Raw genomic sequence first — 53,206 nt, forward strand, 5'->3', positions numbered from 1 at the left:
CACCTCGGAGGGCCACGGCATCGACGCGGGCGTGATGCGCGCGGCCGAGGGCATGGCCCGCCGCGCCATCGGACTGGGCCACGGCGAGGACGGGTTCGTCCGCATCGCGGAGGTCCTGGGCCGCCGTTGAACGCCGGGCCGGCGCGGGGCGGGGACGACGCCGGCGCGGGGCAGTCGACCTTGTCGCTTGTCGCGTAACGGCCCCGCCGGACGCCGCGCGCGGGAAGTCGGACCCGCCGACTTCCCGCGCCATCAGGGGCCCCGGGGGTGCCCTCAGCCCGCCGCCAGCTCGCGCAGCCGCTTCTTGTCCGGCTTGCCGACGGACGTCAGCGGGATCGCGTCCACGAGGTGCAGGGACTGCGGCGCGTAGATGCGCCCCTTGCCCGCCGCGACGAACGCGCGCAGGTCCGCCAGCTGCGGCCGCTGCCCCGGCGCCGGGACGACGGCGACGTGGACGTGCTCGGTCTCCTGGGCGTCGCGCACGCCGAAGACCGCGCACTGGGCGATCGCGGGGTGGGTGAGGAGCAGGTCCTCCACCTCGGAGGGGTAGACGTGCCCGCCGACCACGATGATCGTGTCCTTGAGGCGGTCGGCCAGGTAGAGGTAGCCGTCCTCGTCGAGGTAGCCGACGTCGCCGGTGTCCAGCCAGCCGTCGCGCAGGACCTCGGCGGTGAGGTCGGGCCGCTTCCAGTACCCGGCCATCAGGGTGGCCGAGCGCACGAAGATCCCGCCCTGCTCGCCGGCCGGCAGTTCGGTGCCGTCGCCGGAGCGGATCACCACCTCGACGCCCGGCAGCGGGCGGCCGACCGCGACCTGGCCGCCGCGGCCGATGCGGTCGTGCTCGTGCGGGGCGAGCACGGCGATGTTCTGCGCCTCCGACATGCCGTAGCCGCCCACCAGGATCGGCCCGAACACCTTGAGCGCCTCGCGCACCCGGGTCGGCGAGGCGGCGCAGCCTCCGTAGGAGATGCGCTGCAGGCTGGACAGGTCGGTGCGGCCGATCGCCGGGTGGTCGAGCAGCTGGTAGAGCAGCGGGGGCAGCACCCACAGGTCGGTGATGCGTTCGCGTTCGACGGCGGCGAGCACCGCGCCGGGGTCGAAGGCGCGCTGGAAGACCACCGCGCCGCCGTGGCGCAGCGTCAGATCGGTGTAGATCCCGGCGAGGTGGGCGAGCGAGGTGGCGGCGAGGAAGCGGGGCGCGCCGGTGTCCGCGCCGCCGCCCCACGGGATGTCGAAGACGCGCCGGTAGGGGCCGTGCAGGCTGAGGATGCCCTTGGGGATGCCGGTGGTGCCGCCGGTGTGGCGGATGCCGAGGTCGTCGTGCGGGCCGACCCGGACGGCGGGCGGCCGGGCGGGGTGGTGGTGGGCGGCGGCGATCACGTCCTCGCCGGCCGCCGCCGCTCCCGGGCCCAGGGCGAGGACGGTGGGCACGTCGACCAGCGGGAGCAACTCGGCTGCCACCGCGTTGCGTTCGGCGTCGACGAGCAGGACGGCGGTGTCGACGCTCGTGGTGATCTCGGCCAGGACCGGGGCGCTCATGCCGTCGTACAGGCTGACCACCCGCGCGCCCGCCAGGCCTGCGGCGTAGCGGGCGCTGAGGGCTTCGGCGGTGTTGCCGGTGAGCAGGGTGACGGTGGTGCCGCGGGCCGCGCCGCGGGCGAGGAGTTCGTGGGCGAGGCGGTAGGTGGCGGCGGCGAAGTCGCCGGCGGTGATCTCGGTGCCGTCGGCGGTGGTGAGGGCGTGCCGGTCGGGGTCGGCGGCGAGGGACTGCAGGATCAGGGCGGGGGCGCTGACGAATTCCCGGTCAGCCGTGGCCGCTTCTTCCTTGTAGTGTGCAACCATATCCTCACCCTAGCCCCATCCCCCGCTCGTTTTGGGGCAGTTCGGCGCGGCCTGCGGGTGCGAGTGCGGGGGGCGCGGGGCGCGGGGCGGCCGAACCCGGCCGGGGCCCCGCGCACGGTTCAGTCGTCGAGGGCGCCTTCGGCGTCCAGGGTGTACTTGTCGCCGACGTGGGCGACCTCGTGCGGGGCCAGGTCCAGGGCCGCGCAGCCGGCGCGGAAGACGCCCGGCGCGGGCTTGGCCTCGCCGTGCTGGTCGGAGCAGACCAGCGGCGTGGTCTTCGGACGCAGGCACAGGTGGAACCTGTTCTTGATCGTCTTCGGTTCCGGCACCTGGTTGAAGTGCAGCAGCGGGCCCTCCGGGAGCATCACCTCAGTCTCCGGATCACCCGGGCTGTCCTCCGGATGCAGCGGACATCCGAGCCCCTCACTCCAGAACCGAGCCGGCTCATGGGCATCCGCACAGTCGATCGCCGCGTTCGGCAACACCGAGACCATGCACGAGATCCCGCCCGAAGCACCGCTCGGTCCGCTACCGATCTGCGGCCAGGCAGCACCAGCACTTTCGTCACAGGCCCCGGCGTCTAACGCGGTGGGGGCCGGTCCTCGTCACAGGTGGTGCGCTGGCCGTGGAGGAGGAGCGGGACGGCGCGGTTGGCGAGGGCCTCGGCGGCCCGGGCCGCTTGGGCGGGGGCCATGACGTCGAGCAGGTCGTGGGCGGGGACGAAGCGGGCGCCGAGCAGGCCACTGCGGTGCTGGGGCGGGACGGTGAGACGGGCGGCGGCGTGTTCGGTGATGGTGCCGCCGTCGAAGACGAGGTTGAGGCGCTCCAGGTAGCGGTCGGCGGGGGTGAAGTCGACCGCCAGGACGTCGGTCAGGCGGAGGTTGAGGCCGGTCTCGGCCCGCAGGTGGCGGGCGGCGGCCAGGTTGGGGGGCTCGTTGGGCCGGGCGGCGCCACCGGGCAGGATCAGGCCGTTCATGTAGTCGGGGTCGACGAGCAGCACGTCGCCCCGGGGGTTGCGGACGAGGACGAGGCAGCCGAGCCGGCACACCGGCGGCTTGCCGAGAAGGCGGGGGTCACGCATCGGGGGCTTACTTTCTGTTGCTGTCACGCCAGTTGAACCCGGCGAGGAGAGCGGCGGCGAAACACGCCCACCAGAGCAGGCGGGCGGCCAGATCAGTCGTCATACGTCAGGCGCTCGTAACGCAGACCCTTGCGCAGCAGGTCGACGACGCGGAGGAGTTCGGACGGACGGGCCGAGCCCAGGCTGATCAGGTAGCACCCGGTCATCCGCCCGTGCTCCCAATCCACTTCCACCGACGGCAACTTCACCCCGCCGAGGGCAAGGACGGTGGTCAGGTCGTCGACGACGTCGGCCGCATCCCGCCGCTGATCGGCGGTGGCCCGGTTGAGGATGGACCCCATCACGCCCCCACCCGCCGCCGCACCTCGAACCCCCGCCACGCCTGATACGCGACCGTGAACGAGCTGAAGGAAGCCAGCTCACCCGAGGCGCCGCTACGCAACCACTCCCCCGTCGTCTCGTTCCGCACCCGGTAACACCGGCCCTCCGGGTCCCAGCGGACCCCGTAGCCGTGGAGTCGGGGCGAGGTGCCAGCTTGGCTAACCACGCCCCCGCCTCCCCCAGGACTCACTTCATTGATCGCGTCTGATTCCATGTGCACGACTCCCTTCACGCGGCTTTCACGAGAATCATCGGCACCCAAACGGCCTATAGGTGTTCCATCTCGAAGACAACTGCCACGTCTTGGCGCTAGCGTCCAAGAAAGCCCAAACGTCTCAGGATTCCTCTTGAACACTGCGCTCCAGCAAGGTATGACCGCTGCGCACCTATCCCCCCGTCAACTGGCTGCCCGGGTCGGTGTTACACCTAAGACCGTGGAACGCTGGCTCTCTGATGCATCGCTGGTGCCGCATCAGCGGAACCGCATCGATGTCTGCGCGGCTTTAGGGGTTGATGAACGAGTGATCTGGCCCAACACCGTCCGGGCGAACGTCAAGACCGGGCACGACCGGGAGGTATTCGCCGTCTACCCGTACCGATCGGCCTGCCCGCAGTCGGTCTGGGCGCAGCTGATCGCCGAGGCCCGGTCCGACGTGTTCCTCGCCGGCTACACCAACTACTTCGTCTGGCTGGAGCAGCCCGCCCTGTTGCAGACCCTTCGGCGCAAGGCCGAGGGCGGCTGCCGGGTCCGCTTTCTCCTCGGGGATCCGGACTCCGACACGACGCGCCAGCGCGAGCAGATCGAGGACGTCGCCCTCACGGTGTCCACCAGGATCAGGGTCACCTTGGAGAACCTGGCCAAACTCTCCGGCTCCGAGCGGGTCGAGGCCCGCTTCAGTGCTCCGGACGACGGCCCGAACCACGTCGGCCTCTCCGTCTTCCGCTTCGACGAGCACGCCCTCGTCACACCCCACCTCGCCCGCGCCGTCGGCCACGACTCGCCACTGATGCACCTGCGGCGCAGCGAGGAGAACGGTATGTTCGACCGCTTCGCCGAGCACATCGAGGAACTCTGGTCCCGGGGCCGCGACATCCGCACCGGCCCGCACTGATGTCTGCGGCGCCGCCCACGACGAAACCCCTGCCCTCCTGCTGCCCATGAGCAACCATGCCGAGTCGCCCAACCCAACACCGCTGCACTCCGTGTCCGTCGCGGGAGCGGTCGTCCGCGAGGACGGACGCGTGCTGGCGATCCGCCGGGCCGGCAACGGGACCTGGGAGCCCCCGGGCGGGGTGCTGGAGCTGACCGAGACCGTCGAGGACGGCCTGCGCCGCGAGATCTTCGACGAGACCGGGATCAAGGTCGGCGTCGACATGAGCGAGGTCTACGCCGTCCGCATCCGCTCCCACGACGGCCACCGCCTCGCCGCCCCCAAGCACCCCGCGTGAGAAGTCGACCCCGCCGACTTCTCACGCCGACCGTACCGTGGCTGCCAGTTGGCACCGCCCGATCAGGAGGCAACCGCGTTGATGAGCAACCACCCCACCACCTGGCGCAAGAGCAGCTACAGCGGCCAGGGCGGCGATTGCATCGAGGTCGCCGACGGCTTCACCGATGTGCAGCCCGTCCGCGACTCCAAGGACCCCGCCGGGCCCGCCCTCCTCTTTCCCTCCCCCGCCTGGCGGGCCTTCGTCACCGCCGTCCGCGCCGGCGAGTTCGACGCCCGGTAGCAGCGACTCCTGGGCGGGGAAAAGGAACTGGCCTATGCCGCTGAGCCGACAGCTTGTGTGCGCGTGACTGCCTTGTCTCGGCCGTCCAGTCACCCATGGAATCCATATGCCCGTGTGCGTCAGCGGTTCGGAGCGCTGGAGGCCAGGCGGACGGCGTCGGGCAGCAGGTGGAGCTCGTAGGGCGTGTAGCAGTCCGACATCTCGCCTCCGACCACGACGCCGCAATGGCAGGCGCGGTTGGGTGGGCCGTCGCCGGGGGCTCCGCAGCAGCCGGGTGGCCCGCTCGTTGTCGCGTGCCCGGTGATGCCGGTCCCGTCCTCGGGGTGCAGGACGAAGGTGTTCCGGGGTCCGGCCGAGACGACGACCATTCCGTCGAAGTCGCTGATGCACGGGCCGCCGGGGTAGGCGGCGGGGCAGTCGTCCTGGTCCTCGGCCGGGACGAACGGCGGTCCGTGCGGCTCAGGATCGACGGCGTAGTGGCCGCGGGGCACGGTGGGCGGGGCCTGTCGCCGGCCGTTGACGAGCTCGCCCTCGAACACGTGCCGGGCAGGAACCGCCGGGAGGAGCTCAAGGTCAGGCGTGAGAGCCTCGCCGCAGACGGCGCAATGAAAAATCGTCATCGTGGCATGTCTACAGCGTCGGCCCTCACGTCACAACACGATTCCGTTCCCCCGCCGGCGGGGGCTCGCTGGTCGGCCGTCACGCGGCCGAGAACGGACCCGTCGCGCCCCGCCGAACGCCCCTCGCGGGAAGTTCGGCACGACCGGCTTCCCATTCCCCGGGGATGTGCGGCCACGGAACGTCCGTGCCAGTGGGCGGGGCGAGGCGGGTGGTTGTGCCGAGGTGCCCCGGCGGACGGATCCGCCGGGGCACCTCCGGTCAGGTCAGCGACGAGATGCGCATGCGGCTGCACATCACGAAGCCCTGGTGGTCTCCGTCGGACAGGAGCAGGACGTGGTAGGCGTCGCGGTGCTCCTCGGGGACGTCGGCGAACTCCTCGATTCCGGGGCGGTCTTCACCGGCCCGGGTGATGTGCAGTTCGCTGTACCCGCGCCGGATCTTCATCGCCGCGACGTTGATGAACTCGATCTCCAGGCCGGCGTCCGGCTCCTGCGGCGCACCGCGCAGCACCAGTGTCCGGTGTGACGCCGCGTAGGACCAGGGGCTGAACGGGCGCTCGATCCGCAGCGGCAGCTGGTCGGTACCGGCCAGGAACGTCATGGGGTCTCTCATTCGAAGGGACTCGTCGTCGGCTTGCCATTCTCGTACCATTGCACGCGTTTCTGCACCTCCGGTGGCGCCTTCTTGATCTGTGCCAGCTCCCAGGCCGTGGCGTGGTCGCCGGGCTTCGCGGCGTCTATGGCCTGCTCGGCCCACCTCTTCGCGTTCTCCTTCCCGATGTAGTCCAGGTTGAAGAAGATCTTGGTCGTTTTCTCCGGCTTGAGGGCCTCCAGGACGGTGTCCGTCCGCTTCGCCCCGGCGGGGAAGTCATGGTAGGACTTCGCCTTGACGACCTTGTCGGCGAAGTCCTTCAGAGAGCCTGCGCCATCTTGAAGTTGGCTGGTGGGAGGGGCTGGCGTGACTCCGTTCCAGTCGGCGCTCCCGTCGGACTACCAGCGCATCCTCGCCGTCGTCCGGCAGGCGGGCGCCCCGGTCATGGTCCGGCAGGTCGGCGAGGTGCTCGGCCTGGACACCGGCATCCGGGGCAAGCTGGAGCCGCTGCGCGGGAAGCTGACCAAGCTGGCCGAGCGCGGCTGGCTGCGCAAGTTCCCCGACGGCCGGTTCTCCACCCGTCCGTGACCCGCGGCGGCCGCCTGGCCGTAGGTCTGGTTCTGGCGTAACCAGGTTGCCGTCGACGGCAGTTGGGATTGTGTGACCAAAACCGAAGAGCCGACCGGGGACACCGTCCCCCTTGTCTACCAGTGCCGTCTGCCGCTGTCCACGAGCACCGTCACCCACCTCGCTGACCTGCTGCGACGCCATCTGAAGGCGATAGGTTCACGCTGGCGGGCCCTGCCGCCGGGCCGGATCGCGGTGATCGTCCTGGCCGTTCTGCGGCACGACCAGCGCCTGGCCGACATGGCCGGCGGCAACGGCGTCTCCGCCACCACCGTGCGCCGCTGGCGCGACGAGCTGATCGGCCTGCTGGCCGCGAAGGCCCCACGGCTGGACCGCGCTCTGAAGAACATCGCCAAACGGGGCGGCGAGGTCGTCCTGGTCGACGGCACCCTCATCCCCACCCAGCGCCGCACCGGCAAAGACAACCGCCCGAACTACTCCGGCAAGCACCACCGCCCCGGCCTGCGCTTCCTCGCCCTGACCGACGAGAAGGGCCGACTGGTCTGGATCTCGGCCGCCCGCCCCGGCCGCACCCACGACATCACCGCCGCCCGCCGCGACCACCTCCTCGCCCACCTGCGCGACGCCGGGCTCGGTGCGCTGGCAGACCCCGGCTTCCTTGGCCTGGACGACGACCCCGACGACCCCGTGGTCGTCACCGGCTTCAAGGCCACCCGCGCCCGCAAGCTCACCCTTGGCCAGAAGGTGGCCAATCGTATCCTCGCGGCCGGACGCGCCCCAGTCGAACACGGCTTCGCCCACCTGAAGAACTGGCGGATTCTCACCAAACTCCGCACCGCCCCCGTCCGCGCCACCCAGCTCCTGCGCGCCCTGCTCGTCCTGACCAACCTCGAAGTCGCCCGCTGACAGACGATCCACACGGCAGACTGCGCCCACCACCAGGAACTCCTTGTGCGTGCTGAAGGGGTAGAGAGGTGGTTGTCGCTGAGCGAGAGGACGAGAAGACATGGATGTGTATGAAGCCGTGGACAGCCGCCGGGCCGTGCGGGCGTTCAGCGATGAGCCGGTACCCAAAGGGGTACTCGAACGAGTCCTGGCCGCGGCAACGAGGGCTCCGTCGAGTGGGAACCTCCAGCCGTGGCATGTGTATGTCGTGACCGGCGAGCCCTTGGCCGAACTGAAGAAACGCGCGACGGCCCGGGCACTGGCGGGAGACCCGGGCGATGAGCGGGAGTATCCGATGTACCCGGCCGAACTGACCTCGCCGTATCTGGATCGCTTCTCCGCCGCGGCCGCCCAGCGGTACAAGGCGCTGGGAATCGAGCGCGACGACCCCGACAGGCCCACAAAGATCGCCGCCTTGAACTCGGAGGCGTTCGGGGCGCCGGTCGCGCTGTTCTGCTACCTCGACCGGACGATGGGGCCCGGCCAGTGGGGGGACGCGGGAATGTACTTGCAGACGGTCATGCTATTGCTGAGGGCGGAAGGGTTGCACAGCTGCCCCCAGGTGATGTGGACGATGTACCGAAAGACCGTCAGCCACATAGTCGGAGCCGATGACAGGCTCGCACTGTTCTGCGGTGTCGCGGTGGGATTCGAGAAGGAAGGCGTGCCGCGGCTGCGTACCGGGCGGGCGGACATGACGGAGACGGTGAGCTTCATCGGAGTGTGACCGTTCGCCGGTTCCGGCCCGTCGGCGCGGACGGGCCGGAACCGGCGAAGGCCCCCGGCAGATGATCTAGAGGCCAGACTGCCGCCCGCCACCAGAGGGTGTTCCAGTGCCGGATGTCCTCGATCCGCTGCGGCCGGCCGGCGGGGTCCCGGAGTGCTTGACCGGTCTTCAGGTCGGCGGCGTCGAGCCAGGTGCGCTGGTCCTCGGACCAGAACGGGTGGTGGTCGGTGCTGGTGAGCGACCCCCCGTTCTCCAGGGTGATGTCGGTGTCGCCGCCGTCTTGCTGCCCGCGGGTCGACACCAAGGGCTACCAGCTCCGCAACACCTTCAACAACCGCTGCCTCGCCTTCCCCTCCTGGCAGGAAAACGGCGCCCCCGCCAAGGTGTGGGACTGCGTCCCCGCCTTCGACGACCAGGTCTGGAAGTTCTGACCCCCGCCACACCCCACCAGGGCGGGGCGGGGGCGACGGCCTTGAACCGGTCCACGGTGAGCGCCGGGGTGCCCGGAGGCATCCCGGTCCCGTCGGCGCCGTTCCACTGCGCCACGGCGACCTTCGCGCCATCCGCCCGCAGCAGGTGACGTGCCGACGGACGTTGTCAGCCGAACCGGAACACCTGGTCGGACCATCCGCTGTCAGGCACGGCGCTGTCGAGGGCCTTGCTGATCGTCCGTTCCTCGTAGGCGAAGTGGGATTCCATGATCGCCGTGAGTCCGTCGAGTTCGCGCCCGATCGCCTCCAGGCCTTCGCCGGGCGATTCGGCGGCGTGGTCGGCGAGTTCGCGGACCCTGGCCAGGATGGCAGCGATCATCTCGTGGTCTTCGACGAGCTTGGCGACCGTCCCGGCGAGCTCGGGGCGTTCGCGCACGAGGTGGGCGAACACGCCCTCGTCCTCGCCCTGGTGGTGTGCCGTCAGCGCGGCGCAGAAGGCCAGGCAGTGGGTGCGCAGCGTGTCGTCGTCCAGCCGGCGTTGGCCGATTCCGGCCCTGACCGCGCCGATCCGGCGGCGCAGTTCCTGATGTGCTTGGGAGAGCTGAAGGCTCAGGGCGACCACACGGTCGCCGTCGGGGGAAGCCACGGAGGGCGGTCCCTTCGGTTCCACACCTCCATGCCTGACGCGGTCCGTCACCGGCACGCGATGCTGCCATCATCCGATCACGTGCCGCGACACCACGGCAAGCGCCGTCGCGGGCGGTATGCGGGAGGCTCCCCCGGAACACGGTTTCCGGGGGAGCCTTCGCCTGGCGGGCCCGGTGGGCGGCCACGTCCGCGACGCCTGTGTAGGTGGCGGCGTCGGCGGCGGCCTGGACGGCGCCGACGGTGCCGATGGCCGGGTCGTCGGTGTCGGCCGGTGCGGCCGGCCCTGCGTGGGGCGGGGTCGTGGTGCCCGCCCGGACCGGCGGGGCGTAAACCGGTGCGGGCTGCGTGAGCGGGCTGGCCGGCTACCGCGCGCTGTTCGGCGCCGACGGCTAAACCACGGCGGCCGATCCGGTTGGCGGGGCGCCCGCCGGGTGTTACGAACACCGGGTGACCGTGGCCGTGTTCGTGTGGGCGACCTGCGATCATCCAATCGCCGGATCGCCGGACCGCTGACCAGGCTGCCCGAGGTGCCCGCCCGTCCGATGGACCAGGGCTATCGCGAGGCCGACGGATCCCGTCTCGCCGCCCGGCTTCTTCGCCCTGGAACCCGGGCCGTGGGGCGCCCCGCTCGTGCCCTCCGACGCCTGCCTGCCGGTCTTCGCCGGGGGTCCCTGCGTCGGCGATCCGGACGGCGACGGGTTCCTGGTGTCCGCGGGGCCCCGGAACACCGCGGTCCTGCACCCCGATGACGCACCGTCACTCCAGCCGCATCCCGACTGGAGGCGCTCCCGGGGGCGCTGCGGCCTCGACGGCCGGAGCGGCATGAATCAGCTGCGCCCCTGCGGCGCGAAGGTGGGCACGCTCATCAGCGAGTGCAGCACCGCGTACGAGCTCCACCTGGACCCCGGCGGGGTGCGCGCGATCACGGGCCTGCGGGCCCCTCCCCCGGTCCGGCTGCGGCCCTTACACGGACGGCGCGTCCGCGTCCGCGGCGGGGGCGGGGGTGGGGGCGGACAGCCGGTGGCGGGCGGCGGCCAGGAACTCGGCGGACAGGGCGGGGTCCTCGCTGGCGCGGGCGAGCAGGAGGGCGCCGACCAGGGTCGACAGGTCGGCGAGCGCGGCCTCGCGTTCGGCGGGGTCGGGCAGGTACTGGAAGCCGTCGACGAGGTCGCGCAGGCCGGCGGTGAAGGCAGTGCGCAGCGGGGTGCCGGGTTCGGCCCGGGCGGCGTCGGCGGCCAGCGCGGCGGCGGCGCAGCCCTGGCCGGGGTTGTCCCGGTGGGGGGTGGAGAGGTAGCGGGCGAGGAACTCGGCGCGGGGGGTGCGACCTTCGGCCGCGGGTTCGTCGGCGAGGTGGTCCATGGCCTCGCGGCGTTCGGCGAAGGCCGCGCCGAGCGCCTGGGCGACGAGGTCGTCCTTGGAGGCGAAGTGCCGGTAGAAGCCGCCGTGGGTGAGGCCCGCGGTGGCCATCGCCTGGGGGACGCTGACCTGGTCGGCGCCCTTCTCCCGGATCAGCCTGGCGGTGCTGTCGATCACCTGGCGGCGGCGGCGCTCGGCCTCGGCTCGTGACACGCGGGGCATGCCTGCGCTCCCTTCCTTCGCTCCTGTTTGTGGTGCTCCCACCTTCCCACCCCTTTTAGATGATGATAGTAATCTAAAAGGGGTGGTGCCGGACCCGGACACCGCCACCTTGAGAGCGAGGAACACGCACATGACCGTGATCGAAGGCTCCGTCGCCCTGGTCACCGGAGGCCGGCGCGGCCTCGGCAGGGCATTCGTCGAGGAGCTGCTGGCGCGCGGCGCGAAGAAGGTCTACGCCACCGCCCGCACGCCCGACCGCAGCGAGGACGAGCGGGTGGAGGTCCTCGCCCTGGACGTCACCGACGACGCCTCGGTGGCCGCCCTGGCCGAGCGCGTCCAGGACGTCGACATCGTCGTCAACAACGCCGGCGTCCTGTATCCGGGGGCGCTGCTCACCGCCGACCTGCGCCAGGTCCAGGCCACCTTCGACACCAACGTGCTCGGCCCGCTGCGCATCGCCCAGGCCTTCGCGCCGGTGCTGGCGGGCCGCGGCGGCGGGGCCCTGGTGGACATCCACTCCGCGCTGTCCTGGGGTGCGGGCGCGGGCGCCTACGGCGCCTCCAAGGCCGCCCTGTGGTCGCTCACCAACTCCCTGCGCGTCGAGCTCGCCGCCCAGCGCACCCAGGTCGTCGGCGTGCACCTGGGCTTCGCGGACACCGACATGGTGGCGGCCCTGCCCGTCGACAAGCTCCCGGCCGCCGAGGTGGCCCGCATCGTCCTGGACGGCGTCGAGCGCGGCGAGCGCGAAGTGCTCGTCGACGACGTCACCCGGGCGCTCAAGTCCGCGCTCTCCGGCCCGGTGGAGGGCCTCACCCTGCCCATCGGCCGCTGAGCCGCGCCCCCTTCCGGCACCACGCCCGATCCCGAGGAGAACACCCATGCCCCTGTGGCACGTCTACCACCCTCCCGGCACCTACACCCCCGACCAGAAGCAGCGCCTCGCCGCCGACATCACCGGGTTCTACACCCGCTTCGGGCTGCCGAAGTTCTACGTGGTGACGCTCTTCCACGAGATCGCCGCCGACTCCTTCCACGTCGGCGACCAGCCCGCGCACGATGCGGTGCGGATCGTGGTCGAGCACATCGCCCGGCACACCGAGGACCCCGACCTGCGCAAGCGCACCCGGGAAGCCCTCGCCGCCCTCCTCGCGCCCCACACCACCGGGCGTGGCCTGTACTGCGAGTTCCACATCGACGAGACGCCCCGGGACCTGTGGATGATGGACGGGATCTCCCCGCCCCCGCCCCAGAGCGAGGCCGAACAGCTGTGGGCCCGCGAGAACCGCCCGATCCCCTACTGACGGACACCTCGGCGCGCGGAGCGGGAAGTCGGCCCCGCCGACTTCCCGCTCCGGGACCCACCGACCCGGCAGGCGACGGGCGGTGGGTTCAGCCGTCGAGCGCGGCGGGCAGGTCGTCGAGGGTGTGGAGGACGCGGATGCCGTCCGCGACCGGTGCGCAGCTGCGGGCCCGGTCGAGCCAGTACGCGCGCAGTCCCGCGTCGCGGGCCCCCACGGCGTCGAGGGCGTACTTGTCGCCGACGTAGGCGACCTCCCGCGGCGCGAGCCCGAGGCCGGCGCACCCGGCGAGGAAGATGCCCGGCGCGGGCTTGGCCTCGCCGTGCTGGTCGGAGCAGACCAGGGTGTCGCCGAAGTAGGGCAGCAGGCCGACGGCGTCGAGCTTGCGGCGCTGGTGGTCGGCGCTGGAGTTGGAGACGATCCCGAGGCGGTAGCCGGGGGCGAGCCTCGCCAGGACGGGTCCGGCGTCGGGGAAGGCCGCCCAGGCCGCGTCGCGGTGGGCCGCGTAGCCGGCGAACCAGGCGGCGGCCTCGTGGTCGGGCAGGCCGGCGGTGTCCTGGCCGAGGTGGGCGAGGAAGTGCCGGACGCGTTCGTGCTGCTGGCCGGTGAAGGTGAGCTCGCCGGCCAGGAAGCGGGCGTACTGGGCCTCCATGACCGCGCGCCACAGCACCAGGGCCGCCCCGGGCCCTGGGAAGCGGTCGAGCAGCCCCTGGTCCCGCAGGTGGGCGAGGATGCCGGCCTCCTCCGAACCCGAGTAGTCGAACAGGGTGTCGTCGACGTCGAAGAGCACGCCCCTGACCGGCACGCCGCCACCCCTTCCCGATCCGGTTTCCCGCCGGGGTGAGCATCCCACGCGTGCGGCGGGGCCCCGCGCCCGGGGCTCAGCGGTCGAGGGTGATCTCGGGGTGGTGCGGGCAGGGCGCGTCGGGCCGGCGGAGGAGCGGCGGGCGGCGGGTACGACCTCGGTCATAGGCCCCGGAGTGGAGCGCTCAGGCGGACGCGGCGGGCGCTGCGGCCAGGAGGGCGTCGAGCAGGCCCGGGAAGCGGGCGTCGAGGTCGGTGCGGCGCAGGCTGACGAAGCGGTTGCGCCCGGCGACGCGGGTGGTGGTGACGCCGGCCTCGCGCAGGACGCGCATGTGGTGGGAGACGGTCGACTTGTGGAGGTGTTCCAGGCCCAGGTCGCGGGGGGCGCAGGAGTGTTCGGCGCCGTCGGCGTAGCTGAGCAGCAGCGTCATGCGGACCGGGTCGCCGAGGGCGTGCAGCACCGTGACGAGGTCGATGTCGGCGGTGGCGGGCTGGGGAAGCCGCTCGTCTTCGGGCATGGCGCGTGGTCCTCGTCGGGTGGGGGCCGGCCGGACGGGGGCCGGCCGGGCCGGGGTTGGTTTGACAATCATCCACCAATCCCTAGTGTTTGACGAGCATCAAACTGTTGCCCTATCGCCAAACAATCGGGGGGCTTTCCCGTGCCCGTACGCCTGCTCCTGCTCGCCCTCGGCACCTTCGCCATGGGCACCGACTCGATGGTCGTCGCCGGCATCCTCGGCCCGGTCTCCGCCGACCTGGGGGTGTCGGTGCCCGCCGCGGGCCAGCTGGTCACCGTCTTCGCGCTCGGCTACGCGCTGCTGGCCCCGGTGCTGGCCGCGCTCACCGCCCGCTGGCCGCGCCGGCGCCTGCTGCTGAGCGCGCTCGTGGTGTTCAGCGCGGCCAACGCGCTCAGCGCGCTCGCGCCGAACTACGGCCTGCTGCTGGCGAGTCGGGTGCTGGCGGCGGCCGGCGCCGCGCTGTACACGCCGACCGCCAACGCGGTGGCCACCACCCTGGTCGCCCCCGAACGGCGCGGACGGGCGCTGGCCACGGTGCTGGGCGGGATGACGGTGGCCACCGCGCTGGGCGTGCCGCTGGGCACCTGGGTGGGGCGCAGCGACTGGCGGATGACGATGTGGCTGGTCACGGCGTTGGGCGTGGCGGCGCTGGTGGGGCTGGCGCTGCTGCTGCGCGACCTGCCGCAGCCCGTCGCCGCGCCGGGGCTGCGGGCGCGGCTGGCGCCGCTGGGGCAGGGGCGGGTGCTCGGGGCGGCGGCCACCACGCTGGTGTTCTTCCTGGCCTTCCAGTGCGTCTACATCTACCTGGCCACCGCCGTCTCGGGTGCGACCGGGGGCGACGCCGACCGGCTGAGCCTGGTGCTGCTGACGACGGGGGTGATGTCGGTGGCGGGCAGCTGGCTGGGCGGGCGCCTGGTGGACCGGGTGGGGGTGCGGCGGGTGCTGCTGGCCGGTTCGACGGTGGCGGCGTGCGCGTTCGCGGCGCTGCCGTGGCTGGGACGCAGCATGCCGGGGGCGCTGGCGTACGCGGCGGTGGTGCCGCTGGCGGGGTGGGCGGTGTCGGTGGCGCTGCCGCACCGGCTGGCGTCGATCGATCCGGGCAACGCGCCGCTGCTGATCTCACTGAACAGCAGTGCGCTGTACCTGGGGACGGCGGCCGGGGGCGTGGCGGGCAGTGCGGCGATCGCGGTGCTGGGCGGGCGGTGGTTCCCGGTCGCGGCGGCGGTGCTGGCGCTGGTGGCGACGGCGGTGGCGGCGGCGACCACGCGGGAGGGGCGGGCAGGGGCCGTCCAGCCGGGGGAACACGGGGAAAACCCGGAGGGGAACACGGGGGGAAACCCGCACGCCCCGGACCGGGAGTCCCGGTCCGGGGCGTGGCGGTGAGCGCGGGTCAGGCGCCGAGGACCTCGCCCACCAGGGCGCGGGCCTCCTCCTGCACCCGGGCCAGGTGCCCGTCGCCGAGGAAGGACTCGGCGTAGATCTTGTACACGTCCTCGGTGCCCGAGGGGCGGGCCGCGAACCAGGCGTTGTCGGTGCACACCTTGATGCCGCCGATCGCCGCCCCGTTGCCGGGCGCCTTGGCCAGCACCGCGGTCACCGCCTCGCCGGCCAGCTCGCGCGCGGTGACCCGCTCCGGGGACAGCCGGGCCAGCAGCGCCTTCTGCTCGCGGTCGGCGGGGGCGTCCACGCGGGCGTAGGCGGGGGCGCCGTGGCGCCCGGTCAGCTCGCGGTAGTACGCGCTGGGGGTGGCGCCGGTGACGGCGGTGATCTCCGAGGCCAGCAGCGCCAGCAGGATGCCGTCCTTGTCGGTGGTCCACACCCCGCCGTCGCGGCGCAGGAACGAGGCGCCGGCCGACTCCTCGCCGCCGAAGGCGATCGAGCCCTCCAGCAGCCCGTCGACGAACCACTTGAAGCCCACCGGCACCTCCACCAGCTCCCGCTTCAGGTCGGCGGCGACCCGGTCCAGCATCGAGGAGGACACCAGCGTCTTGCCGACCGCGGCGTCGACGGGCCAGTCCGCGCGGTGGCGGTACAGGTAGTCGACGGCCACCGCCAGGTAGTGGTTGGGGTTCATCAGCCCGCCGTCGGGGGTGACGATGCCGTGCCGGTCGGCGTCCGCGTCGTTGCCGGTGGCGATGGCGTACTCCTCGCGGCGCCCGATCAGCGAGGCCATCGCGGCCGGCGAGGAGCAGTCCATGCGGATCTTTCCGTCCCAGTCCAGCGTCATGAACCGCCAGGTGGGGTCGGTGACCGGGTTGACGACCGTCAGGTCCAGGCGGTGCGTCTCGGCGATCCGCGCCCAGTACGCCACCGACGCCCCGCCCAGCGGGTCCGCGCCGATGCGCAGCCCCGCCGCGCGCACCGCGTCCAGGTCCAGCACCGCGGGCAGGTCCTCGACGTAGGCGCCCAGGAAGTCGTGGCGGCCGGTGGTCGCCGCGGCCAGCGCCCGCGCGTACGGCACCCGCTTGACCCCGCGCAGGCCCTCGCGGATCAGCTCGTTGGCGCGGTCCTGGATCCAGCCGGTCGCCTCCGAGCCGGCCGGGCCGCCGCTGGGCGGGTTGTACTTGAAGCCGCCGTCGCGCGGCGGGTTGTGCGAGGGCGTCACCACGATGCCGTCCGCCAGCGCCCGGGGGCTGCGCCGGTTGTGGGCCAGGATCGCGTGCGAGACCGCGGGCGTGGGCGTGTAGCCGTCCGCGGAGTCCAGCAGCACCTGCACCCCGTTGGCCGCCAGCACCTCCACCGCCGTCACCTTGGCCGGCTCCGAGAGCGCGTGCGTGTCCGCGCCCAGGAACAGCGGGCCGGCGATGCCCTGCCCGGAGCGGTACTCGCAGATCGCCTGCGTGGTCGCCGCGATGTGGTCCTCGTTGAACGCGGCGTCCAGCGAGGACCCCCGGTGCCCCGAGGTCCCGAACGCCACCCGCTGGCCGACCTCCTGCGGGTCCGGCTTCAGCGCGTAGTACGCCGTCACCAGCCGCGCCACATCCACCAGATCATCCGGCTGCGCCGGCTGCCCGGCCCGTGCGTGTGCCATCCGTCTTCTCCCGCCAACTTCCCAGACGCGTCCTTGCCCCGTGCTCACTGATCGTAGCCAGAACGCGACCGTGCCCCGTACCGGCGGGCGGAACGGGGCACGGCGAGGCCGGCGTTCGGACGGCCTGGGTCGGGCGAACGGGCTTCAGACGGCCGGGCTTCGGGCGGGACCGGCGTTCAGGCGGGCAGCTGCTGGCGGTAGGCGTCCAGGGCGGGGGCGGTGGTGGTGGCGAGGAACTCGGTCACCGTGTACGTGACCAGGCCCTCGCGGGCGAACGGGTCGGTGCGGGTCAACTCCTCGACCGCGGCACGGTCCTCGCCCAGCGCGATGATCACCCCGCCCTCGCGCGGCACCTTGCGGCCCGAGGCGAGGAAGGTGCCGGCCTCGTAGTGCCCGCGCAGCCACTCGACGTGCTGCGGCAGGACGGCGTCGATGCGCTCCAGCGGGGCGGTGTACGTCAGCTCCAGTACGAACATGCGCCCAGGCTAGCCCCGCACCGGGCGGGCCTCAGCGCCGGGGCCCTGCGGCGGGTGCCAGACCCAATCCTGCCAGCTCAGCGGCCGGTTGCGGTAGGACGCAGGGCACGCGGGTTTCGCCTTGCCCGGGGGCGGGCGCACGCCGCAGACTCGTCGGCATCCACTCCTTCGGCCACGCACCGGCCCCTGCCCAGGGCAGCCGGTGCGCGCGTCGTGCTGCCCTGGGGGCCGAAGGCGGGTGGACGGACGAAGGGGGACGTGAGGGTGACGGTGCACGGGGACCTGGTGCTGAAGGCGCGGGTGCGGCTGCTGAGCCACAACGAGAGGATCCTGGACGCCCCGGAGGGGCTGTGGGTGTACCGGGCGCTGTTCCCGGTCAGCCCGCACGTGTACGCCTACAAGCTCGCCTACGTGCTGCGGACGGCCGCCGCCTCGCCGCAGGTGGCCCACCTGCCGCAGGCACGGCGGGCGCTGCTGGAGGAGGCCCGGGCCGCCGCCGCGCACATCCCCGCCGACGCCCCGGCCCACCAGGCGCGGATGTGGGAATACACGGTGGCCGAACTGACGAGGCTGGAGCAGCGGAAGGGACGTGCGGGGCAGTAGGTGGTCGCGGGGTGGTTGCGGTACAACAATCCCTATTTGACGACTGATCGGAGAACTTCGGATATGAGCAGTTCAGGCCTGTCCCGCCGCGCACTGATCGCCGGCGCCGGCGCCGCCGTCGTCGGCTGGAACACCACCGCCCGCGCCTGGGCCGCCGAGCCGGGCGAGAACGTGGAGCACCTGCCCGCCCTGGACGGCACGGTGACCCTGCAGGGCGCCGGCCTGGAGCGGTTCTCCTCCGACTTCGGACACCTCGTCACCGCCGCGCCCCGCGCGGTGCTGCGCCCGGCCTCGGTGCGCGACGTGCAGAAGGTGGTGGCCTTCGCCCAGCGCCTCCGCATCCCGGTGGCCGTCAACGGGCAGAGCGGCGACCAGACGGTGGTCGGCGCGGACGCGCTGGAGTCGCACTCCAGCTACGGCCAGGCCAACCCCCGCGGCGGGATCGCGATCGACGCCCGTGGCCTGTCGCGGATCGTCTCCGTGGAGCCGGGACGGGCCGTGGTCGAGGCCGGCGCCACCTGGGCGCAGCTGACGGACGCGGCGCTGGCGCAGGGCTGGGCGCCGCCGTGCCTGACGGACTACCTGCACCTGTCGGTGGGCGGGACGCTGAGCGTGGGCGGGATCGGCGGGGCGGTGCAGCGCCACGGCCTGCAGGCGGACACCGTGCAGGAGCTCCAGGTGGTCACCGGTACCGGCGAGCTGGTGACGGCCTCGCCGGAGCGCAACCGGGAGCTGTTCGAGGCGGTGCTGGCCGGCGGCGGGCAGGTGGGGATCATCGTGCGGGCCACGCTCGCGCTGGTGCCGGCGCGCGAGCGCGCCACCGTGTTCACGCTGGCCTACGACGATCTGGACGTCTACCGCGCGGACCAGGAGAAGGTGATGGCCGAGGGCCGCTTCGACCTCCAGGTGGGCAACGTGGTGCGCAGCGCGGACGGTTCGCGGTGGCGCTACACGGCGGAGCTGGTGGCCTTCGGGGACGCCGGGCGTGCGGTGGACCGGGAGCGGCTGCTGGCGGGACTGCGCCCGGTGGCGGGTGAGACGTCGGTGGTGGAGCAGGGCTGGCGCGAGTACGCGTTCCGGGTGGACGCGTTCGCGGGGTACCTGCGGGCGGCCGGGTTCTGGGGGCTGCCGAAGCCGTGGCTGAGCCTGTTCCTGCCGGCCTCGACGGTGGGGGTGTTCATGCGGGAGGCGACGGAGGTGCTGACCGCGGCGGACCTGGGGGCGGGGCTGCTGCTGTTCTACCCGTACGCGCGGGCGCGGGTGAAGGCGCCGCTGGCGGTGCTGCCGCAGGAGCCGGTGGGCTGGCACTTCGACCTGCTGGCGTTCCCGGGGCCGGGGGCGGACACGGCGGCGATGCTGGAGCGCAACCGGCGCCTGTACGAGCGGGCGGTGGAGCTGGGCGGCAAGCGCTACCTGATCGGGGCGGTGCCGGGGATGACGGGCGCGGACTGGCGGCGTCACTACGGCGGCCTGTGGGAGCGGGTGGAGCGGGCCAAGCGGCGGTGGGACCCGGCGGGGATCCTGGCGCCGGGCCAGGGCATCCACGCCGCCTGACACCCCCTCGGGCCACCCGCACCCTCGGGCGGCCCGAGGCCTGGCGGGCGGGGTCAGGCGTGGCGGGCGGGGTCAGGTGATCTCCATCTGCGCCATCATGCCCATCGCGGAGTGGTCCAGCAGGTGGCAGTGGTAGGGGTAGCGGCCGCGGTAGGCGTCGAAGACGGCCTGCAGGCGCACGCTCTCCCCCGGCAGCAGGCGCACCGTGTCCTTGAGCCCGGACTCCGCCGGGGAGGGGGCGGCGCCGTTGCGCGCCAGGACCCGGAACTGCACCAGGTGCAGGTGGAAGTTGTGCGGCACGTCCTTGTTGGCGTTGACGACCGTCCAGATCTCCGAGGTGCCGAAGGCCACCTGGGCGTCCACCCGGGCCGGGTCGTAGACCTTGCCGTCGATCAGGCCCAGGGGGGCGGCGCCGGGGCTTTCCTGGTACTCCAGGACCACGGTGCGCTCGCGCACGGCCGCGGCCACGGGGGGCAGGGTGCGCAGCCGGGCGGGCACCGAGCTGGGGTCGTGGGCGGGGCGGGTGACGTCGAAGCGCAGGACCTGGCCGACGTGTTCGGCGGGGCCGGGGGGCATGGAGTTGGTCAGGGCGACGCTGGTGCCCACCGGGTAGCGGGAGAAGTCGACGACGACGTCGGCGCGTTCCCCGGGGGACAGGTCGACGGTGTCGGTGACGTGGGGGCGTTCCAGCAGGCCGCCGTCGGAGCCGATCTGGGTGAGGGGGCCGCCGTCGGCCAGGCGCAGGGAGAAGAAGCGCAGGTTGGAGGAGTTGAGCAGGCGCAGCCGGTACTTGCGGGCGGCGACGTCGACCTTGGGCCAGGGGCGGCCGTTGGCGAGGATGGTGGTGCGGTTGAAGGGGTCGTCCATCCGGTAGACGAGGTTGGCGTCCTGGTCGAAGCGGGCGTCGCGCAGGGCGATGGGCAGGTCGTACTGGCCGGCGGGCAGCGGCAGGGCGGCTTCGGTGGCGTCGGTGATCAGGTAGGTGCCGGCCAGGCCGCGGTAGACGTGCTCGGACTCCAGGTGGTGGGCGTGGTCGTGGAACCACAGGCTCGCGTGGGCCTGGTCGTTGGGGTAGGTGTAGGTGCGGGTGCGGCCGGCGGCGATCAGGTTCATCGGGCCGCCGTCGCTGTCGGCGGGGACGCGGGCGCCGTGCAGGTGGACCGAGACGGGGTCGTCCAGGAGGTTGGTCTGGCGCACCCGGACGGGGCGCCCGGAGCGGGCGCGGATGACGGGGCCGGGGAAGGACCCGTTGTAGGTGAGGACGTCGGTGCGGTGGCCGGGCAGGATCCGTGCGGAGGCGCGGAGCATGGTGATGGCGTAGGTGTCGGCGCCGCCGTCGGTGGACACCGGGGCGAGCACCGGGGGGACGGGCATGGCGGTGGTGAACTTCGGTGCCAGCGCGGGCCCGGCGTCGGGCCCGGGGTCGGCGGCGGCGGGGTCCGGGCTTCCGTGGTCGTGCCCCTCGGCCGCGGCGGCGGCGGGGGCGGCCGGGCGCAGGGTGGTGCGCATGAGCAGGACCCCTCCCCCGGTCGCCAGGGCGGCGCCGATCATCCTGCGTCTGGTCACCATCGCACGTCCTCCTGCTGCCGGCCCGGTGGGTGGGCGCCCCGGCGGGTGGTGCGGGGGCGGGTTCCGGGGGTGATTGCAGCAGCGGGTCCTTGCGCCCGGTTGGGGTCCGGCTGAGGCCTACCGGCCGGTAGGGCGGGGTGCCCGGGCGGGTCCGTGGCGGGCCGCGGGGTGAGCTGCGGGTGTTGCGGCCCGCTTGCGGGCGCCGGTCACCGTGGCTCGGGAAGCACTGGAGGATCCCTCGAAGGGAAAGGGCCACAGCGTGGACCTGCGGTACTGGCTGCCGAGGGCGGCCGAGGTGGCCGAGCGGTGGGGCGAGCGGTTCGGGCCCTTTCGCCCGCACCCCTCGCACCAGGTGGACGACGCGGACTTCGCCGTCGCGTTCGAGCGCTTCGCCAAGCGCCTGGAGCACAACTACCCGTTCTTCCATCCCCGTTACGCCGGGCAGATGGTCAAGCCCCCGCACCCGGCCGCCGTCGTGGGCTACCTGACGGCGATGCGGTTCAACCCCAACAACCACGCCTACGAGGGCGGGCCGGCCACCAACGACATGGAACGCGAGTGCGTGGCCGCACTGGCCGCCGTGTTCGGCCTGCCCCGGCACGTGGGCCACCTCACCAGCAGCGGCACCATCGCCAACCTGGAGGCGCTGTACGTGGCCCGCCAGAGCCACCCCGGGCGCGGCGTGGCCTACAGCGCGCAGGCCCACTACACGCACAGCCGGATGTGCCACGTGCTGGGCCTGCAGGGCCACGCGGTGCCCGCCGACACGGCGGGGCGCATGGACGTGGGCGCGCTGGAGGAACTGCTGGCCACGGGGCGCGTCGGCACGGTGGTCGTCACCGCCGGCACCACCGGGCTCGGCGCCGTCGACCCGGTGCACGAGGTGCTGGCGCTGGCCCGCCGCCACGGGGTGCGGGTGCACGTGGACGCCGCCTACGGCGGGTTCTTCGCGCTGCTGGCCGCCGACGACGCCCAGGCCGACGCGCTGGAGCTGGACCCGGCCCCGTGGCGGGCCATCGCCGGCTGCGACTCCGTCACCGTCGACCCGCACAAGCACGGCCTGCAGCCCTACGGCTGCGGCGCGGTGCTGTTCGCCGACCCCGCGATCGGCCGCCACTTCGCCCACGACTCCCCCTACACCTACTTCACCGACGCCGAACTGCACCTGGGCGAGATCAGCCTGGAGTGCTCGCGCGCCGGCGCCTCGGCCGCCGCCCTGTGGCTGACCCTGCAGCTGCTGCCGCTCACCGCGCAGGGCCTGGGCGCCGTCCTGGCCGGCGGGCGGCGCGCGGCGCTGGCCTGGTCCCGGCTCGTCGACGACAGCCCGCAGCTGACCCTGCACCAGCGCCCGCAGCTGGACATCGTCACCTACTTCCCCACCCCCGAGGGCCCGCTGTCGATGTCCGCCGTCGACGCCGCCAGCGAGCGCGTGCTGCGCCAGGGCATGGCCGACGAGCACGACCCGGTCTACCTGAGCCTGCTGCGCGTGGACGCCGCCGACTTCACCCGCCGCCACCCGGGCGCGGGCGCCGACGCCGACGGGGCCCGGGTGCTGCGCAGCGTCCTGATGAAGCCCGAGGCCGAGGAGTACCTGCCGCGCCTGCACACGCGGGTGGCCACGCTCGCCGCCGACCGGCCCTGAACCACCCGTACTGCCGTACTGCTGCACCGCCGCACCGCCGCACCGCTGCCCCGCCGTGTCCCGCGCCCTGTTCCGGTTCCGCCGCTGCCGCCCCTGCCGCCGTGCCCCTTGTCTGCCGAGGAGTGTGTCCGTTGACCACCGCCACCGCCCTGCCGGGCGCCGCCCTCGCGGCCCCCGCGGTCCGCCCCGCCCGACCCGGGGAGGCCCCCGCCCTCGCCCGGGTCCTCGCCGCCGCCTTCCAGGACGACCCGCTCACCCGCTGGGCCTTCCCCGACGACGCCTACCGCGCCGCCGTCCTGCCCGCCTTCTTCCGCGTCCACGTCGACCAGTGCCTGGCCCACCGGGGCGTGCTGACCACCGAGGACGCCGACGCCGCGCTGCTGTTCCTGCCCCCGGGCGTGTGGGAGGACCCCGGCCTGCACGACGACGGCGCCGCCCGCGCCCTGGACGAGGCCGTCGACGCCGCCGCCCACCCCGACAGCGCCCGCCGCCTGGCCGCCATCACCCGCCTGCAGGCCCGCCGCCACCCGCGCCACCGCCCGCACTACTACGCGGCGTTCATCGGCGCCCGCCCCGACGCCCACCGCGCCGGCACCGGCACCGCCCTCCTGCGGGCCTTCCTGGCCGCCGTCGACGCCGACGGCCAGGCCGCCTACGCCGAGACCAGTTCCCCGGGCGGCGCCCGCCTGCTCGCCGCCGCCGGCTTCACCCGCTTCGGCGACGCCCTCGCCCTGCCCGCCGGCGGCCCCATCCTGACACCCGTGTGGCGGGGTGCCCGGTGAGCGCGCACACCGTCGACGCCGCCCTGCGGGTCTACTCCGCCGACCAGATCGACGCCGGAGCGGCCGCCCACCACGCCGAGGCCGCCGAGGTCCTCGCCTGGAGCCGGCGCTTCCTCACCACCGCCCACCCCGACCTGGGGCGCAGCGGCCCCGTCTGCCCCTACACCCAGCCCTCGCTGCGCCGCGGCCTGTTCCACATCGCGGTCGCCGAGCCCGGCGCGGACGGTGATCTGCCCGCGCTGGTGGGCGAGTTGCGTGCCTGGTACGAGCGGCTGCTGGCGGGGCTGGTGGAGGAGTCGGACCGGGAGCTGCTGACCGTGCTGCTGGTGCTGCCCGGCCTCGACCGGACGGACTCCACCGTGCTGGACGAGGCGCAGCGCAAGGCCAAGGACGAGTTCGTCGAACAGGGCCTGATGATCGGCCAGTTCCACCCCGCCTGCGAGGAGCCGGGCCTGTGGAACCGCTCCTTCCGGCCGCTGCGCGCGCCGGTGCCGCTGCTGGCGGTGCGCAAGCTGCTGGTCTTCGACCTGCCCTTCCTCGTCGACGACGAGGACCATCTGGCCCACTACCTGGCCCGCTTCGCCCCCGAGGTCCCGGCCCGCATCCGCGACCAGCTGGTCTGCGGCATGACGGAGCACCGCAGGGCGGTGCGCCTGAGCGCCGCCTGACCCGCGGCCCCCTGCGCGCGGAGGAGTCCCCCACCGGGCCGGCCGGTCAAGGCCTCCTCCGCGCGCGCCCCTTTTCATCCTCCGCTTTTCGTCCTCCGCTTTTCGTCCTCCGCTTTTCGTCCTCCCCGCGATCCGGGTCCTGGTGGTCAACTGTCCCCTGCCCGCCGCGCCACGCGGAGCCGGGTGGGCAGGCCTGCGTCGCTCGCGCCACCACCGCCCGATCCTCGACCGCACGCCCGCCGGGACGTCTCGTGGGCGTCCCGGGCGGTCAGGCGCGGACTCTCCTGTGTGTGAGGAGGAGACATCCGGTGGCGAGGGCGGCGACGGCTTCGGCGACGGCGGCTGTTTGCTTGTCGGTGTACCAGACCGGTTCGTACATGTTGGGCAGCGGTCCGAGCGACCCGACGTCGACGTAGCGGTACAGCAGCAGTGCGGCGAGACCGCCGGCTGCCACGAGGAAGGCGAACGCGAGGGCCGGCCGATGGGGCCGAATCAGGAGCAGGAGCGCCGCAAGAGCCGCAAGAGCGGCTTCGATCCTGAACAGATCCCCCTGGCTCACGGACTTCACCACCGCGTCATAGCCCTCGGCAAGGTCGGCGTGGACGTAGGCGTCGACGGCGAGCGCTGCGGCCGCACACCATCTGAGCAGGGTATCGCCGTACGATCTGGCGATGTTCGGCCGACGGAACGGCATCATGTCCACCTCGCACCAGCCGGAGCAGGGGCCTCGCCTCACGTACAAGTGTGCGCCCGTAGGTGCCGGCGGGAACGGCTTGCGCCCGATCAGTCGCGCGGTCCGACCGTTTTCCCGACGGCTTGCGGCGGTCGGCGAGTCCCACGAACGAACCGGCGAGCCTGCTGACGTGCACGTCACGGACGGTCCTGAGCAGTCAACCTGCCGAGATGCCCCTCCGGCGGCACGGGGGATACGTTGGAAGAAAGGCCCTGCGTAAAGCCGGCACACATTGGGGTGAGTGTCATGACCGAGAGATCACGCAGGAATACCGAGAGCAACGACCATGTGCGCCGTCGGATCGCGAAGCCCCTGGTGGCTTCCGCCGTCGCGGCGGGACTCGGCGTGCTCGGCGCCTGGAGCCCGGCGGCCGCACAAGCGCACGGCGCCGCCGTGTCCGCGGTGTCGCAGACGGTCCTGGCGGCCGCGCCCAAGGCCCCGGCCGCCGGAGCACAGCAAGTCACCATGATGAACTTGGCGTTCTCGCCCAGCACACTGACGGTCAGCAAGGGCACCACTGTCACCTGGACCAACAACGACGCCGCGCCGCACACGGTGACCAGCAGCGGCTCCGGCCCGCTCAACTCCGGGACGCTGAACCAAGGCGCTTCGTACAGCTACACCTTCACCACGCCCGGGACATACGCCTACGTCTGCTCGATCCACCCCTTCATGCAGGGCACGGTCGTGGTGCAGTAGACCGTGGCGAAGCAGGCCAGCCGATCGGTGCGCGGCCGCGGCCCTGAACCCGGGCACCCTTCGAGCGGTGATCGCGGCGGACGCGCCGAGGGTGTCCCGTCCCGAGCCCGGCGTCACGGTCGCCTCGCTGCCCCGGGCGCGTCACGGAGCCGGCCACACCCTGGCCTTCGATGACCAGGTGGCCCGGCCCACCCCCCACTGCCCGAAGACCCACCTGGCGCAAGAGTTCGTACAGCGGCGGGCAAAACGGCTGCCTGGAGGTCGCTGACGGCTGCACCGATGTGCAGCCCGTCCGCGACTCCAAGGACCCCTCCGGCCCCGTCCTCCTCTTCCAACCCAGCATGGCTGCGGGGCTGGTCGGGACAGCCGTGGACGTGCCTCGGTGGAGCCCTGCCGCCACCACCGAGGTGTCAGCCTCGGGCGGCCAGGTGGGCCGCCCGGTGGCGTTCAGCTGTCCGCCAGGGCCGCGCCCGGCGGCGTGTGCTCGTAGCGGACGGACCGGCTGACACGGGTGCGGGTGACCAAGTCGGCATCGCGCAGCACCGCCAGACGGCTGCCGACGGTGCCCCGACTCAGGCCGAGCTGGTCGACCAGCTGCGTCGTCATCGCAGGCACGTCCAGCGCGCGCAGCACGTCCGCACGGCGCGGTACTCGGTGCCGGCCCGTCCCCGCCGCGCCGGGGGCTGGCCGGGCTGCTCGCCGGGATCGTCCCGGCGCTGGCGGTGGCCGCCCTCGCCTTGGACGCGATACGCCACGCCGCGCGGTGACACGCCACTTGGTGAGTCGGGCGGAGGAGGAGCGGTTCCCCCGCAGGGGGGAGCCGGTCCCTCCCCGCGGCGGAGGCCGCGACCGGGGGTGAGCTGGGAGGTTGGAGGCAGTCGGGAAACAGCCCGACTCCCTTCTCCCCACTGAGGATTGACCATGCGAAAGCTCACCACCGCTATCGCGCTCACCACTTCGGCCGTGGCCCTCGCGGCCGGGATGGCCGGCACCGCCGCGGCCGCGCCGGCCATCCCCGTACCGGCCCAGCACCTCGCGCTGCACAGCTGGACCCTGCTCAACGAGCACGGCCCGGGCCCCAACCCAGGCGAGCGGCTCACCGCGCGGGTCAGCGCCCGTACGGTCGACGGCCACCCCCGGGGGCACGTCGTGGTGCAGCACGTGTTCGAGAAGACCGGCACCATCCGGGCCGAGTTCGACGTCGACTGCCTGACCGTGGACGGGAACGGCGCCATCACCGTGACCGGGCCCATCTCGCAGACCGTGGTCACCCCGCTCGGGGGCGAGCCGTACCTCTTCGAGGAGGGCCAGCACCCCGAGGCCGGCCTCACCTTCTACCCGACCGACGAGCAGCACCAGCGCCGGGTCGGCTGGAACCGGACCAACCCCCAGATGCACTCCGAAGTCGTCAAGTGCGGCGCGGTTCCGGCCAGCCTCTGGGTCATCGACGGCGGGACCTTTCTGCGCCGCTAGGACACCGGGGCCGATTCCAAGGCGCCGCGTTCATGTCCGACGCCTTTGGGGCCGCCGCTAGGGCCTGTCCGACAGCGTCGCAGGCGCGCCGTGCCGAGCCTCACCGCACGGTGACGGTGGCGGCTGCGATGCTGTCGAAGGTTGGCAGACCGAGGAAGACCGGTGAGGCGCTGCGTTCCTGCCGGGCGTCGATCTTAGCGATCTTCGCCTCGGCCGCGTCCAGGCTCTCCTGGCACGCACCCAGCAGCTCGCTCAACATGCCGCCTGGGCGCTGGCGGGGGCCGGGGGCAGCGCCCCCGGGGACGCCAGCCGCCCGATGAGCCGAGCTTCCACCGCAAGGCATCACTGTTGCAATAGAACAAACGTCACGAACTGGGAAGACGGCCAGTTCATCCGCGCGAACCGTTGATAGCCGGAGGAGCCCCCGCCGGGGCTCCGCGCGGCTGGAAGCCGTTCAGGTCCGGCGGAAGGGCAGTCAACCCGTCGTCCGGCTACACGGAGCGAAGCGGGCGCGGCACCGCCGGATCGGCCGAAGGCCGATGCACCACCCACGGCGGCACTTGAGAGAACGAGACCGCGCATGACGGACGCCTGCGTCAGCTGCGGCATGCGCAGCCAGCAGCGGCGCGCGCGGCCCGACCAGGACGCGGGTGCGGGCCCCTGGCCTGTCCCGGCCAGGGGCCCGCACGGCATGCCGGAGCGGGGTCAGCTCGGCTGGTCGCCGGTGTACCGGTAGATCTCGCCGGCGCTGTTGATGTGCCACGCGGTGCCGTCGGCGCCGGCAGCGATGTCGATGGCCGTGCCGGGGATCTTGATCCACGGGTTGGTGCCGCTGGCGTCGTTGTTGGTGTACCGGTAGATGCTTCCGGAGGGATCGACGCCCCACACATTCGTCCGGGAGCCCACCGCGATGCGCTTGAGGCTGCCGGCGACGCTCTTCCACGGGTCCGGTGCCCCCTGGTCTCCGACGTACCGGAAGACCTGGTTGCCGCCGTTGACGCCCCACACGGTGCCGTCGGCGCCCGCGCCGATGTCACTCAGCGCCCCCGGGATCTTGATCCACGGATTGGCGTCGTTGTTGGTGTACCGGAAGATGGCGCCGGCAGAGTCCACCCCCCACACGTTCGTCCTGGACCCCGCGTCGATGCGGACCAGGCTGCCGGAGATTCCCAGCCACGGGTCCGGCGCCCCCTGGTCTCCGACGTACCGGTAGATCTGGTTGCCGCCGTTGACGCCCCACGTGGTGCCGTCGGCGCCCGCGCCGATGTCGCTGAGGCCCCCCGGGATGTTGATCCACGGATTGCCGTCGTAGTTGGTGTAGCGGAAGATGGCGCTTGCCGCGTTCACCCCCCACACCGTGGTCCTGGACCCCGCCGAGATGGCAGAGAGACCACCCGTGACCTTCACCCAATCAGCCATGCCGAAATCACCCTTCGTCGACCGGTGTTGGCAGCCATCATGGGAGACGAAATGGGCCGTCAGAACGGGATCCTTCGCTTCCGACCATCCAATAAGGCGAGGAATCGATGTTTCGCCTTCGGCCGCCTCTTACGAGGCGGGGCGCGGACAGCTCGGCTCGGAGTAGATCGGCTGAAAGAGCTGTCCCGCCCAGGGGTGATCGACAGAGGAGCCGGTTCATGCATCCGCCCGCGACGGCCCGAGCGGACCAGGCAGGCCGACGCGAGCGGCCGGGTCTCAGCACGAGAGCAACGGCGACACCAGCCCCGCCAGCGGCTGCCGCGCCGCTTCTTCTGGCGGTCGGAAGGGCCCTGACGACGCGCTGAGCTGCTTGTCACTTCGCCACAGCTACGCAAGCACGGGGCCTTGACTCCCGCGGGTTCGTGGAAACTGAAGGTCCTGCAGCGGGAACCCGAGTGCCTATCGGACCATTCTCGGTGATGGACCTGCGGGTTCGTGGTGAACACGCTGGGTCACTCGGAGAGCCTCGGGTATACAGACGCTGCTGACGCGACCGGCACTGGCTGATGATCAGCTGGGGGTTGGCGGTGCGGACGAAGGCTCAGCAGGGTGCACGGAACGTCGCTGGATGTTACACAGAAGCGGGTGCGAAGCCTGCATCGGGTGAGTGTTGGGGATGAGCCGTACGGGTATGGCTACCGGCAGTTCTACGTTGGGGGGATATGACCGACAACAGCGCGCTGTACGGACTGCTCGGAGCTCTAGGGGGAGCCTCAGTTGCCGGCCTCGCGGCTGTCTATGGCCCCCTGCGTCTGCATCGGCGGCAAGCGGAACAGAAGGCGAGTGAGGAGCAGGATCGCCAAAGTGAGACAGAGATCGCCCGTCTGCTGAAGATGCGAACTACGGGTCGGGCGTGGATCGATGCTCTGGAGCGGTTCGTCCAAGATTTGCAAGCACACCATCCTGTGGACGTCAACCGATTCGACGAGATCACGGCCCACGTCAGCCGGGAGGCCACCGAAGCCGGACACGCGCTGGCTCACAACGGTCTCTGGCTCGAATCGCAGGACACACCACCGCACGGCATTCCACTCGTCCTGGCACCAGACGGATCGCGACCAGACGATGCGGACGGATCCGCGTTCATCGCCCTCTCCCAGCTTCTGGGCCGCTTGCGAGAGGCGACCCGGGAAGTCCGTGCCGACGTCCTGCGACGTTCCTCGCATCGGGAGAGCCCGGTGCGAAGTGAGGTCCTGGAGGCTCTGGAGTGTGTCAAGGCTGCGCGGGCACAGCTGAATGCAGCCCTTCTCGATCAGATCGACCAGATCAACGGGGGCCACACACGCCGCCTGTAGCTGGGCTCGCTGGTCCATTCCTGCTCGTCCTCGGAGACCTCCGACTTCGAGAAACTGAAGGCAAGTGGGAACCTGCAGGTCTGATTTCCTGATAGTTAGGGGGTACTCCCTGGGGTTCGTGGTGAATCATTCTCCAGGGGACTCGCGCCTCCTCGCCATCGACCAGACCGCAGATCGGTCGCACGGGCTGAGAACGCTTCAGGAATCCTGAAGTTACGTCACACTCCGGCAGAGCACTCGAAGGAGGAAGAAGTCCCTGGCCACGGCCTCGGTCACTCAGCGGGGCTCAGGAGAACTCGCGGGATGTCGCACAGGTCGCGGTCCTCAGGTCGCTCGCTGGCCGTGGAGGAGGACGGGCAGCGTGCGGTTGGCCAACGCCTCGGTGACGCGGGCGGCTTGGGAGGGCGTCATGACGTCGGGGAGTTGGTGGACGGGGACGAAGCGGGCGCCGAGCAGGCCGCTCCTGTGCTGCGGCGGGACGGTGAGGCGGGCGTCGTCGCGGACGGCGCCGCCGTCGAAGACCAGGTTGAGGCGCTCCAGGTAGCGGTCGGCCGGGGTGAAGTCGACCGCGAGGACGTCGGTGAGACGGAGGGTGAGCCCGGTCTCAGCGTGCAGATGGCGGGCGGCCGCGAGGTGCGGGGGCTCGTTGGGGCGGGCGGCGCCGCCGGGCAGGATCAGCCCGTCCATGTAGTCCGGGTCGACCAGGAGGACGTCGCCGCGCCGGTTGCGGACGAGGACGAGGCAGCCGAGCCGGCACACCGGCGGCTTGGCGAGCAGGCGGGGGTCACGCATCGGGGGCACTTCCTGAGAGCGGCGAAGAGCACGAGGGAGAAGCGGCCAACCACAGCAGGCGGGCGAGGAGTTCAGTCGTCATGCGTCAGGCGCTCGTAGCGCAGCCCCTTGCGCAGCAGGTCGACGATGCGCAGCAGGACGGACGGGCGGGCGCAGCCGAGGCTGATCAGGTAGCAGCCGGTCCTGCGGCCGTGCTCCCAATCCACCTCGACGGACGGCAACTTCACCCCGCCCAGCGCAGGGACGGCGACGAAGTCCTCCACGACCGAGGCGACTTCGCGCCGCTGCTCGGCGGTCGCGCGGGAGAACATCGAGGACACGGTCACTCCCCCGGCCGCTTGTGGACCTCGAACGCGCGCCAGGCACTGTAGGCGTCGGAGAAGGAGACGAACCCCTTGAGCTCACCGGAGTCCTGGCGCAGCCACTCCCCCGCGCTCTCGTTCCGCACCCGGTAACACCGGCCCTCCGGGTCCCAGCGGACCCCGTAACCGTGGAGCCGGGGCACTTGGACATCGCCCATGGGAATAACCTTCCGCAATCGGTGTTTCACGTTCTGTGCACATGGTGGCCCGGCGTCGCCTAGCATCGGAAGTGGCAGACGACTTGACTCCAGTGGCACAGAGAGTTGGAGCAGCCATGGTGAACATCAAGGAAATTGACCCACAGTCATCTCTGTGGGCCCCTTTTGGCGTCCAACTCCGCAGGTCGCGCAGGGCGATGGGCCTCAAACAGGAGCAGCTCGCACGAAAGATCGGAGTCCACCCGTCCTACGTCTCGTTCGTCGAACTTGCGCAGCGACCGCCGAGTGAGATGTTTGCTACCAAGGCCGATGAGATCCTGCAGACCGGCGGGACTCTGCTGCTGATGTACTGGCAGCTCAAGCACACGGCCTTGGTTCCCGGCTTCCCCGAGTACGCCAACTACGAGGCTGGCGCGGAGAAGATCAAGCTCTTCGAGATCAACGTGATTCCCGGGCTCCTGCAGACCCGCCCATACGCGACAGCTTGGGAGCAGGGCAATCTTCGGCGAGGAACCGTCACACCGAAACAAGCCGCGGAACGAATCGAATTCCTGCTCGCCAGGCAGAACGTCCACAACCGCGCTTCGCCACCGCTTCTGCACGCGGTGATGGACGAGAGCTGCCTCAGGAGGCCCATTGGCGGCCGCGACATCATGATCGAGCAGTTGCTCCACATCGAGCAGCTCGCCGAGCAGCCCAACATCATCATCCAAGTGGCCCCGTACTCGCTGGGCGAGGACAGGCCATTCACGCGCTTGGTGCACCTCCTTACCATGCCAGGACGCAAAATGCTCGCTTACGGCGAGACCGAGCAGCGCGGCTACATCGATCGAGATGCTGAGGCGGTTGTTGCGCTGGCCGACGACTACGATCGGCTCGTGGTCGAGGCCATGAGCCAGGCCGACTCAGTAGCCATGATCCGCTCGGTACGGAGGGACTTTGAATGGATGTCGACCTGACTGGCGCCTACTGGAGGAAGAGCTCGTACAGCGGTAGCGGGGGCACATGCGTGGAGGTCGCCGACGGATTTATCGGCATGATGCCGGTCCGCGACTCCAAGGATCCGAGCGGGCCCCCCCTCCTCTTCTCCTCCGCCGCCTGGCAGTCCTTCGTCACCGCCGTCCGTACCGGCGAACTCGACGCCCGCTAGCAGCAACTCCCGGCCCAGCCGCCCCGCCCCGGGGCGGCTGGGCCATCTCACCCCCCTCCCGGTTCAGCCCGCCCACCGCGCCCGCTACGGAGCCCCTGGCGACGATGCCGGGTCGCCCGACGCAACGCCCCTGCACTCTGCGTCCGTCGCGGGGGCGGTCGTCCGCGAGGACGGGCGCGTGCCGGCGATCCTCCGGGCCGGCAACGGCGGCGTCCTCGAACTCACCGGGACCATCGCAGGAACTCAAGGTCGGCGTCGACCAGCCGGTCGGCGTCCACAAGGACATGTGTCGGCGTACTCGGTGAAGTGCTCGGGCAGGTGCGGCTGAAGGTGCCCAGTCGTCAGGCGGCGCTGGTGTCCCGTTCGATGACCACGAGGAGGTTCTTCAGCCGGTGGCCGGGGCCTTCGATGGAGAAGCCGTCCTTCCGGGAAGCGAGCTGAGCAGTGCGGTGGTGCACTCCTCGGCGAGGTCCTCGGCGTGGGCGGGCAGGGGCGTGCCGGCCCTCAGGTGGCGGCGGACCAGCGAGAGTGGCAGGTCGATCAGGGCGAGGGCGACGCATTCGGTGGCCCGGGGGCCCTCGGCGCCCAGGGCCGCGGCGAGGGAGGCGAGGGCGGCGCGCACGCGCCGGCTGCCGCGGTCCGCACGGTGGAGGTGCTCCTCGGACCAGTCGGCGCGCCCGAAGTCCTCGGCGCCGTAGAGGAGGAGAGCGGCTTCCGCCGGGTGGGCGCGGCTCCAGGAGACGACGTGGCGGGCCGCCGCGCGTCCCGCCCGCCGCGCGTCGGCGTCCGATTCGAGGGCCGTGAAGTAGCCCTCCTGGAATCGCTCGACCGTCCGCAGCCACACCTCGGCGAGCAGCGCGCTCCGTCCGGGGAAGCGGTGGTACACCGAACCGCTCGGGGCTCCCACGTCTTTGGCGACCGCGGACATGGTCACCCCGGCCGGGCCCGATGCCGCAGCCTGCCGCACGGCGGCGTCGAGGAGCTGGTCGGTGTCGAAGCGGGGTGGTCTGGCCATGGGTTGGAGAGTACTCTCCACAATATTAGAGAGCATCCTCTAGAACAGGTCCCGGGAGGACTGATGGGCGTCTACAACGTGCACGAGCGACTGCTGGCCGCGAAGGCGAGCGACGTGGGGGCGCTGATCGACGCCCTGTCGAGCAGCGGCGACACGCTGTGGCCACACCGGGAGTGGCCGCCGATGGAGTTCGACCGCCCCCTGGCGGCCGGGGCGGTCGGCGGGCACGGCCCGGTCCGCTACACCGTCGCCGCGTACGTCCCCTCCACCTGGGTGCGCTTCACCTTCAGCGGGCCACGCGGCTTCCACGGATTCCACGAATACGCCGTCCTGACCGTCGACGAGGAACACACGCTGCTGCGCCACACCCTCGCCATGGACGCCCGCGGCCCGGCCCGCCTCACCTGGCCGCTCCTGTGGCGGCCGCTCCACGACGCCTGCCTGGAGGACAGCCTCGACCGCGCCGAACTGGCTTGCACGGGCACGGTGGCGCGCCCGGCGCACTGGGGCCCGTACGTCCGGCTGCTGCGCGGCCTCGCGCACTGATCCCACGACAGCCGCCTCCTCACCACCCCCGAACACCCTGCGCGAGAAGTCGGCCCCTCCGACTTCTCGCGCAGGAGGGACCCGACACCGCCGACATCGCCCGGCCCCTCCTCCAGGTCCGACTCCCCCGGGGCGGCAACGCCCAGGAGCCGAGGCCCGGGACGCGCACCGGCCCGCCTTCCCGGCGGGCGGGGTCCGTGGTGGTGACGACCGCGCGTCGGGGCGCTCGGATGTGGGAGCCGCCGCGTGGCGGACGTGGGCCCGGGCCCAGGCGGTGTCGGCGGTCAGCCCGTTGCGCACGTAGTCGTGGGTGCGACGCTCGGGCACGCCGGGCATCATCGGAAGGACCGGCTGGGACCGGTTCAGTGCCTGGATCTGGGACTTCTCGTCGACCGAGAGCACCACCGCCCCTTCGGGCGGGTTGAAGGAGAGACCGACCACGTCGTAGACCTTCTCGACGAACAGCGGGTCGGTGGAGAGTTCGAACGTGTCGGCCACGTGAGGCTTGAGCTGGAACTTCCGCCAGATCCGCCCCACCGTGGACTTCGACAGGCCGCTACGGGCCGCCATCGAGCTCCGCGACCAGTGCGTCGCGCTCTTCGTGTTCCGGCGTCTCGACGCCGCCGGGGAGGAGGCTGTCCGCTGAACGGGGCTCTCTTAGGAACAAGTACGCGGTGAATTCTACGGCTTGGCGGCATGGCGAGGCGGGTGCTCGGGTTCTGCTGGACGAAGCGAAGGAGCGCAGGGCTCCCGCCGAGTGGTTCCCCGGGCGTCGCCGTGGTCTGCTGAGCCCGTTCGCAGTCGGCACGATCGACCAGTTCCTGTACGCCGCCACCCGTACCAAGCACGTGATGCGCTCAGCCCCTCCCCCCAGAGCCGCATCCAAAGGGATTGCGTGAGGGTCTTGGCGCCCCCACCGGCCCACTGGCTCTGTGGGGAGCGGGCCGCACGGTACCGCCGGAGCGCCCGCGCGCTCCGGCGCTACCCGCCCGCCGTCGTCAGTGCAGCAGCACCCGCAGGCTGAGCAGCCCCCGGTGCCTTGGGTTCTCCTGCCACTGCGCGGCCGCGGCCGGTTCGGCCAGGCGCAGGGCCGGGAAGCGGCGCAGCAGTTCGCTGAACGCGACCTCGGCCTGTAGCCGGCCCAGCTGTGCGCCGAGGCAATGGTGGATGCCGTGGCCGAACGCGAGGTGTCGGGTGGCGTCCGGGCGGGTGATGTCGAAGCGGTCGGGGTCGGCGAAGACGGCCGGGTCGCGGTTGGCGGCGAGCAGCGCGATCTGGACGAACTCGCCGGCCGGGATCGTGGTGCCCGCGATGGTCACCGGCTCGGTCGTGCGGCGTAGCGAGGCGATGCTGAACGGGCTCTCGTAGCGCAGGACTTCCTCGATCGCGCCGGGAAGTAGCTCCGGATTCGCACGCAGCGCCGCGAGTTGCTCGGTGTGGCCGAGCAGCGCGTGGATGCCGTTCGCGATCAGGTTGACGGTGCTCTGGTGGCCGGCGATCGCGAGCAGGAACGCCATCGAGGTGGTCTCGGCCTCGGTCAGCCGGTCGCCGTCCGCCTGGGCGGCGAGCAGTTCGGAGATCAGGTCGTCGCCCGGGTGGGTGCGCTTGTGGTCGACCAGGGCGCGCAGGTAGTCCGCCATGCCTTCGGCAGTCTCCACCGAGACCTCGCCGTCCGCCCCGCCGTCGTCCTGCGGGCCGGTATCGACCGCGTTGCCCCGGACTTGGAGGTTCTCCCGTTCGGCCTGCGGCGCGCCGAACAGCTCGAAGACCACCGCGAGTGGCAGCGGCAGCGCGAACTCGCTGATCAGCTCGGCCGAGTCGAGCCCGTCCAGCTGGTCCAGCAGTGCGCCGACGTGGCGCTCGACCATCGGCCGTAGGGTTGCCACCTGCCGCCCGGTGTAAGCCTGTTGGACTAGCTTGCGAAGTCGGGTGTGCTCCGGGGGGTCGGAGTTGAGCATATGCGTCATCAGGTCGCGGCCCGGGCCGCCCTCGGAGTTCCCGACGTGTTGGGCGAACGCCTCGGTGACGGCCTTCTTGCTCAGCCGGGGGTCGGCGAGGGCGGCCCGGCACTCGGCGTGGCCGGTGACGACCCAGCCTTCGAGTCCGGCCGCGCCGCCGAACCGGACCTTGCGGGCGCCGCCCTCGGTGCGCCAGCGGCGGTACGCGGCGTGCGGGTCGGCGTAGAACTGGCCGTCGGCGAACTCCGGGTCGGTAGCGCTGTGTTCGGTATCCCCGTGTTCGGTGCGTATGTGATCAGCGTGCATCGCGTGCCTTCAGGACGCGGACCTCGCTGACGCCGAGCAGACCGAGCAGTGGCACCTTGGCGGTCCGCTGCTCGGGGTCGACGACCAGGCCGGCTGCCCGGATCTGGTCCAGCAGCAGTTCGGCGAGCGGCATCACCATGTGCCGGCCCCAGCAGCGTTCGGAGGAGTGCCCGAACGGCAGGTAGCCGGGAGTGCTGTCCGGGTCGAGGTGGTCCCAGCGCTCCGGGCGGAACTCGTTCGGGTCCTCCCACAGCGCCGGGTCGCGATGTGAGAGCAGCGGCAGGACGAGGATGTCGTCGCCCGTGCCGATCCGCGGATCGAGCGCGGGGTACTCGGGCGAGGCGCGGCGCAGGATGTTCCACGACGGCGGCAGCAGGCGCAGTGACTCGAAGATGATGTTCCGGTTCGGCGTGCTGTCGTCGAACGGCGAGCCGAGCCAGAGCGCGTTCGCGACCAGGGTGGAGATGGTGAAGCAGACGGGTGCGGCGGCTCGGCGGTACATGCCCAGCGCGTACCGTCGGTCCTGGTAGTTGGCCGCCTTCGCGGTGAGCTTGCCGAGTTCGGTGAGGTCGTCGCCGGGCTTGGGCCTACCGGGCAGTGCGGCGCCGGCCGAGATCACCAACCAGGTGAGCAGCGGCGTCAGTTCGAGATTGCGGCTCATCAGGATCCGCAGCCGGCGCGGGTCCCGGCCGAGGATGAGGTCGCGCAGGAAGAGGTGTCCGGTGAGCGGCCACGGACCGGACAGGTCGATGTTCTGCGGCAGCGGGGCCTTCAGCGCCTCGCGCACGTCGCTGCCGATCGTCCGCGTCACCGAGGACGCCTCGGTGCGGGTGATCGAACGTCCGTGCAGCGGTTTGAATGTGGGCCGTTCGATCTCGGTGGCGCGCCGGGCGGCGAGGATCCGGTCGGTGAGCTCGGGCCCGGCGACCCCGATCGTGTCGGGTTCGAGCCGGACGGCGTCCTTGCCTAGATGGTCCCTGAGCAGGGCCTCAAGTCGGGGGGAGAGCACGGTGTTTCGCGAACGGGCGGAGGCGGGGGAGAGTGCCATGTGATGTCTCCGAGACTTTGCCGGGGCCGGTCTCCGCCCCCGTCCCGGGCCCGATCTCTCGGCGGAGGCCGAGAGGGGGGCAGGGGCGGGGGCGGATCAGCTGTTCAGGTACCGGAGGTACCGATCAGCCGGCTTAGTACCAGATGTACCAAGCGCTGGCCTTCAGGCTCTTCTTGGCGAAGGACGCGTCACGGATGGCGAACAGGATCTTCATCTTTGGGTCTTCCTTTCGTTACCAGGTGGCTGAGTGAACGTAAGGCCACTCTGCAGTTGCCCTACAGACGTATCCACGCAGCCGGGTCCCCATCAGGTTCACCTTTGGGGGCGGCTCTTGTCGAGGGACTTGGGGGCGTGGGGGGGTTTGCTGGCGTATTTCCTGATTCTTCTCCTGCGGCGGTGTGACCGCTGGGCTGGGCCGGTGGTGTCGGGTGCCGGGGGGGACAAGTGCAGGGGGTTTGGGGTCACTGCGGACACCGTTCGCAAGTGGCGGCGACGGTTCCTCGTTGAGCGCCTGGACGGCTTGGTGGACGAACCCCGGCCCGGCCGGCCGCCGACGATCGCGGCGGACGAGGTCGGGGCGGTGGTCGTGGCGACGGGTCACCGGCCTGCCGTCAGGCGCCTGCGCCCGCACGGTCTCTGCCGCCCGGTAGCGCCCCTCGCGCGTACGGAACGGGGCGCGCGGTGCGCGGACGGCCGCGTGCCCTGGTGTGCCGGGCCCGCTTCCCGCGGTCAGCGGGCGGCGGCCAGGGCCGGTTCGGGGACGGCGGCGGGGGCGGCTGCCGGGGCGGGCTGGGGGTGGGTGAGGCAGTCGTCGGTGAAGGCGAGGGCGCGCAGGTGGTAGGGGCGGGCGGCGTGGCCCAGGGAGAGGTTGTGGCCGGCGCGGTGGGCGGTGACGAGGTGGGCAAGTCCCGGGGGGAAGGGGGCGGTGAGGGCGGTGCGGTGGGCCGGGTCCAGGCGCCACCAGGCCTCGTGGTCGGCGAGGGTCAGGCGCACCGGCACGCGCACGCGGGCCGCGAGGGCGCTGTAGCGGGCGGGCCAGGTGGCCAGTTCGCGGGATTCGAGGGCCGGGACGGGGGTGAGCAGGGTGCGGGCGGCGTGGAAGGTGCCGGGCGGGTAGAGGTTGAGGGGGCCCCAGTTGAGGCGGCCGCCGCCGGCGAGGTCGTCGGGGCGCTCCCAGGCGCCGGGGGCGTAGTGCTGGGCGAGGCCGGAGATGTCGGCGCCGAGCAGGGGCAGGTGGGGGTCGGCGGGCCAGTGGGCGGCGAGGTGCAGGGCGATCTTGCCGCCGAAGGAGTGGGCGAGGAGTTGGACGCCGGCGCCGACGGGATGGGCGCGGGCGTAGTCGGTGAGGGCGGCGTGCAGGGTGGCACCCTGGTCGGCGATGAGCTGGCCGTCGGGCAGGCGGTGGGCGGAGGCGCCGTGGCCGGGGCGGTCCAGGGCCAGGACGGTGTAGCCGAGGTCGGCGGCGAGGGTGAGCAGGCTGGTGTCGGGGTGGGCGGGGCCGGCGAAGTAGGCGGCGCGCATGCCGCGGCCGTGGATGGCGAGGACGACGGCCTTGGGGGCGCGGCCCTGGGGTTCGGCGACGAGGGCGGAGACGGGGATGCCGTCGGCGTCCAGGACGAGGGAGCGGGTGCGCAGGCGGGGGTTCACGCGGCCACCGCCCGGCGGGCGGTGTCGAGGTCGGCGAGCCAGCCGTCGAGGTCGCCGGTGCGCATCAGGGTGGTGCCGATGAGCAGTCCGGCGTAGCCGGCGTCCAGGAGGCGGGCGGCGTCGCTCGGGTCGGTGATGGCGGAGGCGGAGACGGGGGCGCGGGTGCCGGCGGCGCGCAGGGCGGGCAGCAGGCGCAGGCTGCGGGTCAGGTCGCCGCGGTCGCGTTCGCGGGTGCGGATGTCCTTGTTGTTGACGGCGATGACGCAGTCGGCGGGGTCGGGCAGCAGGTCCAGTTCGCGTTCGTCGGTGATCTCGACGAACGGGGTCAGGCCCAGGGCGAGGGCGGCGGTGACCAGGCGGCGCAGGGAGGCGGCGGGCAGCAGGGCGGCGGTGAGCAGGACGGCGGAGGCGCCGAGGGCGGCGGCGGCCTCCAGCTGGGCGGGGCGGGTGAGGAAGTCCTTCTGCAGGACGGGCAGGTCGGTGGCGTCGGCGACCTCGCGCAGCAGGCGGGGGGTGCCGCCGAACCAGCGGCCGGTGACCACGGACAGGCAGGGGGCGCCGGCCTGTTCGTAGCGGGTGACGAGGTCGGCGACGGTGCGCGGGCCCAGCAGGTCGGCGCCGTGCGGGTCGCGGAGTTTGACCTCCATGACCAGGGGGCGTCTCGCGGCCAGCAGGGCGTCGAGGAACCGCGGGGCGCTCATACGGAGGCCTCCTTGGGGCGGGGGTGCCAGGCGTGGGTGAGGGCGGTGACGGCCTCGTGGGTGAAGTCCCCGGCCGGGCCCCGGGCGGCGGTGTCGATGTCGGCGCCCGCGTACAGGGGGTGGTCGGTGACGGTGCGGTAGGTGTCGCGGTTGGCGGCGCTCAGGCCGCCGGCGAGGAGGAAGGGGATGGTGAGGCGGGGCAGCAGGGTGTGGACGTCGGCGGGGGCCAGGGGGTGGCCGGTGGAGCCGACGCGGCCGTCGTCGGTGACGGTGTCCAGCAGGAACAGGTCGCAGCCGGCGCGTTCGAAGGCGCCGATGAAGGGGCGTTCCAGGCAGCGGCCGCGGGAGAGGTGGAGGACTTTGACGAGGGCGGCGTAGGGCAGGCGGTGGCGCAGTTCGGCGACCAGGTGGGGGTTCTGGTAGGCGTGGAGCTGGATCCAGCGGATGCCGGTGGCGCGGGCGAGGTCGGCGAGTTGGTCGGCGTCGTCGAGGAAGGTGACCAGGACGGGTTCCAGGCCCAGGCGGATGGCGGTGGCGGCGAGGTGGGCCAGGTGCTGTTCGGACAGGTCGGCGGGGCCGCCGGGCACGCCGTGCCACAGGCCCACCAGGGTGGGGCCGGCCTCGGCGAGGAGGGTGAGGTCGGCGCGGGTGCGGGCCCCGCACACCTTGAGGTGGCGGGGGCGTGCGGACGGGCGGGGGCGGGGCGGGGCGGGGGCGGTCACTTGCCGAGTCCGAGCATGGCGGCGATGCGGTTGTACTGGATCTCGTTGCTGCCGGAGTAGATGGTGCCGGCGACCGCGTTGCGCACGTCCTTCTCCAGCCCGTACTCGGACATGTAGCCGTTGCCGCCGAAGACCTGGACGGCGGCCAGCGAGGTGGCGAGGTTGGACTCGCTGGTGAGGAGTTTGGCGATCGCCATGTCGACGGTGACGTTCTCGCCCGCCTCCAGGCGCTGGGCGGTGTCGTAGAGCCACTTGCGGGCGGTCTCCAGGCGGATCTTGGTGTCGACGATCTTGTTGGCGACCGACTGGTAGGAGCCGATGGGCTTGCCGAAGGACATCCGGGTCTTGGCGTAGTCGAGGCAGCGGGCCAGGCGGTGCTGCATCTCGCCGGTGTTGACGATGAAGGAGTAGAGGATCTCGCGTTTCATGACGTGGTCCAGGACGAGGAAGCCGCCGCCGACGCGGCCCAGGACCCGGGTGGCGGGCACCCGTACGTCGTCGAGGTAGACCTCGGACAGCGGCGAGGTGCGCAGGCCCATCTTCTTGATGGGGTTTCCGGTGCTGATGCCGGGCGTGTCGCGGTCCAGGAGGAACGCGGTGACGCCCAGGGCCCCGCCCTGGGGGTGGGTACGGGCGTAGACGACGAGGACGTCGGCGACGGGGCCGTTGCTGACGAAGGTCTTGGCGCCGTTGAGGACGAAGTGGTCGCCGTCGCGCAGGGCGCGGGTGCGCATCTGCATGGCGTCCGAGCCGCCCTCGGACTCGGTGATGGCGTGGGCGCCGATGGCCTCGCCGGAGGCGATGCGCGGCAGGTAGGCCTCTTTGAGGGCGGGTGAGCCGAAGGCCTGCAGGGGCACGCCGGTGGAGGCGAGGGAGGTGGTGACGGAGAAGTTGAGGCCGCCGTCGCGGCAGGTCTGTCCCAGGCCCTCCAGGACGTACATGGTGGTGAGCAGGGACTGGCCCAGCCCGCCGTAGCGTTCCTCGAAGGGCAGGGAGAGGATGCCGGTCTTCTGGACGAGGCGCCACTTGTCGTGGGAGAAGGCGGCCTGTTCGTCGCCTTCGATGTGGCCGGCGCTCAGGTCGTCGCCGAAGCGGGCCAGGCCCTCGCGCAGGGCGTTCTGGTCGGCGTTCCAGCGGATCATGACGTTGCCGCCTTCCTCCCGGGCCCGCCTGCGGGGCCCGGGGTGGCAGGCCGGCGCGCGGGGCGCCGGCACGTGACTCGAAGGGGGGATCTCGGCCTAGTAGGCGGAGGAGGAGTGGGCGTCGAGCTGGTGGACCTCGTCGCCGCGCAGGGCCGGGGAGAACACGCAGACCAGGCGCAGGTCCTCCTCGGGGCTCGCGACCAGGAAGTGGGCGTCGTGCCGGTCCAGGGCGTAGAGGCGTCCGGGGGTGATGGGGTGGGTGGTGCCGTCCATGTCGATGACCTCGCCGGAGCCGGCGATGCAGTAGCAGGCCTCCAGGTGGTTGCGGTACTCCAGGCGGGACTTGGTGCCGGCGTTGACGATGGTGTCGGTGAGGGTGTAGCCGAGGCCGTCGCCGGCCACCAGGAAGCGGCGGGACAGGCCGTTGCCCCACTCGACGGTCTGGACGTCGTCAAGGTCGCGGATCAGCATGCTGGTTCTGCCTTTCGGTTCAGGGGGTGAGGGCGGCGGCGCCGGCGGTGGTGCCGGTGCCGGTGGTACGGGCGGTGCCGGTGCGGGTGGTGCGTCCGGCCGGGCCGGGCCTGGGGGGCGCGGGCGGGCGGAGGTCGTGGAGGAGGGCGCGCAGGGCCTGGACGGCGTCGCGGCCCTCGGTGAGGGCGGTCTCGATGCGGGCGACGGCGGCGGAGCCGACGATCGCGGCGTCGGCTCCGGCGGCGGCGACCGCGTCCAGGTCGGCGGCGCTGCGCACGCCGAAGCCGACGGCGACGGGGGTGGCGGGGGCGGCGGCGCGCAGGGCGGCGACGGTGGCGGCCAGGGTGTGGTGGCCTGCCGCGGGGGCGGTGCCGGAGCGGCCGTAGTGGGCGACGAGGTAGACGTAGGCGCCGTGGGCGGCGGTGGCGGCGTCGGCGATGACCTCGGGGCCGGAGGTGGGGTAGCAGGTGGCGACCTGCGGCAGGGCGGCCTCGTGGCAGGCCCGGCGCCAGGCGGGGCGCAGGCGCGGCGGCAGGGCGTGGACGAGCAGGGCGTCGGCGCCGGCGGCGGCGATGGCGCGGGCGCAGGCGCCGGGGTCGCGGTGGCGCAGGCTGTGGCTCCAGTCGGCGAGCAGCGCGATCTTCAGGTGCCTCAGGCGCGGGCGCAGGTCGGCGAGTTCGGCCAGGACGGTGTCCAGGGTGGTGCCGGCGGCCAGGGCGCGGGCGGCGGAGCGGCGGATGACGGGGCCGTCGGTGGGCGAGTTGGGGAAGGGGACGGCGAGTTCGAGGACGTCGGTGCCTTCCTCGTCGAGCATGAGGGCCAGGTCGGTCAGGCGCTGGGGCGGGTCGCCGGCGTTGAGGAACAGGGCCAGGCCCGGGCGGCCGTCGGCGCGCGGGGCCAGGAGCGCGGTGTCAGGCATGGGCGCGGTGTCAGGCATGGGCGGGGGCCTTGTGGTCGGCGCGCAGGCGGATCGCCAGGGCGCGGGGGGCGCCGTCGGCGAGGGCGTCCAGGGCGGCGGTGTGGGCGGTGTGCCAGTGGGTGTGGCGGCCGGAGGCGAGGGCGAGGGCGGCGGCGTTGAGGGCGATGGTGTGGGTGGCGGTGGCGCCGGCGCGCCCGGCGAGGGCGTTCAGGAAGTGGCCGGTGAGGTCGCCGGGGTGGGGGGCGAGGTCGGCCAGGGTGCCGTCGGCGGGGGCGACGGCGCCGGCGGGCAGGTGGATGGTGGTGTCGGGGGTGTGCAGGGTGTTGTCGGCGAAGGGCAGGAGTTCGTCGGCGCCGGCGGTGTTGGAGGCCAGCCACACGGCGCGTCCCGGGGTGCGGGGGGCGAGGTGGCGCAGCGCGTCCAGGTCGGCGGTGGCGCAGGCGCCGGTGAGCTGGGCGGTGACGGGGACGGTGGCCAGCAGCGGGCCGAGGGTGTTGAGGAGGCGTCCGAAGGGTTTGAGGGTGAGCGGGAACAGGACGCGGGCCAGGCGGGTGAGGGCGGGCGGGTAGACGTGCGGGCCGGCGAAGGCGATGCCGTGGCGCTGCAGGTGCTCGGCGGTGGCCTGGTGGGAGGAGGTGAGGGTGATGCCCAGGCGTTCCAGCAGGTCGATGGAGCCGGCGGTGCTGGTGTAGGCGCGGGAGCCGGTCTTGACGACGGGGATGCCCATGGCGGCGGCGGTCAGGGCGGCGGCGGTGGAGAGGTTGAAGGTGGCGGGGCCGCCGCCGGTGCCGACGATGTTGACGCTGGCGGGGTGGGCGGGGCCGGGGTGGGCGCTGCGTTCGGTCAGCGAGGTGGTGAAGGCGGCGAGGGTGGCGGGGCCGGGCAGGCGGGTGGTGAGGGCGGCCAGCAGGGCCGCGGCCTGGGCCCGGTCGCTGTCGCGGGCCGGGCCCGGGGCGGGCTGCTCCAGCTGGTCCCACCACGAGCGCCAGGTGTCCAGGTCGACGTCGTGCCCGGCGAGCAGGGCGGTGAGGGCCGGGTGCACGGGTCAGCCGCCTGCCACGGCGCTGGCCGGGACGGCGCGGCGCTGGGTGATGAAGGCGTCGATGGCGGCGACGGAGCGGAAGTTGTTCGGGTCGAGGTCGGTGTCGTCGACGGGCAGTGCGAAGTGGTCCTCGACCCAGGCGATGAGCTTGAGGACGCCCAGGCTGTCGATGACGCCGTCGGACAGGAGGTCGTGGTCGTCGGCGAGTTGCTCGGGGGCGACGTCGGGCAGGAACTCCTCGATGAGGAACCGCTTGATCTGGGCGATGTTGCTCATGGGTTCGTGACTCCCTTGGTGAGAAACGCGGTGGTGGTGGTCAGGCGGTGGGCAGGACGGCCTTGCGGTCGACCTTGCCGGTGGCGGTCTTGGGCAGCGGGGTGTCGTGGATGGCCAGGCGTTCGGGTACGGCGGCGCGCGGCAGGTTGCGGGCCAGGTGCTCGCGCAGGGTGAGGCTGTTGAGGGCGGAGCCGGGGGCGCGGCGCACGGCGGCGTGCAGGCGTTTGCCGGTCAGCGGGTCGGGGGCGGCGGCCACGGCGGCTTCGTGGACCTCGGGGTGGGCGAGCAGGACGCGTTCGACCTCGGCGGTGTTGACGGCGACGCCGCGGACCTTGACCTGGAAGTCGGCGCGTCCGGTCAGGTGCAGGCGGCCCTGCTCGTCGCGCACCGCGAGGTCGCCGGTGCGAAACCAGCGCCGGCCGGCTCCGGCGCCGCCCGGCTGGGTGGTGAAGCGCCCCGCGTCGCGGGAGCGGTCCAGGTAGCCGGCGGCCTGGAAGGGCGTGGACACGTACAGTTCGCCGCTGCCGGGGCCGGTGACGGGGGTGCCGTCGGGGGCGGCGAGCAGGGTGCGCACCCCGGGCAGGGGGGTGCCGATGGGCACCGGCAGGGCGGCGGTGGCGTCCAGGCGGTCCAGGCGGTGCAGGAAGCTGTCGTTGGTCTCGGTGCAGCCGTAGATGTTGTAGAGGGCGGCGCGTGGCAGCAGGGCGGGCAGTGCGGCCAGGGTGCGTGCGTCGATGGCGTCGCCGGTGAACGCGGCGTGCTCGACGCTGTCCAGCACCGCTGCGCCGCCTGCTGCTTGGGCCGCTTGGGCTGCTTGGGTGAGGAGGGCGTAGGCGAGGGGGACGGCCTGCAGGACGTGCGGGCGGTGGCGGGTGAGCTGGGTGAGCAGGTGGCGGGCGTTGAGCGCGTGGGCGGGGTCGATGAGCAGGACGGTGCCGCCGGCGGCGAGGGTGGCCCACACGTCCAGCAGGCACAGGTCGAAGTTGAGGGGGGCGTAGTTGGCGACGACGCGTCCGGGTCCGAGGTCGAAGGTGTCGTGGGCCCAGGCGGTGAAGCGGTCGATCGCGGCCTGCGCGAGGGGGACGATCTTGGGCAGGTCGGTGGAGCCGGAGGTGGTGAGCAGGAAGGAGGTGCCGGCGGCGAGGGTGGGCACGGGGGCGGGGCGGGCCGGGGCGGGCAGGGCGGGGGCGTCCTGGCCGAGGGGGGCGAGCAGGTGGCGGGCGCCGGCCTGGGCGAACAGGGCCGCGAGCAGGGCGGGGGCCAGCTGCGGGGAGGGCAGCAGGAAGGGGCGGCGCTCGATCAGGCAGGCCAGGACGAGGGCGATCTGCTCGGGGGATTTGGCGGCCGGCAGGCCCACCGGTTCGCCCGGGGCCAGGTCCAGCGCGTGCAGGCGCGTTTGTTCGCGTTCGGCGAGGTCGGCGAGCTGGCGGTAGGTGACGGCGCGGTCGTGCCACAGCAGGGCGGTGGCGTCGGGCCGGGTGCGGGCGTGGGCGGTGAACGCGTCGGGCAGCGACAGCGGCGGCGGGGCGGGTGTGGTCACGGCGCTCACTCCCCCGCCGGGGTCAGGGCCGCCCAGCCGGCCTTGACGGCGGTGCCGGCGGGGGTGGCGAGGGTGAAGCGCACCACGGTGGCCCGGTCGTAGGGCTGCAGGGTCAGGCGCAGCGGGGTGGAGGGGGTGGCGGGGGCGGCGAAGCGGGCGCCCAGGGCGGTGAGGCGGGTGGGGTCGCCGGCGCCGTAGCGGTCGGTGATCTCCTCGGCGGCCAGGGCGACCAGGTGCATGCCGTGGGCGATGGCGGCGGGGAAGCCGGCGGCGCGGGCGGCGGTGTCGTCGAGGTGCAGGGGGTTGAGGTCGCCGGCGGCGTGGGCGTAGGCGGTGACGTCGTGGGGGGTGAGGGTGTGGGTGAGGGTGAGGGGTTCGGTGTCGGGGGTGGTGCCGGGGTGGGCGGCCGGTCCCAGGGTGCCGAAGGGGTCGATGGTGGTGGCGCCGAGCAGCAGGGCGGAGGTGGTCAGGTGGGCCAGGGTGCGGGTGCCGGTGGTGAGGTGGGTGCTCAGGGCCAGGCGGGTGCCGCGGGCTTCGCGGCGGGCGGCGGTGACGGTGACCTCGATGTCGACGTCGGTGCCGGCGGTGAGCGGGTGGTGGGTGTGGATCTCCTGTGCGAGGTGGACCACGCCGGTGAAGCCCGGGTCGCCGGTGGTGAGGGTGGTGACGGTGTGCTGGGCGAGGGTGTGGGCGAGGACGAAGGGGTGGGCGGGCGAGGCGCCGGTGGTGGCCCCGGTGGCGGTGGGTGGCAGGCCGGTGCGGGCCGCTTCGCGGTAGGCGGCGAGGTCCTGGCCGCGGACGGTCAGGCGGGTGCGCCGGGCGGGCGGGGCGGGCGCGGTCGTCGGTGCGGGCGTGGTCGTCGGCGCGGGCGCGGGTGTGGTCGCGGGCGTGGTCATGCGGGGGTCACCACCAAGGTCGAGTTGTGGCCGCCGAAGCCGAACGAGTTGGACAGGGCCGCGCCCGGCCGGATGGGGCGGGGCTTGCCGTGGACGACGTCGAGGTCCAGGCCCTGCTCGGTGTGCTCGTGGTTGGCGGTGGGAGGGACTTCGCAGTTGTTCATGGCCTGGACGGCGGCGATCAGTTCGACGGCGCCGGCGGCGCCGATCAGGTGGCCGATGGTGCCCTTGGTGGAGGTGACGGGCACGCCGTGGGGGCCGAAGACGGTGCGCAGGGCGGCGGCTTCGGCGCGGTCGTTGTGCACGGTGGAGGTGCCGTGGGCGTTGACGTGGGCGATGTCGGCGGGGGTGAGGTCGGCGTCGGCGAGGGCGGCGTGCATGGCGGCGACGGCGCCGGCGCCGTCGGGGCGCGGGTTGGACAGGTGGTAGGCGTCGGCGCTGGAGCCGTAGCCGGCCAGCAGGGCGTAGGGGGTGCGGTGGCGGGCGCGGGCGTCGGCGAGGCGTTCCAGGACGAGGAAGCCGGCGCCTTCGCCCATGACGAAGCCGTCGCGGTCGGTGTCGAAGGGGCGGCTGGCGCGGGCGGGGTCGTCGTTGCGCTGGGAGTGGGCGCCGAGGTTGCCGAACGCGGCGAGGGTGACGGGGGTGAGGGTGGCCTCGCAGCCGCCGGCCAGGACGACGTCGGCGCGCCCGCTTTCCAGGAGCAGGGCGGCGTGGCCGATGGCGTCGGCGCTGGAGGCGCAGGTGGTGGCGATGGTCAGGGCCGGGCCGTTCCAGCCCAGGCGCATGGCGATCTGGGCGGCGGCGGCGTTGGGCATGGTGACCAGCGGCATCAGCGGGCTCACCCGCAGCGGGCCTGCGGTGGTGTAGAGGGCGGATTCGCGGTCGCTGGTGGTGCGTCCGCCCACCGCGGTGCCCACGACGATGGCGCTGCGTCCGGGGGCGGGCTCGGGTGCTCCGGCGTCCTGGTGGGCGGCCAGGGCCGCGAGGGTGCCGTAGTGGGCGAAGGGGTCGAGGCGGCGGGCGTCCTTGGCGGGGACGGGGCCGTTCTCGGGCAGGCCGGTGACCCTGCAGCCCAGGCGCACGCGGTGGCGGGCCAGTTGCGGGTCGGTCAGGGCGGTGGCGGTGGGGGTGGCGGTGCTGACGGTGTGCCAGAAGTCGGCGAGGGTGTGGCCGGCGGGGCTGATGACGCCCAGGCCGGTGACGGCGATGGGGGGCCGGGTGGGGCGTGCTGCCATGGTCCTTCTCCTGTCCGGGCGTCGGTCGGGGCGCTGGTCGGGGCTGGTCGGGGCTGGTGCCGGGGCGCCGGCCGGGGTGGGTGCCGGGGCGCCGGCCGGGGTGGGTGGTCAGATGAGGCCGGTCTGGGCGGCGGCGGTCAGGAAGGCGTCGGCGGCGAAGTCGATGTCGGCGGCGGTGTGGCGGGCGGTGACGGCGATCCGCAGGCGGGCCAGGTCGTTGGGCACGGCGGGGGTGACGACGGGCAGGCCGATGACGCCGGCCTTGCGGCAGGCGGTGGCGTAGTCGTAGGCGGCGTCGTCGGAGCCGGCGATGACGGGCAGCACGGCGGTGGAGGAGTCCATGGTGGAGATGCCGGCGGCGTTCAGGCGCTCGCGCAGGCGCTGGGCCTGGACCTGGGTGTGGGTGACGCGTTCGGGTTCGCGGCGCAGGATCCGCAGGGACTCCAGGGCGGCGCCGGTCTGGGCGGGGCCCAGGGCCGCGGAGAACAGGAACGGGCGGGCGGCGTAGCGCAGGTGGCCGATGAGTTCGTGGCTGCCGGCGATCCAGCCGCCCATGGAGGGGATGGCCTTGGAGAGGGTGCCGAGCTTGACGTCGACGCGGTAGCGGTGGCCGAAGTGCTCCTCGATGCCGCCGCCGGTGGCGCCGATGACGCCCAGGGCGTGGGCCTCGTCGACCATCAGCAGGGCGTCGTGGGCGTCGCAGACCGCGCGCAGTGCGGGCAGCGGGGCGATGTCGCCGTCCATGGAGTAGACGCTGTCGACGATGACCAGGCGCACCCCGGTCGGGGAGGCCGCCTTGAGGCGGCGTTCCAGGTGGTCGACGTCGTTGTGGCGAAAGCGGGTGACGGTCGCGCCGGACAGGCGGCAGCCGTCGACGATGCTGGCGTGGTCGTACTTGTCGATCAGGACGGTGTCGCCCTGGCCGACCAGGGCGCCGACGGTGCCGACGTTGGCGGCGTAGCCGGAGCCGAAGACCAGGGCGCGTTCGCGGCGGGCGAAGCGGGCGACCTCGGCTTCCAGTTCCTCGTGCAGCGGGATGGTGCCGGCCAGGGCCCGTACGCCGTGGTTGCCGGTGCCGTAGACGTCGACGGCGGCCTTGGCGGCGGCCACCACGCGCTCATCCCCGGCCAGGCCGAGGTAGCTGTAGCCGGACATCATGAGCAGGCGCTCGCCGTCGAGGTCGCAGTAGGCGCTGTCGCGTTCCATGGTGTAGGCGACGAAGCTGTTGCGGCGCGAGGGGTCGGACTCCAGCGCGGCCACGCGGTCCAGGGTGGCGGCGAGCTTCGGCTCCAGGCGGTCCCATGCTCCGGTGGCGTTCACGTGCGGGTCTCCTTCTCGGCGGGGGCGGGGCGGCTCCCGGGCACTCCGGGGCTTTGGGGCTTTGGGGCGTTCGGGCTTTAGGGCTTGCGGGCTTGCGGGCTTTAGGGCGTTCGGGCTTTGGGGCGTTCGGGCTTGCGGGTTTTGACGCTTCGGGGCTTCGGGCTTTTGGCTCCGGGGCCCGGGGTTCTGGCGGGCCTTTGTGGTGCGGCCGGTTTGCCTCCGGCTTGTTTCCGCTATTGCGCTGCGGCCTTTTGCGGCGGGGCCGTGGCGGTGTTTTCTCGAAGGCTTCACGCGGGGTGCTCAAGGATGGCTACATTTCTACGGCAGGACGCGCAAGGCGTCCGCAATAGGAGCCTTCCCGGCCTGCAGTAACGCTCTGACGTGCAGAAACATTGCGTCCACGACGGATGGACCGGCCGGTGGGTATGTTTCGCCAACCAGTGTTGACACCGTGTGATGCGCCGAATGTATGGTCGAAATCCGCCGAAACCGAACGGCTGGTCGGCGGTATTTCCGGTCCAGGTTTCCCACGCCGTCGGCCCGGTGTCACGGGCCGTCGGCTCCGCTTTGGCTCAAGGGGGTTGGAGCACGTTGAACGGCTTCCGGGAAGACAGTCCGTCCGGCAGATCGGGGACATCCTCATGCTGATCCGCCTGACAGGCCTTGTGACGATCGAGCACGACCACGGCGCCCCGCAGCACCTGTCCAGCGCCCAGGCCCAGGTGGCGTTCGCCCGCCTGGTCCTGGAACGCTCCGCCGGCACCAGCCGCGACCAGCTGGCCGACACCATCTGGCCCGACGGACTGCCCGACACCTGGGCCTCCGCGCTGCGCAGCGTGGTCTCCCGGGTGCGGGCCTTCGTCGCCGCGCCCGGCCAGGGCCCGGGCGCCACCCCGCTGATCGCCCAGGGCGGGCGCTACGTCCTGCGGCTGCCGGCGGACGCGGCGGTGGACCTGGAGGCCGCCGCCGGCGCGGTCGGGGAGGCCGGGGAGGCGTATGGGGCCCGCTCCTACGCGGTGGCCCAGCAGCTGGCCGCCGGCGCCATCGCCAACCTGCGCGGGGCGTTCCTGCCCGACCACGAGGGCGAGTGGGCGGGCGGGGTGCGCGAGCACGTGGAGGAGCTGCGGATGTCGGCGCTGGAGACGGCGAGCCTGTCGGCGTCCGCGCTCGGCGAGGAGCACCACGCGCTGCGCTGGGCCGACGAGGCGGTGCGCCGGGCCCCGTTCCGCGAGAGTGCCTACCGCTGCCGCATGGAGGCGCTGGCGGCGGCCGGCAACCGGGCGGAGGCGCTGCGCTGCTACCAGCAGCTGCGCCACGTCCTCGCGGAGGAGCTGGGCATCGACCCGGCCGCCGAGACCCAGGAGCTCTACCTCTCCCTGCTGCGCTCCCCCGCCCCCGTCGCGCCCGCGCCGGCGGTGGTGCGCCCGGTGGACCCGGTGCTGATGGGCATCTTCGAGCCGCTGGCGCTGGCCCGCCTGGCCCGGCCGGTCGGGCCGCCGGTGCGCGCCGCCTGAGGAGCGGGCCCCCGGGGGGCCGGCGCGGCGGGCGGCCCCGGGTCGAGCGGGCCGCCCGCCCTCGCCCCTGCGGGCGGTGGCCGCATGCAGGCGGTGGCCGGGGGGCGCGGGGGTGCGGGAGGGGGCGCGGGCGCGGCGGCGGGCGGGGTGCGCGTGTTGCGGAGGTGTTGCGGTGGGCGTGGCGGGCGGCCTGCCCGTAGTAGCGTCGGGCGCGAAGTCGCGCGCGTGGCGCGGCTTTTCACCGAACCGGGACGGGGGCCGAGCGTTGGGAAGGGGTGGTGGGTGTGGGACGGGCACGCGTGGCGGCGCGGGTGATCGTGCACCCTGGTGTGGAGGACCTGAGCGTCCAGCAGGTGCTGGAGGCGCTCGCGGACCCGGCCCGCAGATCGGTGGTGCGCCGGCTCGCCCACGCCGGCGCCGACCTGAGCTGCGGCTCCTTCGACCTGCCGATCTCCCGTTCCACCTCCACCCACCACTTCAACGTACTGCGCCAGGCCGGGCTGCTGCGCCAGTACTACGTCGGCACCACCAAGATGAACGCGCTGCGCGCCGAGGAGCTGGAGGGGCGCTTCCCGGGCCTGCTGTCGGCGGTGGTCTCCGCCGCCGACGCCGAGGCCCGGCAGGCGACCTGACGGCCCTTCGGCCTTGTCGGCGCCGGCCGTCCGGCCGGCCGGTGCGGCGGGGCGGGTCAGTTCTCGACGGTGAGGACGATCTTGCCGACCTGGGTGCCGGCCTCCAGGTAGCGGTGGGCCTCGGCGACGGCGTCCAGGCCCTCGAAGACCCGGTCGACGGCGGGGGTGAAGGAGCCGTCCGCCAGCCCGGCGCTGACGAAGGCGTGCGCGCGGCGCAGCCGTTCGCCGTCGCGGGTGACGTCGTGCAGGGAGTAGAAGCGGCTGGTGACGGGGGCGAAGGTGTCCTGGCCGGGCAGGGGTGTGTCGCGGGGGTCGAGGCGGCCGTAGACGATCAGGTGCCCGCCGGGGGCGAGGGTGCGGGCCAGGGTCAGGACTCCGGGGCCGGCGACGGGGTCGAGGACGGTGCGTACGCCGGTGCCGCCGGTGATGTCGTGGACGCGGGCCACCAGGTCCTCCTCGCCGGTGACGACGACGTCGGCGGCGCCGGCGTCCAGGAGTTGCCGCTTCTTGGCGCGGGTGCGGGTGGTGGCGATGGGGACGGCGCCCAGGCGGCGGGCGGTGCGGATGGCGGCCAAGCCGACGCCGGAGGCGGCGGCGGTGAGCAGGACGTGGTCACCGGGGCGCAGGTGGCCGTCCTCGGCGAGGGCGCCGTAGGCGGTCAGGTAGGGCATCCACACGGCCGCGCCCTGCACGTCGGTGAGGCCGGCCGGGTGGTGGACGACGGCGCGGGCGGGCACGAGGGCGTGGGTGCGGTAGACGCCGTAGTCGTTCTGGGAGAAGGCCGGGACGGTGTCGACCCGGTCGCCGACGGCGAAGCCGGTGACGCCTTCGCCCAGGGCGTCCACGGTGCCGACGGCCTCGTAGCCGGGGGTGGCGGGCAGCTTCGGCTCCTCCAGGTAGGTGCCGGAGCGGAAGAGGGCCTCGGCGCGGTTGAGGCCGATCGCGCTGACGCGGATGCGCAGTTCGCCGGGTCCGGGCACGGGTACGGCGGCGGGTCGCACGGTCAGGACCTCCGGTCCTCCGGTGCGGTCGAAGACGACGGCCCTGGGCATGGCGCAACTCCCCTGTCACGGACGGCCGGTGGCGGCCTCGGCGTGCGGTGTGGGCCTCCACGAAACCCGCTGTACGGGGAACTGTCAAACTTCGACGATTCTCGGAATAGTGGGCCCTCGGGCGGGGTTGCAGGTGAGTTGAGCGCTCGTCAGGTGCGGACTCGGTGCGGGGTCACCAGGTGGCGCCGCCGCCTTGGCGGGTGGTGGCGTCCCGTCCTCGGCCTTGGAGACCGCACCCGCGAGCGGTACCCGCCCCCCGCTGCCGGAGCGCGTCGCGGGGCCGCTCCCGTGGCGGTCGTGATCAGCGCTTCCGGCAAGGCCACTGCGGCCCCCGTGCCCAGCAACTCTCCGTTCGATCCGGGAGGGGAACATGGCACCGGTGCGTGTTGACGCGGCAGAGCACGCGGTGGCCTCGTAGCGGACGGCGGCATCGGTGACTGACCGGCGCTTTTGACGCACGCCCTAGCCAGGGGTCCCGGCCGCCTCCCTCAGGAGGGCCTCGAAAGCCGCCACCGCCGGCGGCAGTCGCCGGCCCCGCCGGGTGGCGGTGTAGACGTGCCGCACCGGGGTGTCGTCCGGGTGCAGGGGGATGAGGGCGAGGTCGGGGCGGGCGGCGCGGGCGGCCAGGGAGGGGATGAGGGTGGGGCCCAGTCCTGCTGCGACCAGGCCGAGTTTGGCGGTCCAGGCGGCGACCGCGTACTCGATGCGGGGTTGGAAGCCGCTGCGGAGGCAGGCGGCGAGGAGGGTGCTCTCGGCGTTGCGGCGGGCGGCGATCCAGGGTTCGTCGGCGAGTTCGGCCAGCCGCAGGCGGCGGCGCCGGGCGAGGCGGTGGCCGCGCGGGAGGGCGACCAGCACCGGGTCATCCAGCAGCAGCCGGTAGTCGAACTGCTCGGTTTCATCGGCGGGTTCGGTGTACGAGGCGATCAGGGCGAGGTCGATCGCACCGCCGCTCAGCAGGTCCAGCAGGTGCGCGG

60 protein-coding genes and 5 pseudogenes (2 of these 65 only partly in view) are annotated in these 53,206 nt (G+C 72.9%); 26 read left to right on the top strand and 39 right to left on the bottom strand.

Annotated features, from left to right (window positions below; translation table 11 throughout):
* Positions 1–130, top strand: partial view of an NAD(P)-binding domain-containing protein gene (locus tag P3T27_RS12950; protein ID WP_280677669.1) — the 3' portion only. 758 nt of this gene lie to the left of the window's left edge; the window shows 130 of its 888 coding nt (coding positions 759–888); its start codon lies beyond the left edge, outside the window; its stop codon occupies positions 128–130.
* 143 nt (positions 131–273) lie between these two features.
* On the opposite strand, the gene P3T27_RS12955 is transcribed toward P3T27_RS12950, so the two are convergent.
* The 5 genes and pseudogenes from P3T27_RS12955 to P3T27_RS12970 all read right to left on the bottom strand — a co-directional run bounded on the left by P3T27_RS12955 (position 274) and on the right by P3T27_RS12970 (position 3,264).
* Positions 274–1,842, bottom strand: a complete 1,569-nt coding sequence (locus tag P3T27_RS12955; protein ID WP_280677671.1) for an AMP-binding protein — start codon at positions 1,840–1,842, stop codon at positions 274–276.
* Positions 1,843–1,961: 119 nt separating this feature from the next.
* Positions 1,962–2,135: an HAD-IA family hydrolase gene (locus P3T27_RS40990; RefSeq protein WP_348534097.1), complete on the bottom strand. Its 174-nt coding sequence runs from the start codon at positions 2,133–2,135 to the stop codon at positions 1,962–1,964.
* Positions 2,112–2,336: pseudogene (locus P3T27_RS12960) on the bottom strand (VOC family protein); the annotation flags it as partial. The pseudogene P3T27_RS12960 and the gene P3T27_RS40990, both read right to left, overlap by 24 nt.
* 86 nt (positions 2,337–2,422) lie before the next feature.
* Positions 2,423–2,923, bottom strand: a complete 501-nt coding sequence (locus P3T27_RS12965; protein WP_280677673.1) for an NUDIX domain-containing protein — start codon at positions 2,921–2,923, stop codon at positions 2,423–2,425.
* A 92-nt stretch (positions 2,924–3,015) separates the two neighbouring features.
* The gene (locus tag P3T27_RS12970; protein WP_280677675.1) at positions 3,016–3,264 is read right to left on the bottom strand and encodes a hypothetical protein; all 249 of its coding nucleotides are present in this window, start codon (positions 3,262–3,264) and stop codon (positions 3,016–3,018) included.
* A 561-nt stretch (positions 3,265–3,825) separates the two neighbouring features.
* Between P3T27_RS12970 and P3T27_RS12975 the strand changes: the two genes are divergently transcribed.
* From P3T27_RS12975 to P3T27_RS12985, 3 genes and pseudogenes are all read left to right on the top strand, one after another.
* On the top strand, positions 3,826–4,416 hold the full coding sequence (locus tag P3T27_RS12975; protein WP_348534092.1) for a DUF5919 domain-containing protein: 591 nt from the start codon (positions 3,826–3,828) through the stop codon (positions 4,414–4,416).
* A gap of 46 nt (positions 4,417–4,462) precedes the next feature.
* Positions 4,463–4,678 (top strand): annotated as a pseudogene (locus tag P3T27_RS12980) (NUDIX domain-containing protein); the annotation flags it as partial.
* Between the two features lie 156 nt (positions 4,679–4,834).
* The gene (locus tag P3T27_RS12985; protein ID WP_280677679.1) at positions 4,835–5,035 is read left to right on the top strand and encodes a DUF397 domain-containing protein; all 201 of its coding nucleotides are present in this window, start codon (positions 4,835–4,837) and stop codon (positions 5,033–5,035) included.
* Positions 5,036–5,154: 119 nt separating this feature from the next.
* Here P3T27_RS12985 and P3T27_RS12990 read toward each other — a convergent pair whose 3' ends face one another.
* The gene (locus P3T27_RS12990; protein ID WP_280677681.1) at positions 5,155–5,655 is read right to left on the bottom strand and encodes a hypothetical protein; all 501 of its coding nucleotides are present in this window, start codon (positions 5,653–5,655) and stop codon (positions 5,155–5,157) included.
* A gap of 259 nt (positions 5,656–5,914) precedes the next feature.
* A complete protein-coding gene (locus tag P3T27_RS12995) occupies positions 5,915–6,256 on the bottom strand; it encodes a hypothetical protein (RefSeq protein WP_280677683.1) in 342 nt (113 codons plus the stop codon).
* 357 nt (positions 6,257–6,613) lie between these two features.
* Between P3T27_RS12995 and P3T27_RS13000 the strand changes: the two genes are divergently transcribed.
* The 4 genes from P3T27_RS13000 to P3T27_RS13015 all read left to right on the top strand — a co-directional run bounded on the left by P3T27_RS13000 (position 6,614) and on the right by P3T27_RS13015 (position 8,938).
* Positions 6,614–6,835, top strand: coding sequence for a hypothetical protein (locus tag P3T27_RS13000; protein WP_280677684.1), 222 nt, complete (start codon positions 6,614–6,616; stop codon positions 6,833–6,835).
* A 72-nt stretch (positions 6,836–6,907) separates the two neighbouring features.
* Positions 6,908–7,741 (top strand): transposase family protein, encoded by an 834-nt coding sequence (locus P3T27_RS13005; protein WP_280677686.1) that lies wholly within the window; start codon positions 6,908–6,910, stop codon positions 7,739–7,741.
* Positions 7,742–7,841: 100 nt separating this feature from the next.
* Positions 7,842–8,507 (top strand): nitroreductase, encoded by a 666-nt coding sequence (locus tag P3T27_RS13010; protein ID WP_280677688.1) that lies wholly within the window; start codon positions 7,842–7,844, stop codon positions 8,505–8,507.
* Between the two features lie 233 nt (positions 8,508–8,740).
* Positions 8,741–8,938 (top strand): hypothetical protein, encoded by a 198-nt coding sequence (locus tag P3T27_RS13015; protein ID WP_280677690.1) that lies wholly within the window; start codon positions 8,741–8,743, stop codon positions 8,936–8,938.
* 166 nt (positions 8,939–9,104) lie between these two features.
* Here P3T27_RS13015 and P3T27_RS13020 read toward each other — a convergent pair whose 3' ends face one another.
* Both P3T27_RS13020 and P3T27_RS13025 read right to left on the bottom strand, forming a co-directional pair.
* The gene (locus P3T27_RS13020; RefSeq protein WP_280677692.1) at positions 9,105–9,584 is read right to left on the bottom strand and encodes a hemerythrin domain-containing protein; all 480 of its coding nucleotides are present in this window, start codon (positions 9,582–9,584) and stop codon (positions 9,105–9,107) included.
* A 965-nt stretch (positions 9,585–10,549) separates the two neighbouring features.
* Positions 10,550–11,164 carry a TetR/AcrR family transcriptional regulator gene (locus P3T27_RS13025; RefSeq protein WP_280677694.1) on the bottom strand — a complete coding sequence of 205 codons (615 nt, stop codon included), beginning with the start codon at positions 11,162–11,164 and terminating at the stop codon, positions 10,550–10,552.
* A 130-nt stretch (positions 11,165–11,294) separates the two neighbouring features.
* On the opposite strand from P3T27_RS13025, the gene P3T27_RS13030 reads away from it, so the two are divergent.
* Entirely contained in the window at positions 11,295–11,996 is a 702-nt protein-coding gene (locus tag P3T27_RS13030; RefSeq protein ID WP_280677696.1) for an SDR family oxidoreductase, read from the top strand.
* Between the two features lie 46 nt (positions 11,997–12,042).
* On the top strand, positions 12,043–12,465 hold the full coding sequence (locus P3T27_RS13035) for a tautomerase family protein (protein ID WP_280677697.1): 423 nt from the start codon (positions 12,043–12,045) through the stop codon (positions 12,463–12,465).
* A gap of 88 nt (positions 12,466–12,553) precedes the next feature.
* Here P3T27_RS13035 and P3T27_RS13040 read toward each other — a convergent pair whose 3' ends face one another.
* Entirely contained in the window at positions 12,554–13,267 is a 714-nt protein-coding gene (locus tag P3T27_RS13040) for an HAD family hydrolase (protein ID WP_280677699.1), read from the bottom strand.
* Between the two features lie 184 nt (positions 13,268–13,451).
* Positions 13,452–13,784 (bottom strand): helix-turn-helix domain-containing protein, encoded by a 333-nt coding sequence (locus tag P3T27_RS13045; RefSeq protein WP_280677701.1) that lies wholly within the window; start codon positions 13,782–13,784, stop codon positions 13,452–13,454.
* Positions 13,785–13,925: 141 nt separating this feature from the next.
* Between P3T27_RS13045 and P3T27_RS13050 the strand changes: the two genes are divergently transcribed.
* Positions 13,926–15,167: an MFS transporter gene (locus P3T27_RS13050; RefSeq protein ID WP_280677703.1), complete on the top strand. Its 1,242-nt coding sequence runs from the start codon at positions 13,926–13,928 to the stop codon at positions 15,165–15,167.
* A gap of 7 nt (positions 15,168–15,174) precedes the next feature.
* On the opposite strand, the gene pgm is transcribed toward P3T27_RS13050, so the two are convergent.
* Complete coding sequence (gene pgm / locus P3T27_RS13055; protein WP_280677706.1) at positions 15,175–16,815, bottom strand: phosphoglucomutase (alpha-D-glucose-1,6-bisphosphate-dependent); 1,641 nt, start codon at positions 16,813–16,815, stop codon at positions 15,175–15,177.
* A 176-nt stretch (positions 16,816–16,991) separates the two neighbouring features.
* Positions 16,992–17,291, bottom strand: a complete 300-nt coding sequence (locus P3T27_RS13060; protein WP_280677708.1) for a YciI family protein — start codon at positions 17,289–17,291, stop codon at positions 16,992–16,994.
* 264 nt (positions 17,292–17,555) lie between these two features.
* On the opposite strand from P3T27_RS13060, the gene P3T27_RS13065 reads away from it, so the two are divergent.
* Positions 17,556–17,894, top strand: a complete 339-nt coding sequence (locus tag P3T27_RS13065; protein ID WP_280677710.1) for a hypothetical protein — start codon at positions 17,556–17,558, stop codon at positions 17,892–17,894.
* A gap of 63 nt (positions 17,895–17,957) precedes the next feature.
* On the top strand, positions 17,958–19,448 hold the full coding sequence (locus tag P3T27_RS13070) for an FAD-binding protein (protein ID WP_280677711.1): 1,491 nt from the start codon (positions 17,958–17,960) through the stop codon (positions 19,446–19,448).
* A 72-nt stretch (positions 19,449–19,520) separates the two neighbouring features.
* Here P3T27_RS13070 and P3T27_RS13075 read toward each other — a convergent pair whose 3' ends face one another.
* Positions 19,521–21,017, bottom strand: a complete 1,497-nt coding sequence (locus P3T27_RS13075) for a multicopper oxidase family protein (protein ID WP_280677713.1) — start codon at positions 21,015–21,017, stop codon at positions 19,521–19,523.
* Between the two features lie 259 nt (positions 21,018–21,276).
* Between P3T27_RS13075 and P3T27_RS13080 the strand changes: the two genes are divergently transcribed.
* The 3 genes from P3T27_RS13080 (at position 21,277) to P3T27_RS13090 (ending at position 24,109) form a co-directional block, all read left to right on the top strand.
* Complete coding sequence (locus tag P3T27_RS13080; protein ID WP_280677715.1) at positions 21,277–22,659, top strand: aminotransferase class I/II-fold pyridoxal phosphate-dependent enzyme; 1,383 nt, start codon at positions 21,277–21,279, stop codon at positions 22,657–22,659.
* A 131-nt stretch (positions 22,660–22,790) separates the two neighbouring features.
* Positions 22,791–23,441 (top strand): hypothetical protein, encoded by a 651-nt coding sequence (locus P3T27_RS13085; RefSeq protein WP_280677716.1) that lies wholly within the window; start codon positions 22,791–22,793, stop codon positions 23,439–23,441.
* A complete protein-coding gene (locus P3T27_RS13090; protein ID WP_280677718.1) occupies positions 23,438–24,109 on the top strand; it encodes a DUF6875 domain-containing protein in 672 nt (223 codons plus the stop codon). The genes P3T27_RS13085 and P3T27_RS13090 overlap by 4 nt, the downstream gene beginning before the upstream one ends.
* 268 nt (positions 24,110–24,377) lie before the next feature.
* Here the strand turns inward: P3T27_RS13090 and P3T27_RS13095 are convergent, their stop codons facing one another.
* Entirely contained in the window at positions 24,378–24,806 is a 429-nt protein-coding gene (locus P3T27_RS13095) for a hypothetical protein (protein WP_280677720.1), read from the bottom strand.
* Positions 24,807–25,088: 282 nt separating this feature from the next.
* Here P3T27_RS13095 and P3T27_RS13100 point away from each other — a divergent pair, with 282 nt between their 5' ends.
* Together P3T27_RS13100 and P3T27_RS13105 are read left to right on the top strand one after the other, a co-directional pair.
* A complete protein-coding gene (locus tag P3T27_RS13100) occupies positions 25,089–25,541 on the top strand; it encodes a cupredoxin family copper-binding protein (RefSeq protein ID WP_280677722.1) in 453 nt (150 codons plus the stop codon).
* A 170-nt stretch (positions 25,542–25,711) separates the two neighbouring features.
* Positions 25,712–25,894, top strand: a pseudogene (locus tag P3T27_RS13105) (DUF397 domain-containing protein); the annotation flags it as partial.
* Between the two features lie 94 nt (positions 25,895–25,988).
* On the opposite strand, the gene P3T27_RS13110 reads toward P3T27_RS13105, so the two are convergent.
* A complete protein-coding gene (locus P3T27_RS13110) occupies positions 25,989–26,573 on the bottom strand; it encodes a winged helix-turn-helix domain-containing protein (RefSeq protein WP_348534098.1) in 585 nt (194 codons plus the stop codon).
* On the opposite strand from P3T27_RS13110, the gene P3T27_RS13115 reads away from it, so the two are divergent.
* Positions 26,463–27,014 carry a hypothetical protein gene (locus P3T27_RS13115; protein ID WP_280677726.1) on the top strand — a complete coding sequence of 184 codons (552 nt, stop codon included), beginning with the start codon at positions 26,463–26,465 and terminating at the stop codon, positions 27,012–27,014. The genes P3T27_RS13110 and P3T27_RS13115 overlap by 111 nt on opposite strands.
* Before the next feature lie 100 nt (positions 27,015–27,114).
* Here P3T27_RS13115 and P3T27_RS13120 read toward each other — a convergent pair whose 3' ends face one another.
* Together P3T27_RS13120 and P3T27_RS13125 are read right to left on the bottom strand one after the other, a co-directional pair.
* Positions 27,115–27,273 carry a hypothetical protein gene (locus tag P3T27_RS13120; RefSeq protein WP_280677728.1) on the bottom strand — a complete coding sequence of 53 codons (159 nt, stop codon included), beginning with the start codon at positions 27,271–27,273 and terminating at the stop codon, positions 27,115–27,117.
* A gap of 446 nt (positions 27,274–27,719) precedes the next feature.
* The gene (locus tag P3T27_RS13125; protein ID WP_280677732.1) at positions 27,720–28,361 is read right to left on the bottom strand and encodes a tectonin domain-containing protein; all 642 of its coding nucleotides are present in this window, start codon (positions 28,359–28,361) and stop codon (positions 27,720–27,722) included.
* Between the two features lie 794 nt (positions 28,362–29,155).
* On the opposite strand from P3T27_RS13125, the gene P3T27_RS13130 reads away from it, so the two are divergent.
* Positions 29,156–29,788 (top strand): hypothetical protein, encoded by a 633-nt coding sequence (locus P3T27_RS13130; RefSeq protein WP_280677734.1) that lies wholly within the window; start codon positions 29,156–29,158, stop codon positions 29,786–29,788.
* A 324-nt stretch (positions 29,789–30,112) separates the two neighbouring features.
* Here the strand turns inward: P3T27_RS13130 and P3T27_RS13135 are convergent, their stop codons facing one another.
* The 3 genes from P3T27_RS13135 to P3T27_RS13145 all read right to left on the bottom strand — a co-directional run bounded on the left by P3T27_RS13135 (position 30,113) and on the right by P3T27_RS13145 (position 31,100).
* Positions 30,113–30,580 carry an NUDIX domain-containing protein gene (locus P3T27_RS13135; RefSeq protein WP_280677736.1) on the bottom strand — a complete coding sequence of 156 codons (468 nt, stop codon included), beginning with the start codon at positions 30,578–30,580 and terminating at the stop codon, positions 30,113–30,115.
* A 71-nt stretch (positions 30,581–30,651) separates the two neighbouring features.
* On the bottom strand, positions 30,652–30,900 hold the full coding sequence (locus P3T27_RS13140) for a hypothetical protein (RefSeq protein ID WP_280677738.1): 249 nt from the start codon (positions 30,898–30,900) through the stop codon (positions 30,652–30,654).
* A gap of 2 nt (positions 30,901–30,902) precedes the next feature.
* A complete protein-coding gene (locus P3T27_RS13145) occupies positions 30,903–31,100 on the bottom strand; it encodes a hypothetical protein (RefSeq protein ID WP_280677739.1) in 198 nt (65 codons plus the stop codon).
* A gap of 116 nt (positions 31,101–31,216) precedes the next feature.
* Between P3T27_RS13145 and P3T27_RS13150 the strand changes: the two genes are divergently transcribed.
* Positions 31,217–32,059 (top strand): helix-turn-helix transcriptional regulator, encoded by an 843-nt coding sequence (locus P3T27_RS13150; RefSeq protein ID WP_280677741.1) that lies wholly within the window; start codon positions 31,217–31,219, stop codon positions 32,057–32,059.
* Positions 32,044–32,250, top strand: coding sequence for a DUF397 domain-containing protein (locus tag P3T27_RS13155; protein ID WP_280677743.1), 207 nt, complete (start codon positions 32,044–32,046; stop codon positions 32,248–32,250). Before P3T27_RS13150 ends, P3T27_RS13155 begins: the two co-directional genes overlap by 16 nt.
* Positions 32,251–32,635: 385 nt before the next feature.
* On the opposite strand, the gene P3T27_RS13160 is transcribed toward P3T27_RS13155, so the two are convergent.
* On the bottom strand, positions 32,636–33,265 hold the full coding sequence (locus P3T27_RS13160; protein ID WP_280677745.1) for a TetR/AcrR family transcriptional regulator: 630 nt from the start codon (positions 33,263–33,265) through the stop codon (positions 32,636–32,638).
* Positions 33,266–33,328: 63 nt separating this feature from the next.
* Here P3T27_RS13160 and P3T27_RS13165 point away from each other — a divergent pair, with 63 nt between their 5' ends.
* Positions 33,329–33,811, top strand: coding sequence for an SRPBCC family protein (locus P3T27_RS13165; protein ID WP_280677747.1), 483 nt, complete (start codon positions 33,329–33,331; stop codon positions 33,809–33,811).
* 282 nt (positions 33,812–34,093) lie between these two features.
* Here the strand turns inward: P3T27_RS13165 and P3T27_RS13170 are convergent.
* From P3T27_RS13170 to P3T27_RS13180, 3 genes and pseudogenes are all read right to left on the bottom strand, one after another.
* Positions 34,094–34,405 (bottom strand): annotated as a pseudogene (locus P3T27_RS13170) (IS630 family transposase); the annotation flags it as partial.
* A 404-nt stretch (positions 34,406–34,809) separates the two neighbouring features.
* Positions 34,810–36,075: a cytochrome P450 gene (locus tag P3T27_RS13175; RefSeq protein WP_280677749.1), complete on the bottom strand. Its 1,266-nt coding sequence runs from the start codon at positions 36,073–36,075 to the stop codon at positions 34,810–34,812.
* On the bottom strand, positions 36,065–37,123 hold the full coding sequence (locus P3T27_RS13180; RefSeq protein ID WP_280677750.1) for a cytochrome P450: 1,059 nt from the start codon (positions 37,121–37,123) through the stop codon (positions 36,065–36,067). Before P3T27_RS13180 ends, P3T27_RS13175 begins: the two co-directional genes overlap by 11 nt.
* A 457-nt stretch (positions 37,124–37,580) precedes the next feature.
* Here P3T27_RS13180 and P3T27_RS40995 point away from each other — a divergent pair.
* Positions 37,581–37,964: pseudogene (locus P3T27_RS40995) on the top strand (helix-turn-helix domain-containing protein); the annotation flags it as partial.
* Here P3T27_RS40995 and P3T27_RS13190 read toward each other — a convergent pair.
* From P3T27_RS13190 to P3T27_RS13245, 12 genes are all read right to left on the bottom strand, one after another.
* Positions 37,853–38,770 (bottom strand): alpha/beta fold hydrolase, encoded by a 918-nt coding sequence (locus P3T27_RS13190; protein ID WP_280677752.1) that lies wholly within the window; start codon positions 38,768–38,770, stop codon positions 37,853–37,855. The pseudogene P3T27_RS40995 and the gene P3T27_RS13190 sit on opposite strands and share 112 nt — an antisense overlap.
* Positions 38,767–39,471, bottom strand: coding sequence for an indole-3-glycerol-phosphate synthase (locus tag P3T27_RS13195; protein ID WP_280677754.1), 705 nt, complete (start codon positions 39,469–39,471; stop codon positions 38,767–38,769). Before P3T27_RS13195 ends, P3T27_RS13190 begins: the two co-directional genes overlap by 4 nt.
* The gene (locus P3T27_RS13200; protein WP_280677755.1) at positions 39,468–40,193 is read right to left on the bottom strand and encodes an N-(5'-phosphoribosyl)anthranilate isomerase; all 726 of its coding nucleotides are present in this window, start codon (positions 40,191–40,193) and stop codon (positions 39,468–39,470) included. The genes P3T27_RS13195 and P3T27_RS13200 overlap by 4 nt, the downstream gene beginning before the upstream one ends.
* The gene (locus P3T27_RS13205; RefSeq protein WP_280677757.1) at positions 40,190–41,335 is read right to left on the bottom strand and encodes an acyl-CoA dehydrogenase family protein; all 1,146 of its coding nucleotides are present in this window, start codon (positions 41,333–41,335) and stop codon (positions 40,190–40,192) included. The genes P3T27_RS13200 and P3T27_RS13205 overlap by 4 nt, the downstream gene beginning before the upstream one ends.
* Before the next feature lie 96 nt (positions 41,336–41,431).
* Positions 41,432–41,806, bottom strand: a complete 375-nt coding sequence (locus P3T27_RS13210; RefSeq protein WP_280677759.1) for an ectoine synthase — start codon at positions 41,804–41,806, stop codon at positions 41,432–41,434.
* A 19-nt stretch (positions 41,807–41,825) separates the two neighbouring features.
* Complete coding sequence (gene trpA, locus P3T27_RS13215) at positions 41,826–42,725, bottom strand: tryptophan synthase subunit alpha (RefSeq protein ID WP_280677761.1); 900 nt, start codon at positions 42,723–42,725, stop codon at positions 41,826–41,828.
* A gap of 10 nt (positions 42,726–42,735) precedes the next feature.
* On the bottom strand, positions 42,736–43,767 hold the full coding sequence (locus P3T27_RS13220) for a hypothetical protein (RefSeq protein ID WP_280677763.1): 1,032 nt from the start codon (positions 43,765–43,767) through the stop codon (positions 42,736–42,738).
* 3 nt (positions 43,768–43,770) lie between these two features.
* Positions 43,771–44,043: an acyl carrier protein gene (locus P3T27_RS13225; protein ID WP_280677765.1), complete on the bottom strand. Its 273-nt coding sequence runs from the start codon at positions 44,041–44,043 to the stop codon at positions 43,771–43,773.
* 40 nt (positions 44,044–44,083) lie between these two features.
* Positions 44,084–45,583, bottom strand: coding sequence for an AMP-binding protein (locus P3T27_RS13230; protein ID WP_280677767.1), 1,500 nt, complete (start codon positions 45,581–45,583; stop codon positions 44,084–44,086).
* A gap of 5 nt (positions 45,584–45,588) precedes the next feature.
* Positions 45,589–46,479, bottom strand: coding sequence for a MaoC family dehydratase (locus tag P3T27_RS13235; RefSeq protein ID WP_280677769.1), 891 nt, complete (start codon positions 46,477–46,479; stop codon positions 45,589–45,591).
* Complete coding sequence (locus P3T27_RS13240) at positions 46,476–47,714, bottom strand: beta-ketoacyl-[acyl-carrier-protein] synthase family protein (protein WP_280677771.1); 1,239 nt, start codon at positions 47,712–47,714, stop codon at positions 46,476–46,478. The genes P3T27_RS13235 and P3T27_RS13240 overlap by 4 nt, the downstream gene beginning before the upstream one ends.
* Positions 47,715–47,822: 108 nt before the next feature.
* Positions 47,823–49,034 (bottom strand): aminotransferase class I/II-fold pyridoxal phosphate-dependent enzyme, encoded by a 1,212-nt coding sequence (locus tag P3T27_RS13245; RefSeq protein ID WP_280677772.1) that lies wholly within the window; start codon positions 49,032–49,034, stop codon positions 47,823–47,825.
* Between the two features lie 641 nt (positions 49,035–49,675).
* On the opposite strand from P3T27_RS13245, the gene P3T27_RS13250 reads away from it, so the two are divergent.
* Positions 49,676–50,548: a bacterial transcriptional activator domain-containing protein gene (locus tag P3T27_RS13250; protein ID WP_280677774.1), complete on the top strand. Its 873-nt coding sequence runs from the start codon at positions 49,676–49,678 to the stop codon at positions 50,546–50,548.
* 284 nt (positions 50,549–50,832) lie between these two features.
* The gene (locus P3T27_RS13255) at positions 50,833–51,180 is read left to right on the top strand and encodes a helix-turn-helix domain-containing protein (protein WP_280677776.1); all 348 of its coding nucleotides are present in this window, start codon (positions 50,833–50,835) and stop codon (positions 51,178–51,180) included.
* 56 nt (positions 51,181–51,236) lie between these two features.
* Here P3T27_RS13255 and P3T27_RS13260 read toward each other — a convergent pair whose 3' ends face one another.
* Together P3T27_RS13260 and P3T27_RS13265 are read right to left on the bottom strand one after the other, a co-directional pair.
* Positions 51,237–52,232 (bottom strand): zinc-dependent alcohol dehydrogenase family protein, encoded by a 996-nt coding sequence (locus P3T27_RS13260; protein ID WP_280677778.1) that lies wholly within the window; start codon positions 52,230–52,232, stop codon positions 51,237–51,239.
* A gap of 462 nt (positions 52,233–52,694) precedes the next feature.
* Positions 52,695–53,206 carry the 3' portion of a LysR substrate-binding domain-containing protein gene (locus P3T27_RS13265; protein WP_280677780.1) on the bottom strand. Its footprint extends 385 nt past the window's final position, so the window shows 512 of its 897 coding nt (coding positions 386–897); the start codon falls outside the window, past its right edge — the gene reads right to left on this strand; the stop codon is at positions 52,695–52,697.

The sequence above is a fragment of the Kitasatospora sp. MAA19 genome, assembly GCF_029894125.1.
Taxonomy (GTDB): domain Bacteria; phylum Actinomycetota; class Actinomycetes; order Streptomycetales; family Streptomycetaceae; genus Kitasatospora.

What these genes read in the sequence shown, in the direction of transcription:
- P3T27_RS13010 (WP_280677688.1), top strand. Translation starts at nt 7,842, where the DNA reads ATGGATGTGTATGAAGCCGTGGACAGCCGCCGGGCCGTGCGGGCGTTC.
- P3T27_RS12955 (WP_280677671.1), bottom strand. Translation starts at nt 1,842, where the DNA reads ATGGTTGCACACTACAAGGAAGAAGCGGCCACGGCTGACCGGGAATTC.
- P3T27_RS13095 (WP_280677720.1), bottom strand. Translation starts at nt 24,806, where the DNA reads ATGATGCCGTTCCGTCGGCCGAACATCGCCAGATCGTACGGCGATACC.
- P3T27_RS12985 (WP_280677679.1), top strand. Translation starts at nt 4,835, where the DNA reads ATGAGCAACCACCCCACCACCTGGCGCAAGAGCAGCTACAGCGGCCAG.
- P3T27_RS13075 (WP_280677713.1), bottom strand. Translation starts at nt 21,017, where the DNA reads ATGGTGACCAGACGCAGGATGATCGGCGCCGCCCTGGCGACCGGGGGA.
- P3T27_RS13100 (WP_280677722.1), top strand. Translation starts at nt 25,089, where the DNA reads ATGACCGAGAGATCACGCAGGAATACCGAGAGCAACGACCATGTGCGC.
- P3T27_RS13070 (WP_280677711.1), top strand. Translation starts at nt 17,958, where the DNA reads ATGAGCAGTTCAGGCCTGTCCCGCCGCGCACTGATCGCCGGCGCCGGC.
- P3T27_RS13025 (WP_280677694.1), bottom strand. Translation starts at nt 11,164, where the DNA reads ATGCCCCGCGTGTCACGAGCCGAGGCCGAGCGCCGCCGCCGCCAGGTG.
- trpA (WP_280677761.1), bottom strand. Translation starts at nt 42,725, where the DNA reads ATGCCTGACACCGCGCTCCTGGCCCCGCGCGCCGACGGCCGCCCGGGC.
- P3T27_RS13195 (WP_280677754.1), bottom strand. Translation starts at nt 39,471, where the DNA reads ATGAGCGCCCCGCGGTTCCTCGACGCCCTGCTGGCCGCGAGACGCCCC.
- P3T27_RS13060 (WP_280677708.1), bottom strand. Translation starts at nt 17,291, where the DNA reads ATGTTCGTACTGGAGCTGACGTACACCGCCCCGCTGGAGCGCATCGAC.
- P3T27_RS12965 (WP_280677673.1), bottom strand. Translation starts at nt 2,923, where the DNA reads ATGCGTGACCCCCGCCTTCTCGGCAAGCCGCCGGTGTGCCGGCTCGGC.
- P3T27_RS13045 (WP_280677701.1), bottom strand. Translation starts at nt 13,784, where the DNA reads ATGCCCGAAGACGAGCGGCTTCCCCAGCCCGCCACCGCCGACATCGAC.
- P3T27_RS13240 (WP_280677771.1), bottom strand. Translation starts at nt 47,714, where the DNA reads ATGGCAGCACGCCCCACCCGGCCCCCCATCGCCGTCACCGGCCTGGGC.
- P3T27_RS13210 (WP_280677759.1), bottom strand. Translation starts at nt 41,806, where the DNA reads ATGCTGATCCGCGACCTTGACGACGTCCAGACCGTCGAGTGGGGCAAC.
- P3T27_RS13150 (WP_280677741.1), top strand. Translation starts at nt 31,217, where the DNA reads ATGGTGAACATCAAGGAAATTGACCCACAGTCATCTCTGTGGGCCCCT.
- P3T27_RS12990 (WP_280677681.1), bottom strand. Translation starts at nt 5,655, where the DNA reads ATGACGATTTTTCATTGCGCCGTCTGCGGCGAGGCTCTCACGCCTGAC.
- P3T27_RS13160 (WP_280677745.1), bottom strand. Translation starts at nt 33,265, where the DNA reads ATGGCCAGACCACCCCGCTTCGACACCGACCAGCTCCTCGACGCCGCC.
- P3T27_RS13155 (WP_280677743.1), top strand. Translation starts at nt 32,044, where the DNA reads ATGGATGTCGACCTGACTGGCGCCTACTGGAGGAAGAGCTCGTACAGC.
- P3T27_RS13115 (WP_280677726.1), top strand. Translation starts at nt 26,463, where the DNA reads ATGCGAAAGCTCACCACCGCTATCGCGCTCACCACTTCGGCCGTGGCC.
- P3T27_RS13175 (WP_280677749.1), bottom strand. Translation starts at nt 36,075, where the DNA reads ATGCACGCTGATCACATACGCACCGAACACGGGGATACCGAACACAGC.
- pgm (WP_280677706.1), bottom strand. Translation starts at nt 16,815, where the DNA reads ATGGCACACGCACGGGCCGGGCAGCCGGCGCAGCCGGATGATCTGGTG.
- P3T27_RS12995 (WP_280677683.1), bottom strand. Translation starts at nt 6,256, where the DNA reads ATGACGTTCCTGGCCGGTACCGACCAGCTGCCGCTGCGGATCGAGCGC.
- P3T27_RS13130 (WP_280677734.1), top strand. Translation starts at nt 29,156, where the DNA reads ATGACCGACAACAGCGCGCTGTACGGACTGCTCGGAGCTCTAGGGGGA.
- P3T27_RS13165 (WP_280677747.1), top strand. Translation starts at nt 33,329, where the DNA reads ATGGGCGTCTACAACGTGCACGAGCGACTGCTGGCCGCGAAGGCGAGC.
- P3T27_RS13135 (WP_280677736.1), bottom strand. Translation starts at nt 30,580, where the DNA reads ATGCGTGACCCCCGCCTGCTCGCCAAGCCGCCGGTGTGCCGGCTCGGC.
- P3T27_RS13250 (WP_280677774.1), top strand. Translation starts at nt 49,676, where the DNA reads ATGCTGATCCGCCTGACAGGCCTTGTGACGATCGAGCACGACCACGGC.
- P3T27_RS13235 (WP_280677769.1), bottom strand. Translation starts at nt 46,479, where the DNA reads ATGACCACGCCCGCGACCACACCCGCGCCCGCGCCGACGACCACGCCC.
- P3T27_RS13225 (WP_280677765.1), bottom strand. Translation starts at nt 44,043, where the DNA reads ATGAGCAACATCGCCCAGATCAAGCGGTTCCTCATCGAGGAGTTCCTG.
- P3T27_RS13180 (WP_280677750.1), bottom strand. Translation starts at nt 37,123, where the DNA reads ATGGCACTCTCCCCCGCCTCCGCCCGTTCGCGAAACACCGTGCTCTCC.
- P3T27_RS13205 (WP_280677757.1), bottom strand. Translation starts at nt 41,335, where the DNA reads ATGATCCGCTGGAACGCCGACCAGAACGCCCTGCGCGAGGGCCTGGCC.
- P3T27_RS13145 (WP_280677739.1), bottom strand. Translation starts at nt 31,100, where the DNA reads ATGGGCGATGTCCAAGTGCCCCGGCTCCACGGTTACGGGGTCCGCTGG.
- P3T27_RS13260 (WP_280677778.1), bottom strand. Translation starts at nt 52,232, where the DNA reads ATGCCCAGGGCCGTCGTCTTCGACCGCACCGGAGGACCGGAGGTCCTG.
- P3T27_RS13030 (WP_280677696.1), top strand. Translation starts at nt 11,295, where the DNA reads ATGACCGTGATCGAAGGCTCCGTCGCCCTGGTCACCGGAGGCCGGCGC.
- P3T27_RS12970 (WP_280677675.1), bottom strand. Translation starts at nt 3,264, where the DNA reads ATGGGGTCCATCCTCAACCGGGCCACCGCCGATCAGCGGCGGGATGCG.
- P3T27_RS13120 (WP_280677728.1), bottom strand. Translation starts at nt 27,273, where the DNA reads ATGTTGAGCGAGCTGCTGGGTGCGTGCCAGGAGAGCCTGGACGCGGCC.
- P3T27_RS13035 (WP_280677697.1), top strand. Translation starts at nt 12,043, where the DNA reads ATGCCCCTGTGGCACGTCTACCACCCTCCCGGCACCTACACCCCCGAC.